This window comes from Saccharothrix violaceirubra (genome assembly GCF_014203755.1).
Classification (GTDB): domain Bacteria; phylum Actinomycetota; class Actinomycetes; order Mycobacteriales; family Pseudonocardiaceae; genus Actinosynnema; species Actinosynnema violaceirubrum.
On the sequence record NZ_JACHJS010000001.1, the window covers coordinates 6,986,133 to 7,043,215 of the forward strand.

59 protein-coding genes and 1 tRNA gene (2 of these 60 cut by a window edge) are annotated in these 57,083 nt (G+C 70.8%); 34 read left to right on the plus strand and 26 right to left on the minus strand.

Going from position 1 to position 57,083, the window contains the following annotated elements; all coding sequences use genetic code 11:
- From F4559_RS32375 to F4559_RS32400, 6 genes are all read left to right on the plus strand, one after another.
- Positions 1-54, plus strand: partial view of a homogentisate 1,2-dioxygenase gene (locus F4559_RS32375; protein ID WP_184674874.1) — the final stretch only. The gene continues 1,119 nt to the left of window position 1, outside the view; the window shows 54 of its 1,173 coding nt (coding positions 1,120-1,173); the start codon falls outside the window, past its left edge; the stop codon is at positions 52-54.
- Between the two features lie 37 nt (positions 55-91).
- The gene (locus F4559_RS32380; protein ID WP_184674875.1) at positions 92-1,351 is read left to right on the plus strand and encodes an SWIM zinc finger family protein; all 1,260 of its coding nucleotides are present in this window, start codon (positions 92-94) and stop codon (positions 1,349-1,351) included.
- Positions 1,352-1,640: 289 nt separating this feature from the next.
- On the plus strand, positions 1,641-3,065 hold the full coding sequence (locus F4559_RS32385; protein WP_184674876.1) for a DUF5691 domain-containing protein: 1,425 nt from the start codon (positions 1,641-1,643) through the stop codon (positions 3,063-3,065).
- A complete protein-coding gene (locus F4559_RS32390; RefSeq protein ID WP_312865925.1) occupies positions 3,062-4,144 on the plus strand; it encodes an ATP-binding protein in 1,083 nt (360 codons plus the stop codon). The genes F4559_RS32385 and F4559_RS32390 overlap by 4 nt, the downstream gene beginning before the upstream one ends.
- The gene (locus F4559_RS32395; RefSeq protein ID WP_312865926.1) at positions 4,141-6,333 is read left to right on the plus strand and encodes a DUF5682 family protein; all 2,193 of its coding nucleotides are present in this window, start codon (positions 4,141-4,143) and stop codon (positions 6,331-6,333) included. Before F4559_RS32390 ends, F4559_RS32395 begins: the two co-directional genes overlap by 4 nt.
- Before the next feature lie 103 nt (positions 6,334-6,436).
- Complete coding sequence (locus F4559_RS32400; protein ID WP_184674877.1) at positions 6,437-7,606, plus strand: VWA domain-containing protein; 1,170 nt, start codon at positions 6,437-6,439, stop codon at positions 7,604-7,606.
- On the opposite strand, the gene F4559_RS32405 is transcribed toward F4559_RS32400, so the two are convergent.
- Positions 7,603-7,800, minus strand: a complete 198-nt coding sequence (locus F4559_RS32405) for a hypothetical protein (protein ID WP_184674878.1) — start codon at positions 7,798-7,800, stop codon at positions 7,603-7,605. The genes F4559_RS32400 and F4559_RS32405 overlap by 4 nt on opposite strands.
- Positions 7,801-7,978: 178 nt before the next feature.
- On the opposite strand from F4559_RS32405, the gene F4559_RS32410 reads away from it, so the two are divergent.
- Positions 7,979-9,250 carry a TetR/AcrR family transcriptional regulator gene (locus tag F4559_RS32410; protein ID WP_184674879.1) on the plus strand — a complete coding sequence of 424 codons (1,272 nt, stop codon included), beginning with the start codon at positions 7,979-7,981 and terminating at the stop codon, positions 9,248-9,250.
- Here F4559_RS32410 and F4559_RS32415 read toward each other — a convergent pair.
- Both F4559_RS32415 and F4559_RS32420 read right to left on the minus strand, forming a co-directional pair.
- Complete coding sequence (locus F4559_RS32415) at positions 9,222-9,689, minus strand: hypothetical protein (RefSeq protein ID WP_184674880.1); 468 nt, start codon at positions 9,687-9,689, stop codon at positions 9,222-9,224. The two genes, F4559_RS32410 and F4559_RS32415, sit on opposite strands and share 29 nt — an antisense overlap.
- Before the next feature lie 112 nt (positions 9,690-9,801).
- Positions 9,802-10,281 carry a hypothetical protein gene (locus F4559_RS32420; RefSeq protein WP_312865927.1) on the minus strand — a complete coding sequence of 160 codons (480 nt, stop codon included), beginning with the start codon at positions 10,279-10,281 and terminating at the stop codon, positions 9,802-9,804.
- A 310-nt stretch (positions 10,282-10,591) separates the two neighbouring features.
- Here F4559_RS32420 and F4559_RS32425 point away from each other — a divergent pair, with 310 nt between their 5' ends.
- The 3 genes from F4559_RS32425 (at position 10,592) to F4559_RS32435 (ending at position 12,777) form a co-directional block, all read left to right on the plus strand.
- Entirely contained in the window at positions 10,592-11,341 is a 750-nt protein-coding gene (locus F4559_RS32425; RefSeq protein WP_184674881.1) for a DUF2470 domain-containing protein, read from the plus strand.
- A 73-nt stretch (positions 11,342-11,414) separates the two neighbouring features.
- Positions 11,415-12,101, plus strand: coding sequence for a CPBP family intramembrane glutamic endopeptidase (locus F4559_RS32430; RefSeq protein WP_184676476.1), 687 nt, complete (start codon positions 11,415-11,417; stop codon positions 12,099-12,101).
- A 19-nt stretch (positions 12,102-12,120) separates the two neighbouring features.
- Positions 12,121-12,777, plus strand: coding sequence for a GOLPH3/VPS74 family protein (locus tag F4559_RS32435; RefSeq protein WP_184674882.1), 657 nt, complete (start codon positions 12,121-12,123; stop codon positions 12,775-12,777).
- A gap of 34 nt (positions 12,778-12,811) precedes the next feature.
- Here F4559_RS32435 and F4559_RS32440 read toward each other — a convergent pair whose 3' ends face one another.
- Positions 12,812-14,710 carry a caspase family protein gene (locus F4559_RS32440; protein WP_184674883.1) on the minus strand — a complete coding sequence of 633 codons (1,899 nt, stop codon included), beginning with the start codon at positions 14,708-14,710 and terminating at the stop codon, positions 12,812-12,814.
- Positions 14,711-14,871: 161 nt separating this feature from the next.
- Here F4559_RS32440 and F4559_RS32445 point away from each other — a divergent pair, with 161 nt between their 5' ends.
- Both F4559_RS32445 and F4559_RS32450 read left to right on the plus strand, forming a co-directional pair.
- Entirely contained in the window at positions 14,872-16,119 is a 1,248-nt protein-coding gene (locus F4559_RS32445) for an arginine deiminase (protein ID WP_312865928.1), read from the plus strand.
- A 100-nt stretch (positions 16,120-16,219) separates the two neighbouring features.
- On the plus strand, positions 16,220-16,780 hold the full coding sequence (locus F4559_RS32450; protein WP_184674884.1) for a ferritin: 561 nt from the start codon (positions 16,220-16,222) through the stop codon (positions 16,778-16,780).
- 101 nt (positions 16,781-16,881) lie between these two features.
- Here the strand turns inward: F4559_RS32450 and F4559_RS32455 are convergent, their stop codons facing one another.
- From F4559_RS32455 to F4559_RS32465, 3 genes are all read right to left on the minus strand, one after another.
- Complete coding sequence (locus F4559_RS32455; RefSeq protein WP_184676480.1) at positions 16,882-17,208, minus strand: DUF952 domain-containing protein; 327 nt, start codon at positions 17,206-17,208, stop codon at positions 16,882-16,884.
- Between the two features lie 68 nt (positions 17,209-17,276).
- The gene (locus F4559_RS32460) at positions 17,277-18,221 is read right to left on the minus strand and encodes a DUF5926 family protein (protein ID WP_184674885.1); all 945 of its coding nucleotides are present in this window, start codon (positions 18,219-18,221) and stop codon (positions 17,277-17,279) included.
- Between the two features lie 24 nt (positions 18,222-18,245).
- The gene (locus tag F4559_RS32465; protein WP_184674886.1) at positions 18,246-18,944 is read right to left on the minus strand and encodes a glycerophosphodiester phosphodiesterase family protein; all 699 of its coding nucleotides are present in this window, start codon (positions 18,942-18,944) and stop codon (positions 18,246-18,248) included.
- Between the two features lie 125 nt (positions 18,945-19,069).
- Here F4559_RS32465 and F4559_RS32470 point away from each other — a divergent pair, with 125 nt between their 5' ends.
- Entirely contained in the window at positions 19,070-20,308 is a 1,239-nt protein-coding gene (locus F4559_RS32470; RefSeq protein WP_184674887.1) for a cytochrome P450, read from the plus strand.
- On the opposite strand, the gene F4559_RS32475 is transcribed toward F4559_RS32470, so the two are convergent.
- Genes F4559_RS32475 through F4559_RS32485 form a run of 3 tightly spaced genes read right to left on the minus strand, consistent with a single transcriptional unit; the run spans position 20,289 to position 22,309 of the window.
- Positions 20,289-21,272 (minus strand): glycerophosphodiester phosphodiesterase, encoded by a 984-nt coding sequence (locus F4559_RS32475; RefSeq protein WP_184674888.1) that lies wholly within the window; start codon positions 21,270-21,272, stop codon positions 20,289-20,291. The two genes, F4559_RS32470 and F4559_RS32475, sit on opposite strands and share 20 nt — an antisense overlap.
- Before the next feature lie 24 nt (positions 21,273-21,296).
- On the minus strand, positions 21,297-21,491 hold the full coding sequence (locus F4559_RS32480; RefSeq protein WP_184674889.1) for a DUF397 domain-containing protein: 195 nt from the start codon (positions 21,489-21,491) through the stop codon (positions 21,297-21,299).
- Between the two features lie 11 nt (positions 21,492-21,502).
- Positions 21,503-22,309 carry a helix-turn-helix domain-containing protein gene (locus F4559_RS32485; protein ID WP_312865929.1) on the minus strand — a complete coding sequence of 269 codons (807 nt, stop codon included), beginning with the start codon at positions 22,307-22,309 and terminating at the stop codon, positions 21,503-21,505.
- 85 nt (positions 22,310-22,394) lie between these two features.
- On the opposite strand from F4559_RS32485, the gene F4559_RS32490 reads away from it, so the two are divergent.
- Genes F4559_RS32490 through F4559_RS32500 form a run of 3 tightly spaced genes read left to right on the plus strand, consistent with a single transcriptional unit; the run spans position 22,395 to position 24,860 of the window.
- Positions 22,395-22,670 (plus strand): hypothetical protein, encoded by a 276-nt coding sequence (locus F4559_RS32490; RefSeq protein WP_184674891.1) that lies wholly within the window; start codon positions 22,395-22,397, stop codon positions 22,668-22,670.
- A 58-nt stretch (positions 22,671-22,728) separates the two neighbouring features.
- Positions 22,729-23,562, plus strand: coding sequence for a serine/threonine-protein kinase (locus tag F4559_RS32495; protein ID WP_184674892.1), 834 nt, complete (start codon positions 22,729-22,731; stop codon positions 23,560-23,562).
- 17 nt (positions 23,563-23,579) lie between these two features.
- Positions 23,580-24,860, plus strand: a complete 1,281-nt coding sequence (locus tag F4559_RS32500; RefSeq protein WP_184674893.1) for a hypothetical protein — start codon at positions 23,580-23,582, stop codon at positions 24,858-24,860.
- A gap of 22 nt (positions 24,861-24,882) precedes the next feature.
- On the opposite strand, the gene F4559_RS32505 is transcribed toward F4559_RS32500, so the two are convergent.
- The 8 genes from F4559_RS32505 to F4559_RS32540 form a co-directional block, all read right to left on the minus strand.
- Positions 24,883-25,782 (minus strand): DUF4328 domain-containing protein, encoded by a 900-nt coding sequence (locus F4559_RS32505; protein WP_184676482.1) that lies wholly within the window; start codon positions 25,780-25,782, stop codon positions 24,883-24,885.
- A gap of 4 nt (positions 25,783-25,786) precedes the next feature.
- Positions 25,787-26,125: a rhodanese-like domain-containing protein gene (locus F4559_RS32510; RefSeq protein ID WP_184674894.1), complete on the minus strand. Its 339-nt coding sequence runs from the start codon at positions 26,123-26,125 to the stop codon at positions 25,787-25,789.
- A 120-nt stretch (positions 26,126-26,245) separates the two neighbouring features.
- A complete protein-coding gene (locus F4559_RS32515; RefSeq protein WP_184674895.1) occupies positions 26,246-27,832 on the minus strand; it encodes a monocarboxylic acid transporter in 1,587 nt (528 codons plus the stop codon).
- Complete coding sequence (locus F4559_RS32520; RefSeq protein ID WP_184674896.1) at positions 27,829-28,179, minus strand: DUF485 domain-containing protein; 351 nt, start codon at positions 28,177-28,179, stop codon at positions 27,829-27,831. The genes F4559_RS32515 and F4559_RS32520 overlap by 4 nt, the downstream gene beginning before the upstream one ends.
- A 281-nt stretch (positions 28,180-28,460) precedes the next feature.
- A complete protein-coding gene (locus F4559_RS32525) occupies positions 28,461-30,248 on the minus strand; it encodes a sodium/solute symporter (RefSeq protein WP_184674897.1) in 1,788 nt (595 codons plus the stop codon).
- Positions 30,245-30,676, minus strand: a complete 432-nt coding sequence (locus F4559_RS32530; protein ID WP_184674898.1) for a hypothetical protein — start codon at positions 30,674-30,676, stop codon at positions 30,245-30,247. The genes F4559_RS32525 and F4559_RS32530 overlap by 4 nt, the downstream gene beginning before the upstream one ends.
- A complete protein-coding gene (locus F4559_RS32535) occupies positions 30,673-31,530 on the minus strand; it encodes a LytR/AlgR family response regulator transcription factor (RefSeq protein ID WP_184674899.1) in 858 nt (285 codons plus the stop codon). Before F4559_RS32535 ends, F4559_RS32530 begins: the two co-directional genes overlap by 4 nt.
- A gap of 53 nt (positions 31,531-31,583) precedes the next feature.
- On the minus strand, positions 31,584-32,450 hold the full coding sequence (locus tag F4559_RS32540) for a S49 family peptidase (protein ID WP_184674900.1): 867 nt from the start codon (positions 32,448-32,450) through the stop codon (positions 31,584-31,586).
- Positions 32,451-32,486: 36 nt separating this feature from the next.
- Here F4559_RS32540 and F4559_RS32545 point away from each other — a divergent pair, with 36 nt between their 5' ends.
- Complete coding sequence (locus tag F4559_RS32545; protein ID WP_184674901.1) at positions 32,487-32,654, plus strand: hypothetical protein; 168 nt, start codon at positions 32,487-32,489, stop codon at positions 32,652-32,654.
- A 20-nt stretch (positions 32,655-32,674) separates the two neighbouring features.
- Here the strand turns inward: F4559_RS32545 and F4559_RS32550 are convergent, their stop codons facing one another.
- The 4 genes from F4559_RS32550 to F4559_RS32565 all read right to left on the minus strand — a co-directional run bounded on the left by F4559_RS32550 (position 32,675) and on the right by F4559_RS32565 (position 36,754).
- Positions 32,675-33,934, minus strand: a complete 1,260-nt coding sequence (locus F4559_RS32550) for a sensor histidine kinase (RefSeq protein WP_184674902.1) — start codon at positions 33,932-33,934, stop codon at positions 32,675-32,677.
- 45 nt (positions 33,935-33,979) lie between these two features.
- Positions 33,980-34,843 carry an Fpg/Nei family DNA glycosylase gene (locus F4559_RS32555; protein ID WP_184674903.1) on the minus strand — a complete coding sequence of 288 codons (864 nt, stop codon included), beginning with the start codon at positions 34,841-34,843 and terminating at the stop codon, positions 33,980-33,982.
- A 27-nt stretch (positions 34,844-34,870) separates the two neighbouring features.
- Positions 34,871-35,305: a DUF983 domain-containing protein gene (locus F4559_RS32560; RefSeq protein WP_184674904.1), complete on the minus strand. Its 435-nt coding sequence runs from the start codon at positions 35,303-35,305 to the stop codon at positions 34,871-34,873.
- A gap of 75 nt (positions 35,306-35,380) precedes the next feature.
- Positions 35,381-36,754, minus strand: coding sequence for an RNA polymerase sigma factor (locus F4559_RS32565; protein WP_184674905.1), 1,374 nt, complete (start codon positions 36,752-36,754; stop codon positions 35,381-35,383).
- Positions 36,755-36,990: 236 nt separating this feature from the next.
- Here F4559_RS32565 and F4559_RS32570 point away from each other — a divergent pair, with 236 nt between their 5' ends.
- The 8 genes from F4559_RS32570 to F4559_RS32605 all read left to right on the plus strand — a co-directional run bounded on the left by F4559_RS32570 (position 36,991) and on the right by F4559_RS32605 (position 41,507).
- A complete protein-coding gene (locus F4559_RS32570; RefSeq protein WP_184674906.1) occupies positions 36,991-37,377 on the plus strand; it encodes a DUF7674 family protein in 387 nt (128 codons plus the stop codon).
- A 27-nt stretch (positions 37,378-37,404) separates the two neighbouring features.
- Positions 37,405-37,477, plus strand: a tRNA-Gly gene (locus tag F4559_RS32575).
- 126 nt (positions 37,478-37,603) lie between these two features.
- Positions 37,604-38,029 (plus strand): OsmC family protein, encoded by a 426-nt coding sequence (locus F4559_RS32580; RefSeq protein ID WP_184674907.1) that lies wholly within the window; start codon positions 37,604-37,606, stop codon positions 38,027-38,029.
- A 128-nt stretch (positions 38,030-38,157) separates the two neighbouring features.
- Positions 38,158-38,355: a hypothetical protein gene (locus F4559_RS32585; protein WP_184674908.1), complete on the plus strand. Its 198-nt coding sequence runs from the start codon at positions 38,158-38,160 to the stop codon at positions 38,353-38,355.
- 76 nt (positions 38,356-38,431) lie between these two features.
- The gene (locus F4559_RS32590) at positions 38,432-39,316 is read left to right on the plus strand and encodes an Eco29kI family restriction endonuclease (protein ID WP_184674909.1); all 885 of its coding nucleotides are present in this window, start codon (positions 38,432-38,434) and stop codon (positions 39,314-39,316) included.
- A 55-nt stretch (positions 39,317-39,371) separates the two neighbouring features.
- The gene (locus F4559_RS32595; RefSeq protein ID WP_312865930.1) at positions 39,372-40,658 is read left to right on the plus strand and encodes a DNA cytosine methyltransferase; all 1,287 of its coding nucleotides are present in this window, start codon (positions 39,372-39,374) and stop codon (positions 40,656-40,658) included.
- Entirely contained in the window at positions 40,655-41,008 is a 354-nt protein-coding gene (locus F4559_RS32600; RefSeq protein WP_184674910.1) for a hypothetical protein, read from the plus strand. The genes F4559_RS32595 and F4559_RS32600 overlap by 4 nt, the downstream gene beginning before the upstream one ends.
- 1 nt (position 41,009) lies before the next feature.
- On the plus strand, positions 41,010-41,507 hold the full coding sequence (locus F4559_RS32605) for a very short patch repair endonuclease (protein ID WP_312865931.1): 498 nt from the start codon (positions 41,010-41,012) through the stop codon (positions 41,505-41,507).
- Here the strand turns inward: F4559_RS32605 and msrA are convergent.
- Positions 41,444-42,106 carry a peptide-methionine (S)-S-oxide reductase MsrA gene (gene msrA, locus F4559_RS32610; RefSeq protein WP_184674912.1) on the minus strand — a complete coding sequence of 221 codons (663 nt, stop codon included), beginning with the start codon at positions 42,104-42,106 and terminating at the stop codon, positions 41,444-41,446. The genes F4559_RS32605 and msrA overlap by 64 nt on opposite strands.
- A gap of 138 nt (positions 42,107-42,244) precedes the next feature.
- Here msrA and F4559_RS32615 point away from each other — a divergent pair, with 138 nt between their 5' ends.
- From F4559_RS32615 to F4559_RS32640, 6 genes are all read left to right on the plus strand, one after another.
- Positions 42,245-43,414 (plus strand): hypothetical protein, encoded by a 1,170-nt coding sequence (locus tag F4559_RS32615; RefSeq protein ID WP_184674913.1) that lies wholly within the window; start codon positions 42,245-42,247, stop codon positions 43,412-43,414.
- Positions 43,407-47,057, plus strand: coding sequence for an FkbM family methyltransferase (locus tag F4559_RS32620; protein WP_184674914.1), 3,651 nt, complete (start codon positions 43,407-43,409; stop codon positions 47,055-47,057). The genes F4559_RS32615 and F4559_RS32620 overlap by 8 nt, the downstream gene beginning before the upstream one ends.
- A 128-nt stretch (positions 47,058-47,185) precedes the next feature.
- Positions 47,186-47,764, plus strand: coding sequence for a hypothetical protein (locus F4559_RS32625; protein ID WP_184674915.1), 579 nt, complete (start codon positions 47,186-47,188; stop codon positions 47,762-47,764).
- Position 47,765: 1 nt separating this feature from the next.
- Positions 47,766-48,653, plus strand: a complete 888-nt coding sequence (locus F4559_RS32630; RefSeq protein ID WP_184674916.1) for a hypothetical protein — start codon at positions 47,766-47,768, stop codon at positions 48,651-48,653.
- The gene (locus tag F4559_RS32635; RefSeq protein ID WP_184674917.1) at positions 48,650-49,717 is read left to right on the plus strand and encodes an acyltransferase family protein; all 1,068 of its coding nucleotides are present in this window, start codon (positions 48,650-48,652) and stop codon (positions 49,715-49,717) included. The genes F4559_RS32630 and F4559_RS32635 overlap by 4 nt, the downstream gene beginning before the upstream one ends.
- A 57-nt stretch (positions 49,718-49,774) precedes the next feature.
- A complete protein-coding gene (locus tag F4559_RS32640; RefSeq protein WP_221447446.1) occupies positions 49,775-51,370 on the plus strand; it encodes an acyltransferase family protein in 1,596 nt (531 codons plus the stop codon).
- On the opposite strand, the gene F4559_RS32645 is transcribed toward F4559_RS32640, so the two are convergent.
- Entirely contained in the window at positions 51,367-52,665 is a 1,299-nt protein-coding gene (locus tag F4559_RS32645) for an alginate O-acetyltransferase AlgX-related protein (protein ID WP_184674918.1), read from the minus strand. The two genes, F4559_RS32640 and F4559_RS32645, sit on opposite strands and share 4 nt — an antisense overlap.
- A gap of 362 nt (positions 52,666-53,027) precedes the next feature.
- Between F4559_RS32645 and F4559_RS32650 the strand changes: the two genes are divergently transcribed.
- Positions 53,028-53,402, plus strand: coding sequence for a hypothetical protein (locus F4559_RS32650; protein ID WP_184674919.1), 375 nt, complete (start codon positions 53,028-53,030; stop codon positions 53,400-53,402).
- Positions 53,403-53,658: 256 nt separating this feature from the next.
- Here F4559_RS32650 and F4559_RS32655 read toward each other — a convergent pair whose 3' ends face one another.
- Both F4559_RS32655 and F4559_RS32660 read right to left on the minus strand, forming a co-directional pair.
- Complete coding sequence (locus tag F4559_RS32655; protein ID WP_184676486.1) at positions 53,659-54,321, minus strand: response regulator; 663 nt, start codon at positions 54,319-54,321, stop codon at positions 53,659-53,661.
- Positions 54,218-55,108, minus strand: coding sequence for a sensor histidine kinase (locus F4559_RS32660; RefSeq protein ID WP_312865932.1), 891 nt, complete (start codon positions 55,106-55,108; stop codon positions 54,218-54,220). The genes F4559_RS32655 and F4559_RS32660 overlap by 104 nt, the downstream gene beginning before the upstream one ends.
- A 155-nt stretch (positions 55,109-55,263) precedes the next feature.
- Here F4559_RS32660 and F4559_RS32665 point away from each other — a divergent pair, with 155 nt between their 5' ends.
- Both F4559_RS32665 and F4559_RS32670 read left to right on the plus strand, forming a co-directional pair.
- A complete protein-coding gene (locus F4559_RS32665; protein WP_184674921.1) occupies positions 55,264-55,503 on the plus strand; it encodes a hypothetical protein in 240 nt (79 codons plus the stop codon).
- Between the two features lie 111 nt (positions 55,504-55,614).
- Positions 55,615-57,083: the 5' portion of a TM0106 family RecB-like putative nuclease gene (locus tag F4559_RS32670; RefSeq protein WP_184674922.1), read on the plus strand. 169 nt of this gene lie beyond the right edge of the window; only the first 1,469 of its 1,638 coding nucleotides appear in the window; its start codon is at positions 55,615-55,617; the stop codon falls past the right edge of the window.

Consider the following 57,083-nt stretch of genomic DNA (forward strand, 5'->3'; position numbering starts at 1 on the left):
GAGGACCCGAGGTACGCGTGGACGTGGGCACGCAGGGGCCCCGACCTGGACTGATCCGAATTGTCATACCCCCTGGCTACCGTCTGGAGCCATGGACGCACAGGCGGTTCTCGGACTGGCCCCGGACGGCAAGGTGGCGGGCGCCGCCACCAAGCTGGCCGGGTCGTCCGGCTGGCACGGGCTGGGTCGTAGCGACCTGGCCCTGTGGGGGCTGTGCAAGGGCAGCGGTGCCAAGCCATACGCGGTCTGCGTCGACCTGGGCGACCGGGCGACCAAGTGCTCGTGCCCGTCGCGCAAGTTCCCGTGCAAGCACGCCTTGGCGTTGCAACTGCGCGACCTGGGCACGCCGCTGGAGGAGGGCGAGCCGCCGGACTGGGCGCGGGAGTGGCTGGACCGGCGCAAGGCCGCCGCGCCCGTCGACGACTCGCCCGAGGCCGTCGAACGGCGGGCCAGGGCGAAGGAGCGGACGGCCGCCAAGCGCGAGGCGTCGGTGCGCGTGGGCGTGGCCGGGCTGACCGACTGGCTGGCGGACGTGGCGGGCGCGGGCATCGCGGCGCTGCCGGGCCGTGAGGCGGCGTGGTGGCAGGGCGTCACCGCGCGGATGGTCGACGCCAAAGCCCAGGGGCTGGCAGCTGCGGTCGAGAACGTGCGTGCGGCCGTGGCGGCGGGCGGGTCGCGGTGGGCGCACGACGCGGCGGACCGGTTGGGCGGGTTGCACCTGCTCACCCGGCTGGCCGGGACGGACTCGGCGGTCGTGCGCCGGCGCCTCGGGTACTCGGTGACCGAGGAGGAGGTCCGCGCCGCGCCGGGCATGACGGACCGCTGGATCTCGTTGCTGCGCCGGGAGACCGACGAGGGTCGGTTCCGCACGCTGCGGCAGTGGGCGTGGGGGCGGGAGCACGGCTGGGTGCTCGCGGAGCGGCACGCGCGCGGTGATGCCCGGCCGGTGCCCGTGCTGCCGCACGGCGTCGAGCTGCACGCGGTGCTGCACCGGTACCCGGGTTCGTCGCGGGTGGCGCTCGGCGAGGTGATCACCGAACAGCCGCTCGGACCCGTGCCCGCGTCCGCGTCGTGGGTCGAGGCCTTGGCCGGCCTGGAACCGGCACTGCTGGCCGACCCGTGGGAACGCGTGCACCCGGTGTCGTGCGCGGGCGTGCGGCTGTCCGCCGACGCGACCCACGCGGTGGACGCCGAGGGCCGGGCGTTGAGGATCCACGCGGGCCTGGCGCTGGACCAGGTGGTCGCGATCACCGGCGGCACACCGTTCGACCTGTGGGCGCTGTGGGACGGGGAAACGCTGCGCCCCGGCGCCGTGGCCTTGGCAGGCGACGCCCCGGAGGTGCTGGCATGAGCCGACTTTCGAATCCCCCGCCCGAAACCGGCCGCCCCTCCACCGACGCACTCTCCCCGACCACCGCACCGTGGTCCGGAGACGACCACCCCATCGGCACCCGCCGCCCGAGGCCCCGGCACGAACACGACCACCCGGCCGCCGCATCCACCACCGAGTCGACCTTCGGACGCGCCCCTCGCCGCCCGGGGCCACACCCGGCGCAGGGCCGCCACCCCGGCGTACCCACCTCGACACCGCGTCCCGGACACCGGCGGACCGCCCTCCCGACCCGCCCGGCGGTGTCCGCATGAGCCGCGACGCCGAGTGGGACGAGACGGTCCAGACCCTTCTCGTCGGAGCGCACCGATCCGGGGTCGACGCGGCGGAACTCCTCGACCGCTGTGCGGCGTTGGGGCTCGCGGCCCACGGCGCCCCCCTTCCCCCGGTCGCCGAAGGCGGCTTCCTGGAGCAGGCACCCGAAGCCACCGAGGCCCTCGTACCTCCGGCGGCACGGGACGTGCTCGCCCAGATCACGGCGTCCGACGACCAGGTGCTGCTCACCGAGTGGTGCGGCATGGCCAGGGGCGTCGGTTTGGTGGCACACCACCGGGAACTGCCCGTGCTGCTGGACCTGGGCACGTCCCACACCGGACTCAGGCAGGCCGTCACGGCGGTCCTCGGCACGCGCGGCCGGTGGCTCGCGTCCGTGCGGACGCGGTGGAACTGGGCGGTCGCGGCCGTCGAGGCGGTCGACCTCGACAACGCGATGGACCTGCCCGGCCCCGCCCGGCAGGCGGCGTTGCGGCGGGCACGCACGCTCGACCCCGACGGCACCCGCGAGTTCCTCGCCGCCCAGTACGACCGCCAACCCCGCGCGGTCGACCGCCAGGCCGTGGTCAACGCGTTGGAGGCCGGTCTCTCGCACGACGACGAGGCGTTGCTCGAACGCGCGCTCGACGACCTGGCCATCGGCGTGCACGACGAGGCGTTGCGGCTGCTGCGCGCCCTGCCCGACTCGTTGCTCGCCCGCCGGGCCGCCGACCGCCTGCACCGGGGCCTGTGGCTGACCGCCGAGGGGTTCGACGTCCGGTCCGACGAGCTGTGGACCGTGGTCGAACCCGATCCCGAGGAGGCGCGCGACCTGCTGCGCGACGGTTCGGAGTCGGGGGTCACGGGTCGCATCCGGGGTGCTTCGGCCGCCGTGCCGCCGGGCTACTGGACCAGGCGGCTCGGCTCCGACGACGTCGACGCGGCCCGTGAGCTGGAGCGCAGCCCGTGGGCGGCGGCCCTGTTGCGGGGCGTGGCGCAGCGCCTCAACCTCGCGGTCGACGCTCGGCCGTGGGCGGTGGCCGCGACCCGCAGTCTCACCGGCATGGAGCAGTTGGAGATGCTCGCGACGCTGCCCACCGACCTGGCCGCGCGCACCGTCGTCGAAGTGTCGCGGCAGTGGAACTACGACCTGCTCGACCACGCGTGCTCGCAGTTGCCCGCGCCGTGGTCGGCCGAGGCGACGGCCGCGCTGCTGGGCCGCTACGCCGACATGCGCGATCCGCGCTGGCGGGCGGGCCGACCACCGGCCGTGCTGCTGACCAGGGGTGACGCCGAGGTGCTCGGCGCGAACTGGCACGTGATCACCGAACGCTGGCCGACCCACACCTCCGAGTTGGACGTCCTGCGCCTGCGCATGCAGTTGCGCGACGCCTTTGCCCCGCACCGAAAGGACCGACCGTGACCGAGACCGTGCTGCGGCCCGCCGCGGAACAGCAGTACGCCGCCGAGCTGACCGCCCTGGCGGCGACCGACGACCGGCCGCGTCCGCCGCGGTGGCGGATGTCGCCGCAGGCCGTCGTGCGCTACCTGCTCGGCGGGACGCTGTCCGACGGCACGGTGATCACCCCGAAGTACATCGGCGACCGGCGCCTGGTGGAGGTGGCCGTCGGCACGCTGGTGACCGACCGGGCGCTGCTGCTGGTCGGTGTGCCGGGCACGGCGAAGTCGTGGCTGTCCGAGCACGTCGCGGCGGCGGTGAGCGGTGATTCGACGCTGGTCGTGCAGGGCACGGCAGGCACGGGCGAGGACCAGGTCCGGTACGGCTGGAACTACGCGCGGTTGATCGCGGAGGGGCCGAGCGAGGCGGCCGTCGTGGCGAGCCCGGTGCTCAAGGCGATGCGCACGGGCGCGGTGGCGCGGATCGAGGAGCTGACCCGCATGCCCGCCGAGGTGCAGGACTCGTTCATCACGATCCTGTCCGAGAAGACCCTGCCGATCCCGGAGCTGGGCACGCAGGTGCAGGCCGTGCCGGGCTTCACCGTGATCGCGACGGCCAACGACCGCGACCGGGGCGTGAACCAGATGTCGTCGGCGCTGGCCCGCCGGTTCAACACCGTGGTGCTGCCGCCGCCGGCGACCGAGGACGACGAGGTGCGGATCGTGTCGTCGCGGGCCGAGCAGCTCGGCCGGGCGCTGGACCTGCCCGCCCGGCCGCCCGCGCTGGACGAGGTACGCCGGATCGTGCGGATCTTCCGGGAGCTGCGCAACGGGTCCACTGTGGATGGTCGGACGCAGCTCAAGAAGCCCAGCGGCAGCCTGTCGACGGCCGAGGCGATCTCGGTGGTCGCCGGCGGCATGGCGTTGGCGGGCCACTTCGGCGACGGCACGATCACCGCCGACGAGGTCGCGTCCGGCCTGCTCGGCGCGGTGGTGAAGGACCGGGTCTCGGACACCGCGGCGTGGCAGGAGTACCTGGAGACGGTCGTGAAGGAACGCGCCGACTGGCGCGACCTGTACCGGGCGTGCCGGGACCTGGCGTGAGCCGACCCCTGCCCGACCGGGTCACGCTGCTCGGCGTGCGCCACCACGGCCCGGGTTCGGCACGCATGGTGCAGGCCGCCCTCGAGCATCTGCGCCCGGCGATCGTGCTGGTCGAGGGCCCACCGGAGGCGGACGTCCTGCTGCCGCACGTCCGCCGGCTCACCCCGCCGGTGGCCGTGCTGCTGCACGACGAGGCCGATCCGGGCCGGGCCGCGTTCTGGCCGTTCGCCGAGTTCTCGCCGGAGTGGCGGGCCTTGACGTGGGCGGACGCGCACGACGTCCCGTTGCGCTTCTTCGACCTGCCCGCCGCCGCCTCGCTGGGCGGGCCGGAAACACCGCCCGACGACACCCCCGAACCGCAGGTGGCCGTCGACCCGCTGGGCCTGCTCGCCGAAGCGGCCGGTTTCGACGACCCCGAGCGCTGGTGGGAGGACGTGGTCGAGCACCACGGCGACCCCGCCGACCTTGCCGAAGCCGTCGCCGAGGCCATGTCCGCCGTGCGTGCCGAGTACGAGCACCACGTGGACGACCGGACGCTCCGACGGGAAGCGGCCATGCGCCAGGGCATCCGCAAGGCGCTCAAGGACACCGACGGGCCGGTCGTCGTGGTGTGCGGCGCGTGGCACGTGCCCGCCCTGCGCACGCTCCCGACGGCCTCGCTCGACGCGGCGGCGCTCAAGGGCCTGCCGCGGCGCAAGGTGTCCGGGACCTGGGTGCCGTGGAGCCACGGCAAGCTCGCCGCGTCGTCGGGCTACGGCGCGGGCATCGACTCGCCCGGCTGGTACGCGCACCTATGGGAGACCGCCCAGGGCAAGGACACCGTGGCGCGGTGGTTCTCCCGTGCGTGCACCGTGCTGCGCGACGAGGACCTGCCGGCGTCCACGGCGAGCGCGGTCGAGGCCGTGCGGCTCGCGGACACGCTGGCGGCGCTGCGCGGCCGTCCGTCGCCCGGCCTGTCCGAGGTCATGGAGTCGGCGCGCGCGGTCCTGTGCGGCGGCGACCAGGTCCACCTCGACGTCGTGCACACCCGGCTCGTGGTCGGCGAGCGCATCGGCGAGGTCGGCGACGAGGTTCCGCGCTCCCCGCTGGCCGCCGACCTGGACCGGCTGCGCAAGCGGCTGCGCCTGGCGGTCGCGGCCGAGGCGAAGTCGTTGCGGCTCGACCTGCGCCGGGACAACGACCGCGAGCGGTCGAAGCTGTTGCGGCGCCTGGAGGTCCTCGACGTCCCGTGGGGCACGCCGGACGCGAGCCGGGGACTGGGTACGTTCACCGAGCAGTGGCAACTGCTGTGGCGGCCCGAGTTCGCGGTGGCCCTCGCGGTGGCGGCGCGGCACGGCACGACGGTCGAGAGCGCCGCACGGCACGTCCTCGAAGAGCGGGCGGCCGGCGCGTCGCGCGTGGTCGAGGCCGCCGAGGTGCTCGATCACGCCGTCGGGTGCGAACTGCCCGAGGCGGTGGCGGCGGCACGGGCCGCGCTCGACCGCCGGGCCGCGGCGGCGACGGACGCCCTGGAACTGCTCGACGCCCTGCCGAGCCTGGCGACGACGGTCCGCTACGGCTCGGTCCGCGACACCGATCCCGAACTGCTCCGGGTGGCCCTGCACGGCCTGCTCGCGCGTGGCGCGGTCGGACTGCCCCTGGCCTGCCGGAACGTCGACGACGCCACGGCGGAACGCGCGCTGGCCGCGGTCGACGGCGCCGACGAGGCCGTCCGCCTCGCGGCCGACGACGACCACCGGGCCACGTGGCGCCGGGCGTTGCGCTCGCTGTCGGACCTGACCGAGGCGCACGGTCTGCCGGCGGGACGGGCGACGCGCCTGCTGTGGGAGGCGGGCGAGGTCGACTCGGCCACTGTCGAGACCCGGCTGCACCGCGCGGTGTCCACGAACGCCGGCGCGACCGCGTTCGTGGCGGGCTTCCTGCGTGGCTCGGCGGCGCTGCTCGCGGCCGACCGGTCCCTGTTCGCCGTGGTGGACGACTGGCTGTCCGGTCTGGCAGGCCCGGATTTCGAGGCCGCGTTGCCGTTGCTGCGCAAGGCCGTGACGGAGTTCTCGACGGCCGAACGCCGCATGATCGGCGACCGCGTGAAGGGCCGGACCAGGTCCGGGAAGCCGACGGGCGACTGGGACGAGGACCTGGCGGACCGCCTGGTCGCCCACGTCCGCACCCTGCTGGGACCGCGGTCGTGAGCCACTCCCGCCCCGCCGACACGACACCGGACCGGCCACGACGTCCGCCGCCCGACACCGGCAAACCGCGTGCGCCAGTCCTCCGACACCCGAAGGCGGTCCGATGAGCACCGACGAGACCGAACGGCTGCGGCGCTGGCGGTTGCTGCTCGGCGCCGACGCGGGCGACCTGAGCACCCTGGGCACGGACGACGCCCGCCGCGACTCGGCGCTGACCGGCCTCTACGGCGGCGGCCCGGTGGAGGGCGGCGGGCGCAAGCGCGGCGCCGGGCTGAGCGGCTCGGCCCCCGTCCTGCACCGCTGGCTCGGCGACATCCGCACGTACTTCCCCACGTCCGTGGTCCAGGTGATGCAACGCGACGCGGTGGACCGCCTGGGCCTGCGCCAACTCCTCCTCGAACCCGAACTGCTGGCCGGTGCCGAACCGGACGTGAACCTGGTCGGCACGCTGCTGTCGCTCTCGTCGGCGATCCCGGCGCGCACCCGTGAGACCGCACGCGCGGTCGTGCGCAAGGTCGTGGAGGAGATCGAAAGACGGCTGGCGGAACGCCTGAAGGCCGCCGTGCACGGCGCGGTCGACCGTTCGCGGCGCACGCGCCGACCACGTCTGTCCGATGTGGACTGGGACGCCACGATCCGGGCCAACCTCAAGCACTACCAGCCCGACCAGGGCACGGTCGTGGTCGAGCAGCTCAGGGGTCATCGCCGGCGGAGTCGGACGGCGGCGCTCAAGGACGTGATCCTGCTGGTCGACCAGTCGGGGTCGATGGCCGAGTCGGTGGTGTACTCGGCGGTGATGGGCGCGTCGCTGGCGTCGTTGCGCAGCGTGGACACGAAGCTCGTCGTGTTCGACACCGAGGTGGTCGACCTGACCGACGAGCTGGACGACCCGGTGGACCTGCTCTTCGCGACCCAGCTCGGCGGCGGCACGGACATCAACCGGGCCGTGGCCTACGGCCAGTCGCTGGTCCGCCGCCCGTCGGACACGGTGTTGGTGCTGATCAGCGACCTCTACGAGGGTGGTGTGGCGGACGAACTCCGACGCCGGGTCCGGGAGTTGGTGCACAGCGGTGTGACGGTCGTCGTGCTGTTGGCGTTGAGCGACGGCGGCACACCGGCGTACGACCACGAGTTGGCGGCGCAGTTGTCGGACCTGGGCGCACCCGCGTTCGCATGCACCCCGGACCGATTTCCCGACCTCCTCGCCACCGCGCTGCGGAAGGAGGACGTTGCCGCTTGGGCCGAGCAGAACGACATGCCGGTCGGTCGTTAGTCGACCACGACCTCCTCGTCACGCCGGATGCGCCGGCGTGCGCGTGCGGAGGGGCCGCCGACGAGGACGACCAGGACCACGACGATGACCGCCGCGGCGTAGAGCCACAGCGACCCGCCGAGGAGGTAGAGCACTTCTTCGATCAACAGCGCTGCGGCGACGGCGATCACCAACAGGCCGGCCAGGAATCCCACGACTCGTCTCCCGTCGAACTCGTCCACCCGGGCCAATTCCGGCCCGCTCCGGGCCGAAGGGGAGAGTCGACCAAATACGATCGTCACCGATCAACGAACACGTGGTCGGCTTTCGGCTCAACCCGCTCAAGCAAGGGTTGACTTGAAGGTCAAGGCGGGTCGTCGAGGAGGTTTTCCCATGGTCAGACAGCCTCCGTCGCGAACACGCCTGTTGCGTGCGGGCCGGGACGCCCTGCTGTCGGCGGGTTCCCGCATCCTCGCGGAGGGATTGACGATCGAGGCGATCGTCGAACGCGCCCACCTCACCACGACGACGTTCTACAACAACTGGCCCAACAAAGACCGCTTCGGTCTCGTGGGCGGCAAGGAGAAATTCCTCGACGACCTCCTGGGCACGCTGGCGGACGGCACGGCGTACGCGCCGCTGGTGTTCCCGGGCGGCACGGGTGATCCACGACGACTGGTCCGCGACCGCGCGCTCCAGGACTTCCGGGCGTTGTGCGCGGACCCGGCGGCGCGGGCGAGGTTGTTCCTGGCCACGTTCGCGCGCGGGCACACGGCCGCGTTGCGGTCGGCCCGCGTCGAGTACCGGGAGTTGTCCCGGCGCACGGCGCAGGCGTGCGAGGCGACGTTGGCCGAGTGGGGCGCGGTGCTGCGCAAGCCGTTCGGCCCGGATTCGCTGGCGGTCGTGCTGACCGCTTTGGTCGAGGGGCTGGCATTGCGCCGCGTGCTCGATCCGGCGTCGGTGCCCGACGACCTGTTCGGCGACGCGGCCGTGGCGTTGTTGGGTGCCGTGGTCGACGGCGGTCAACGCGACGAGCACGTCGACGACGTCATCGCGCCTTTGGCCGAGGAGGTGTCGCGCGAGTTCCACCCGGACCGTTTGCCCGACGACCCGGAACAGGCGGTGGTGGACGCGGCGGCGCACGAATTCGCGCACCGCGGCTACCACGGGACGCGACTGGCCCACATCGCGACGACCGCGGGCGTCGATCTACCCACCATAAAACGCCTATTTCCTACCAAAGCGGACATAGTGGCTGCCGGTTTGCGGCCGTCGTACGACGAGGTCCGCAAACGCCTCTCCACCGATGTCCGACTGGAACGCCCGGCACCGGAAATCCTGGTGCGCCACCTCGAACGCCTGGCTTTGGCGACGACGGCGCACCGCGCGATGTTCGACGCGTTGATGGTCCTGTCCACCCAGGACGACACGGCCCGCGAGCACGTGCCGAACTTCCCGGCGCTGGTCACCCCGGTGATCGAGGAGGGTCAGCACGCCGGCCGGTTCACCACGGCCCTGCCGGCGGCGGAACTGGCCGCACTGCTCACGGACACGGTCCTGGTCAGGTCGTTCCGCCGCCGCGACCACGCGCCGACAGAGGTCACGAACGCGGTCACGGTGCTGTTGTCGGGCGTGCTCAACGGATCACCACACGCCCCAACGTGAGGAATGGCGTACCGCGCGTGACGACGACGGTCCGCCCGCGGGCGTCGGGTCCGGCCAGCCAGACCTGACCGGTGCGCCGGACGTACTCGCGCACGCGCTCGGGCATTTCCGGCAACCGCAGGAACGTCCGGTCGGATCCTTCCGTCTCCAGGTACGCCTGACGCCCGACACGTGCCCGTCCGGCCACGAACGACACCGACATCGGGTGCCAGTCGTGCGCTTCCAGCAACCGCCGGACGGCACGTCGGCATAGGAAGTGCCGCAACCCCGGCACGGCGAACTCGACGCACAACGGCAACAACACGAACACCCAACGCGACCCGATCAACTCGGACACCAGCCACAGCGCGAGCACGGCGGCCACGGCCAACAGCAGGAACCCGACCGCCCGCCGGTCGGCGCGGTCGAGGCAGCGACGTGCCCAGTCCTCACCGATCACGGGGCCGCTCCCCACCGCTCGCACGCGCACACGCCCTCCACCAAACCAGATACCCGCCGGATATCCGCCCGGTTGATCACCGAAACCGATGTGACACCCCCGACCCCGGACGTCACCCGTCCAGCACCCGGGCGGCGAACAACCGGGGTACACCCCGGAACGTCACGACCGTCTCGCCCCGACGCCCGGGTTCCAGAACCCAGGCCCGCCGATGCCGGTTGATCCGCCCACGAGCAAGCGGACCGGCCGTCACGTCGAGCACGACGTCCTTCCCGTCCCCGTGCACCACCAGCCGCCCACCACGCCAATGCACCCGCACGAACTTCCACGGCGCCCCCTCGGCCATGACCGAGGGCGCAGGCCGCCGCACCATCCCCAGCCCCAACACGACAACCGCGAAAACCAGCAACCCCCACCCGACAGTCCCCCCACCCCACCCCTGCGACACGACCACCAGGTGGACCACGAACGCCACGACGCCGACCAGAACCCACCCGAACGCCCGCCGCCCGGCGATCTCCAGGCAGTACCGCGTCCACTCGTCCTCCAACGCCGCCCCCCGCCCCGACGGCCCGCCGACTCTCCTGATCACCAGAGCGACACCCCCTTCCCGAAGCCAGTCTCCGGACCCGAGGGCACGACACTCAAGCCACAATCGGCCCAGACCGACGTTCGCACCCCAAGACCACACAGTTCGCCGCACCGGACGCACACTCGCGGTGCCCGAGTGCACAACTCGCGGTGTCTGAGTGCATAACTCGCGGTGTCCGAGTGGAGGACTCGCGTGGTGTCCGGCGGCGCGCGGCGCGTGTAGAACAGGCCGGGAACACGTACGCCGATGGAGGGACTTCCCCCAGGGGCAGCCTCCAAGTTAGGCTGCCCTAACAAAGTGGAGGTGCACGGTGAGCGAAGACCGCCGACCACCCGCTCCGCACCCCGCGGAACGGGCCCGGACGATCGCGACCAGGGGCGGACGCGCCGCACTACTGCCCTCGAACGGCACGGAAGCCCGGATCACCCCCGCCTTCCACCACGTCCACCCCACCGGCGAAGCCACGATGCTCCTCCCCGACGACCACCCCCTGGTCCGCACGGGAGCCACCACCGGCATGCTGGAGGTGGCCGACCACGCCCCCGTCACCCTGCGGGAACCGGTCCGCGGCCTGCTCTGGATCACCGGCTGGCTACGGGTCCTCGACCCGCAGGAAGCCCGCCAGGCCTGCCTGGAGGTCGCCGAGCAACGCCCCGACCCCCGCCTCCTGGACGTAGGCCACGGCATGTCCGCCCTGCGCCTGGAGCCCGCGTCGATCGTCGTGGCGGACGCGGAAGGCACCACCAGCCTGCAACCGGACCTCTTCGCCACAGCGGAACCGGACCCGTTCTGCACTCACGAGGACCACTGGCTGCGCCACCTGGAACTGTCCCACCGCGACGTGGTCGGCCTCCTCTCCCAGCACCTCCCGGAACACCTCCGAGGCGGCCACGTCCGCCCCCTCGGCCTGGACCGCTTGGGCCTGCGGCTCCGCGTGGAGGCCACCGACGAGGACCACGACGTCCGCATCGCCTTCTCCCGCCCGGTCGCCACGGCCCAGGAACTGTCCGTCGAACTGCGCAGACTGATGGGCTGCCCTTTCCTCGCCCAACGCCGCTGAATAGCCTGCCCAGGTGATCGACCGCCGAGCCGTCCGCATCGAGCTGCTGCTCGTCTTCGCCGTCACGCTGGGCATGTCCGGCCTGCGCAGCCTGGTCCGCCTGATCGACAGCCTGCTCCAACCGGTCGCTCTCAACCAACAGTCCGTCGCGATCAACGTCCCGCAGGCGAAGTTCGACCTGCTCGACCTGATCGCCCAACTGCTCGGCGTCGCGCAACTGGCCGCCTGGGGCGGCCTGGGCGTCTACCTGCTCTGGCACACCGGCACAAAACTGAAAACCCTGGGCCTCGACCGGACGCGGATCGGCCCCGACGCGCTGGGCAGCCTGGGCCTGGCGGCCGTGATCGGCATCCCCGGCCTGGGCCTGTACCTGCTGGCGCACCACCTGGGCCTGAACCTCGCCGTCCAACCGTCCACTTTGGACGATTCCTGGTGGCGGACCGTCGTCCTGGTCCTCTCCGCGGCGGGCAACGCCTGGGCGGAGGAAACCCTGGTGGTCGGCTACCTCATCACCCGGCTGAAGCAGCTCGGTTGGCGCGACAACGCAGCCCTGCCGGCCAGTTCGATCCTGCGCGGCTCGTACCACCTCTACCAGGGCTTCGGCGGCTTCATCGGCAACGTCGTCATGGGCCTGGTCTTCGGCAAGGTCTGGCAGCGCACCAACCGCCTGTGGATCCTGGTCTTCGCGCACACGATCCTCGACGTGGTCGCGTTCGTCGGCTACACGTTCCTGCGCGGAAAGGTGTCCTGGCTGCCCTGAGTCCGGTTTAGACTGTGGCATGGGGAATCTCGCCGAGGAAATCGCCCTCCTGGCCTACGACGACAGCGGCGCGTTGCGCCTGGGCCGTCCCGTCTTCGAGTACGGGTTGGCCGGTGGCGTGCTGCTCGACCTGGCCCTGGCCGGACGCATCGACGTGGTCGACAACCGCGTCACGGTCCTCGACCCGACGCCCACCGATCACCCGGTCCTCGACCACGCGCTCGCCGCGATCGCCGCCGACAAGGACCGCAAGCCCAAGGACTGGGTCACGCGCCTGAGCAAGGGCCTGCCCGACCGCGTCCTGTCCAGCCTGGTCGACGCGGGCGTGCTGCGCCGCGAGCAGGACAAGGTGCTGCTGCTCTTCCCCCGCACCCGCTACCCCGCGCCGGACGGCGGCGAGCCCGCCGAGGAGACCGAGGCACGGCAGCGCCTGGCCCGCGCGATCACCTCCGAGGACCCGGTCGACCCGCGCACCGCCGCCCTCGCGTCCCTGGTCGCGGCACTGCGGTTCGAGCGGAAGGTGTTCAAGGACCTGCCGCACGCCCAGGTCAAGGCCCGCTTGAAGACGATCACCGAGGGCGACTGGGCGGGCAAGGCCGTCCGCCGCGCCGTGGACGAGATCCACGCCGTCCTGACCGCGACCGTCGTGATCCCCGCGATCACCACGACGAGCTAGCGGTCCGGCCCTGCCATAGCGAGCAGGACACGCGCTAATACGCGAGCAGGAACCGCCGCAAGGTCCGCGCCGACGCCTCGACCACGACCCGCGCCACCACGGCCGAGTCGACGGACGAGGCATCGAGCCCGGTCACGTCCAGCGCCGAGTTCTCGGCGACCCACCGCGCCACGGCACCCAAAGCACGTCCGAACACCTGGATCCCGAGTTCTTCCTCGGTCTCCCCGACCGCGCTCCTGGTGACGAGCCCGCCCACGGCCCGCAGCCCGATGCCCTGCCCGCGCAGCACGCCGTCCTCGGCGGCACCCCGCAGCACCCGCGCCGCCCGCTCCAACCGCCCGGCTTCGGCCGCGGACCCGGTGCGCACGACGGCGACCGGTCGGCCTTCGCCGTTGCCGAGCACCAGAATCTCCTGTTCGGACACCACGATCCGCGTCGCGTTCCCGTATGGCCGGTCGACCTTCGCCCCGGGCAGCACCTGTCCGCCGACGAGCAGCCGCAGTTCGTTCAGCACGTCGGGATCGGACACGACGACCACACCGGGTCCGTCGGACTTCAACGCGGAACGGTTGACGTCCAGGCACACCACCAGGCCGATCCTGGGCTCTTCGGCGATCCGGCCGTTGAACCGACCCGCCAGCAGCAGGACCCGACCCTGGTCCGGCACCTCGCCGATCACCGCCGCGTGCCGGAACCGCGCGCCCATCCTGAGCACGAAGTCCACCCCCGCACCGGGCTCGACGTCCACCAGGAACGACGCGTTGAGGCCGATCAGGTCCGCGACGCGCACGATCACGTCGGCCGCCTCGGCGCTGCCGACCACGCCGCCCGCCAGCGCCCCGACCTCGCCGAGGACCAGGTCGCGCGCCGAGGTGATGATCAACTCGACCGCACGCCGGGCCGCCGTCTCGATCCCGTGCAGCAGCCGGATCGGATGCGCGCCCGACCGCATGGCGTCGACCAGTCCGTCGACCGCGTCCGACGTCACCGCCACCGCGGACGCGCCACCGTCACCCGCCTCCGACCGCACCTCGCGCACCAGGTCACGGGCGTACTCGACGCCCAGCAGGTCCCGTGAGTCGTCCGGCTTGAACACGTCCACGATCGTCGAAGCGTCCCCGGCCTCCACGGGTGCACGGTCGACATAAAGCACCGCCCGCCGCCCGTAAGGCCCCAAAGTCCGACACACGCGATCGGCCACGGCCCGGAACCCGCGCGCCACCAGCAACTGCCGGGGCGTGTACGTCGCCGTCGGCGCCACCCGCACGACCCCGGTCCCGGCCCGCCCGATCCGGATCGCGCCGGCCGTCCCGTCCGGGAAGAACAGCGGCGTCTGCCGGTCCCCGACCGCACGGGCCGCGTACGCCGCCCACTCCGCGACCTCGACCCAGCCGTCGCCGTCGAGGTCGGCCGCGCCGCCGGACAGCCCTTCGATCAGCACGTCCGTGTAGACCGACTTGTCCTGCCCGAACGCGTCGGTCGCGCTCAACACGACGTAGCCCTCGCCGGCTTCGACGACCGGATCGGCGACGACACCGCCGAAGCGGCAGTCCAGCACCAGCACCCGGGCACCGGCCGCGCAGTCCGCCAACTGCTCGTGCACGAACGACCGGGGCACGGCGGTGGCGGCGGGCCGGTCGAGGTTCGTGTCCGAGGCCGCGAAGTGGAGTCGGCGTCCGGCCGTCATCACGCCGTGGCAGGCGAAGAACACCAGCACGAGATCACCGGGTTCGCGGTCGAGCACGTCCTCCACCGCGAGCCTGATCTCGCCGGCCGACCGGTCGCGCAGCACGGTCACCGACGTGAACCCGCCGATGTCCGGATCTTCGAGCACGGCGGCGAGACGTTCGACGTCCGACGCGGGCGACCGCAACCGGGCGAGCCGGACGTCGTCGTACGCACCGGTGGCGACGAGCAGCGCATAACGACCCACGGGCCGATCCTCCCACGTGCCCCAGGTGACACAACGTTCAACCGGATGGACCCGCGATTCGCACAACGAATCGCCGCTTCAGTCATCTACTACAGTCGACTTGACCCGGAAAGCCCGCTCACGGGCTGCGACTTCCACACCTTCGGTCTACCCTCGACCGCGTGACCGCGCACATCGCACCCACCGAGACCGCCGACGCCGTCCCGCACCCGGCACCCCGGGTGGACAGCGAGGTCGGCCCCCTGCGCACGGTGCTGCTGCACCGCCCCGGCGCCGAGCTGAAGCGGCTGACCCCGCGCAACAACGACCAACTGCTGTTCGACGGCGTCCCCTGGGTCGACCGCGCGCAGGAGGAGCACGATGCCTTCGCCGAGGTGTTGCGCGTGCGCGGCGTCGAGGTGCTCCTGCTGTCCGACGTCCTGGTCGCCGCGCTGCACGACGACCGTGCGCGGATCGCGGGCCTGCACAGCGCGGTCGACGAGCGCCGACTGGGTATCGACCTGGCCGACGCGTTGCGCTCGCACCTCGCCTCCCTGCCGCCGGACCAGCTCGCGACCGTGCTCACCACGGGCATGACGTTCGAGGAACTGCCCGCCGCCGAGGGCGCGTCCCTGGTCCGCAAGATGCACCACCCCAACGACTTCGCCGTGAACCCGCTGCCGAACCTGCTGTTCACGCGCGACTCGTCGGTCTGGGTCGGCGACCGGGTCGCGATCACGTCGCTGGCGCTGCCCGCGCGTGACCGCGAGACCGCACTGACCGACCTGATCTACGCCTACCACCCGAGGTTCCGCCGCACGCGACGTGCGTACGGGGCGCACTCGGCGCCGTTGGAGGGCGGGGACGTGCTGCTGCTCGCGCCCGGCGTGCTGGCCATCGGCGTCGGCGAGCGGACCACGCCGGCCGGTGCCGAGTCGTTCGCCCGATCCGCGCTCGCGGACGGTCTCGCGCACACGGTCCTGGCCGTGCCCATCACCCAGGAGCGGGCCACGATGCACCTCGACACGGTGTGCACGATGGTCGACCGCGACGCCGTGGTGATGTACCCGGCGGTGCGCGACAGCCTGGAGGCGTACGCGGTCCGCGCGGACGGTTCGGGCGGTGTGACGGTCGCCGACCGCAAGCCGTTCCTGGAGGCGGCGGCCGACGCGATGGGCATCGAGCGGCTGCGCGTGATCGACACCGGCCTGGACCCGGTGACCGCCGAACGCGAGCAGTGGGACGACGGCAACAACACGCTCGCGGTCGGTCCCGGTCTGGTCGTGGCCTACGAACGCAACGTGGAGACGAACGCGCGCCTGGAGGACGCGGGCGTCGAGGTGCTGCGCATCAGCGGCTCGGAACTCGGGTCCGGCCGGGGCGGGCCGCGCTGCATGTCCTGCCCGATCGAACGCGCACCCCTGGCGTGACGAAAGGTTTGCCTAACCTTTCGGACAACCAAGGCTGACCTATTCTTAGATTAATCTTCCCTGCGATGCGGAATTAGACCCGGGACGTTATCGTAAAGCCATGGCCAACACTGTCGAGAAGCATTCCGAGAGCGACCACACCAAGTTCCACCACCTGCTCCGCGAACAGGTCGGCCACGAGTTCGCGGCGGCGCAGCAGTACCTGGCCATCGCGGTCTGGTACGACGGCGCCGACCTGCCCCGCCTGGCCGCGCACTTCTACCGCCAGGCGTTGGAGGAGCGCAACCACGCGCTCATGATCGTCCAGTACCTGATGGACAAGGACGTCCGCGTGTCCATTCCGGGTGTGTCGGAGGTGCGCAACGATTTCACGGACGCACGGGAGCCCGTCGAACTCGCGCTGCACCAGGAAGAGACCGTGACGGAACAGATCGTCACGCTCGCCAAGACCGCGCGCGACGAAGGCGACTACATCGGCGAGCAGTTCCTCCAGTGGTTCCTGAAGGAACAGGTGGAGGAGGTGGCGTCCATGCGCACGCTGCTGGCCGTCGTCGACCGCGCCGACGGGAACCTGTTCCACGTGGAGGCGTACCTGACGCGCGAGAGCGTCGGCGAGGCCGCCGACCCGAGCGCACCCCGTGCAGCGGGTGGCGCGCTTTAAGGCGCTTCAAGCAGAACGCGCGCCCGGCCCCTTCGAAGGGGCCGGGCTCGCGTGTGTTCCCAGACCCGCGATCCCAGGACGGGCAGTCACAACACGGGCAGTCACAGCACGGGCAGCGGCCGGAACCGCCCGTCCGCGTCGGGCGGGAACTCCAGCACCGCCACCACCGCGTCGGCCGGCACGGGTCCGTACACGTGCGGGAACCACGGCCCGTCCTCGTCGCCGTCGCCCGGTTCCCACAGCACGGGCAGGCCACCGGGGTCGATCACCAGCAGCACGAGGTCCGTCCGGCCCGGGAACATCCGGTTCGCGGGCAGGTGGACCGTGCCCGGGTCCGAGCAGTGCAGGAAGCCGTCCGGGTCGATCGGCACGGCGCCCGCGTCCCGTGCCGAGGCCCACTCGGCACGGGAGCTGATCCGCAGGATCACGTTGTCCACAGCCTTCGAGTTGTCCACAGGAACCTGTGGACAAAGGTGGGGATACCTGTGGACAAGTCTCAGCGCAGCGTGATCTGCCGACCGCGCAGACCGTCGCGCGCACGACGTTCCGCCTCGGTCAGCGGCTCGTCGTCCAGGCTGGTCAACGCCGTCCGCAAACGCTTGCCCAACTCGTCCGCCGGTCCGGACCACTCGCTGGAGTGCAGCTCGCGGTCCAGGTCCCACACGGGCACGAGCAGACCGTGGGCGCGGAACGAGCCCGCGTACCGCGAGCCCTCGCCCAGGTCGTGCTCACCGCGCACGGCCAGCCGCGCCAACGCGGCCAGCAGCTTCTCCTCGGGCTCGGGACGCACCCAGCGCAGGTGCGCCTTGTCGCCCGCGTCCACCCAGTAGGCCGCCGACACGCCCGGCGCTTCGAGGCGTTCGGTCGGCAGGATCGCCGCGTTCGCCCGTTCAAGCGAAAGCTGGACCTCGTTGGACGGCTCGGCGTCCGGCGGCATCCACCAGCCGAAGTCACGGTGCAGCTCCGGGGCCAGACCCGCCGCGGGGTCGAGCAGGTCCTGGAGGCGACCGGGGTCGGAGCCGTCGTCGACGCCCACGACCGGCAGTGCCTCGCCGGTCTCGGCGCGCTGGGCCCACTGCACCGCGCGGGCCAGGTCGCGGCTCACGTCGCCGGACCGGGTCTGCACCTGGAGACCGACGAACGCCGTGCCGTCGCCGCGCACCAGCGCCGCGGCGGCCATGGGCAGCACGGTCGCCAGCAGGATCTCGCGCTTGCCGTCGAGCAGCGGCAGCTTCACCGTCGCCGAGGGCACGAACTCGCGCAGCGCGATCAGCTCGCCCTCGGCCGCCAGCCCTTCGAACGGACGGGACACGATCACATCGGCCGCACCGCCGGCACCGCCGTGGCACGCCTTGTAGCGCTTGCCGGAACCGCACGGGCACGGCTGGCGCGGGTTGACGCCGTCCGCGCTCTTGGTCTTCACGGCCGCACGCTTCGCCACCGCAGCCTCCTTACGGATGGGGTGTTAGGGCCGGCTCAAGTTATCCGCAAGCATGCCGCGGGTGCCGGCCGGGTTGTTGGTCGCCAGGAATCGCACGCCGCGCTCCACGCACATCGCCACGTCGGGCGCGGAGTCGGCGGTCCAGCAGTACGCGCCGCGCCCGCGTTCGGGGTACCGGTGCAGCAGGTGCACGCCCGGCCCGGCGAAGTCGGCGAACGTCGGCAGCCGCTCGGGCCAGCGGTGGCCGAACAGCAGCACGGTCGGCACGTCCGGGCGCAGGGTCTTGAACCGGCGGACGGCCGTGACCGAGAACGACATCATCACGGCCTGGACCCGGTACCGGCGCAGCACGGCGGCGAGCCGCTGTTCGACGCGGTCGCCGTAGCGCACGGGGTGCTTGGTCTCCACGAAGACCTGTTTGCCGTGGTCGGCGGCGAGGCCGAGCAGCGTGTCGAGTTCGAGGACGTCGGCGGACTCGCCGTGCCAGCTCCCGAAGTCGTGCGTGTTGAGCTGGTCGAACGTCAGCGAGCTGACCGCACCCCGGCCGTCGCTGGTGCGGTCGATCGTGCGGTCGTGGACGCAGACGAGGTGGTCGTCGCGGGTCAGGCGGACGTCGCACTCCAGGCCGTCGGCGCCGTCCGCGATCGCGCGTTCGTAGGCGGCGAGCGTGTGCTCGGCGAACGCGGTGGACGCCCCGCGGTGGGCGACTACTTCAGGCCACACGACTTGGAATGCTCCCCGTGGGGTGAGGGATGGTCAACTTCGCCCGGTCCTGGTCACCGGCCCTGATCGCCGGTCACGGCCGCTGGTCACGATCGGCGGAATGTTGCGGGAACAACAACCATCGAATGGACGTGAACTGTACGCAAGTTCTACGGTCCGTGAGCGTGACCCCGTTCGACCAGCACGACCCGGCGTTCGTCGCCGATCCCTACCCGACCTTCGCCGTGCTGCGGTCGAAGGGCGAGGTGCACTGGCACGAGGACATGGGCATCGCGGTCGCGGTGTCGCACCGGGCGTGCACGGCGGTGTTGCGGCACCGGTCGTTGGGCCGGATCTGGACGGACGTGAAACCGGTCGAGCGGTTCACGGCGTTCAACCTGCTGCACCGGAACTCCTTGCTGGAGAACGAGCCGCCGACCCACACGCGGCTGCGGCGGTTGGTGGCCGCGGCGTTCGGACGTGGGCACGTCGAGCGCCTGCGGCCGTGGATCGCGTCCCTCGCGGACAGTCTGGTCGACGATCTCGTGGCCGGGATCGTCGAACGAGGTGAAGCGGACCTGCTGTCGCACGTGGCCGGGCCCCTTCCGGTCGAGGTGATCGCGGAACTCCTGGGTGTACCCGCGGACGATCGGCCCATGCTCCAGCCGTGGTCGAACGCCATCGTGAAGATGTACGAGTACGGCCTGCCCCCGGATCTGCGGGACGCGGCCGAGCAGGCGGCCAGGGAGTTCGTCGCCTATCTGCGTGAACTGATCGCGCACCGGCGCACGCACCCCGGCGAGGACCTGGTGTCGGACCTGGTGGCCGTGACGGACACCGACGGCGCCCGGCTCACCGAGGACGAACTGGTCGCCACGGCGGTGCTGCTGCTGATGGCCGGGCACGAGGCGACCGTCAACGTGATCGGCAACGGAGTGACGGCGCTGCTGCGTCACCCCGCGCAGTGGCGACGGCTGGCCGCGGACCCCTCGTTGGTGACGGCCGCCGTGGAGGAGTGCATCCGGTACGACTCGCCGTTGCAGTTGTTCGAGCGGACGGCCACCGAACGAGTGGAGATCGCGGGTCACGTGGTCGAGCCCGGGGGCAAGATCGCGGCGCTGCTCGGCGCGGCGGCCCGCGATCCGGAGGTGTTCGACGAGCCGGACACGTTCGACCTGACCAGGACACCGAACCCGCACCTGGGGTTCGGGATGGGCATCCACTACTGCCTCGGTGCGCCGTTGGCCCGGATCGAGGTCGAGGCGGCGTTGTCGGCGTTGGCGCGCAAGCTGCCGAGCGCGGCGTTGGCGACCGAGCCGAGGCGACGCGCGGAGTTCGTCATCCGGGGGTTCGCGTCGGTACCGCTCACCGGTGGTGACGCTTAGGCAGCGCGAACCCCTGTTCGCGCAAGACATCCCGCAACCTGTCCGGGTAATCGGTGATCAGCCCGTCGATGCCGAGGTCGATCAGCCGGTGCATGACGGCGGGGTCGTCGACCGTCCAGGGGACGACCTTGAGCTTGAGCGCGTGGGCGTCGTCGACCAGTGCCCGGGTGGTCATCGTGTGGACCGGGGACACGGTCGTGACGCCCAAGGTCTTCGCGGCCCTGGCCGGACTGCCGCCGAAGTCGTCGGGGTTCAGACCGCCGGTCCACGGGGAGCCGGGGACGAAGAACTCGGGCTGCGTGAGGGCGACGAGCGCGAAGCGCGGGTCGGTCTGCCGCCAGAGGCGCAGGGTCGTCCAGTCGAAGGACTGGATGGTGACGTTGCGCAGGAAGCCGGACTTGAGGACCTCCCGACGGGTGATCTCCACGAACTGCTCGCGGGGCGCGGTCTCGTGCGGGGCGGCGGCTTCGACCTTGGTCTCGATGTTGAAGCGGATGTCGTGGGCGCGGTAGGCGCGGGCCAGGGCGAAGACCTCGGCGAGGGTGGGCATGCGGGCGCCCGGCGAGAGCTGTTGATCAGGGTATTGGGACCACCGCGTCGAACCGCAGTCCAACGTCCTGACCTGCGCAAATGTCAGGTCTTTGACATATTTGCCCCCGTAGGGGAACGCCGGGTCGCCGGGGAAGGCCGGGGCGGTGTCGAGGCACTTCGCGGGGTTGGTCTTGCGGTCGTGGGTGACCACTTCGCGGCCGTCGCGGGTGATCTGCACGTCGAGTTCGAGCGTGGTGACGCCGACTTCGAGGGCTTTGGCGAACGCGGCCAGGGTGCTTTCGACGGTCAGCCCGATGCCGCCGCGATGCGCCTGAAGATCGAATCTGAGTCGGGGATGCGCCGACGCAACGCCCGCGGCTGGTGCACAGAGTGCGAGGAGCGCGAGGACGAGGACCGCCACGAGTGCCCGCATGAGGACACCGTGGCAGTCCTGCGCTCAGCTTCCCAACCGCTCCAGGAAGAACGCCCACTGAACAGCGGGGAACGCCAGCGGGGTGCCCTGCGGGTTCTTGGAGTCCCGCACCGCCACCACCGGGCCGACAGGGGCAACTTCGACGCAGTTGGCGTTGGTTCCCCCCGTGCTACGGCTGCTCTTCCGCCACTCGGCACCGCTCAGATCAACAGAAGGCACGTCCTCACCTCTCACTCGAACTCCTCGATCCGCACCGCCTGCGCGGCAAGGTGCTCGAATGTCAGCCTAGCTTCATCCAGTTGCGGCCCCTCCTCAATATGGATCGCCCCGAACCGGTGCTCTATGTAGAGAACCGGCAGCTCCTCCGCCTCCGAAAACTCAAGCAGGGTGAAGCTCCCCATCATGCCGAAGTGGGCGCCTTGCCCGTCCGCCAGAACTTTGATCTCCACATTGGGCAGCCTGGCAGCCTCATGCAGGTGAGCCAATTGCTCACGCATGACCGACTCCCCACCGACCATTTTTCGCAGCGCACTCTCATCGAGCAGGGCGACGAGGCGAAGCGGATCGTCGGCGTCGTACAATCTCCGCTGCCTGATCTTGCGCACCCGGACATCATTCTCTATCAGCGACCTCGACTGCCCCACGCTATGCGCCTCGAAGACTGCCCTCATGTAATCTTCGGTCTGAAGAAGCCCAGGTATCAGCAGCAATGACATGTCGTGGACCGCACACGCCTCGGTTTCGACATCGATGTAGCCCTGATCCCCGATCCCGTACATCGTCCACCAGCCGTTTTCACGCGCTCTACGCACCTGCTCGATGAGTTCTGGGTCGTAGACGTCATAAAGATCCATCATCGACTTGACCAGATGGACGCTGACCCGTGTCTCCCCCTTCTCAGTCCGATGCAGCGAGCTGCGCGACATGTCCAAAGCTTTGGCGGCGGCGTCCAGGGTGAGGCGGGAGTCGTTGCGCATACGCGCCAACTTCTTCCCCAGCCTGCGCCGGCGGAACGGCGGACGGTTTACCACCGGCACATGATCTCATCGGGAACAACGCAAGTGGGATTCCCACTCTTGATCCTGCACAGGCCCGGTTGTCCCACCGTCATAGTGGTCCGCCATGGATGCGAGCTTGTTCAGTCTGGTCTCCGAGGACGCCCCCTCACTCGTCTTCGCCTGGGGCATGGAGATCATCGACGAGGACGGAACCAAGGCCATCATCTACCGCCCCGCCACCCGGACGGAACGGTCGCTGATCGGCAAGCACGATTCGGCCGAAGCCGCCCTGCGCCGGTGGCGCAGGCACTTTCCGCTCAAGCTCGTCTGGGACTACGAGGACGTCGACCTCCCGGACGAAGCCGACGAATCCGAAGAATCCTCGGAAACCGCGTTGTAACGATCATCGGCAGGCCCTCGATCCCCAGACAGCTCAGGCGTCGAGGGGAGTCGATACCGTGCCGATCGGATATCCCGACACCGTTTTCCGCTACGAACCCCTGTCCGACCGACCGGTCGGCCGGGGCGGCTGCGGGAACATCTGGAAAGCGCGCGACATCCTCCTGGACCGCACGGTCGCGCTGAAGACGGTCAACGAACAACTGCTCTGGCACGACGACGAGCGGGCGCGGCGCACGTTCCTCAAGGAGGCGACGGCGGGCGCCCGCCTCGCCCAATCGTCCCGACACGTCGTCCCCGTCACCGACCTGGGCATCGCGGACGGCATTCCCTACTTCGTCATGCCGTGGATCGACAACGGCACGGACCCGCCCGACCTGGGCGGACAGATCGGCCGGATGTCCGTCGGCCGCGCGCGGGCCGTGCTCGCCCAGATCACCGAAGCCGTCGCGGTCGCACATCGGAACGGCATCGTGCACAGCGACATCGCGCCGTGGAACATCGTCCACACCAAAGCGGAGAACCTGTACCAGCTCACCGACTTCGGCCTGCTCAAGATCGTCGAGAACCAACTCCTCTCCGTCGGGTCCGGCAGCCTCCTGCGCGGCGGCAGACAGGACTTCCAGCCGCCCGAGGTGCGCGCGGACATCGCCGCAGTGGACTACTCGTCGGACGTCTACGCCCTGGCCGTCACGTTCCGCGTCCTCATCGAGGGCGACTCCTGCCTGCGCACCAAGGGCGGCAGCCCGTTCCCGACGCCCGGCGTCATCCGGGTACGCCACGAACAACGCGACGCCCCCGACCGCGTGCGCCAACTGCTCGTCCGCTTCGTCGACGAACACGAACGGACCGACACAGTCGACGACTTCACCGAGCTGCTCAGGAGAATCTGACCAGGAAGGACGCCGCGATGACCACCCGCGCGATCTGCCACATCCCGTCCGGCGAAATGCTCCGACTCCAACCGGTAAGCCACTGGCTCGGCCGCTTCTCGGAGTTCGCCCGACGCAGCGCGACCGAGATCGTCCTCCCCGCGGTCGGGTTCCAGGGCCCGCTGTTCCAGTCCGAGGTGCACAGCGTCCCGGCCGCCTACCGGGGCACGAACCACCTGACGAAGTGGGTGCGTGACTCCCGGGAGTCCCTCGGCGAGGGCGGCGTCGTGTGGGCCAACGTCATCATCGACGGCGAGTTCCTCAGGAACGAACTGATCTGGCAACGCAACCAGTACGGAGCCCCGCTGGCCCAGGTGTGCATCCAGCACCCCGTCGCACAGGCCACCTTCCGCAAGATGATCTCCGAGGTCATCGCCCTGGGTGTGGACGGAATCGTCGTCGACGTGACCGACGCGTACCCCAACTCGGGATCAGCCGACTACTCGGGCATCAGCGCGCATTGTTTCTGCGACTACTGCATGGATGCCCTGGCCCTCAAGGGATTCCACGAGCCCAAGCGCGCGTTCATCGGAGACGACTCGTTCATCCGCCTCGGCCTGCGCCTGGACGACGACGGTGCCGCGCACATCGACCCCCCGCAGAGTTGGATCGACGAGAGGGATACCGACTCGCTGATCGCGTATGCGCTCGCGCGCCGGTTCGTCACGGGAGAACCTGCCGCTCACCAGGCGGATGCCTTACGGATGTACTCGTACCTCGCCGCTCGTGTGGCGGTGACCGCGGAGGCAGTGCGCTCACTGCTCCTGCCATGCCGCGAGGAGAACATCCGTACTGCCGTGGTCATGGGGACCGCCGCGTGCGACTGGAGCCAGATGGTCACGCTCCCAGCCATGGACACGGCCAAGGCAGCCGACGAGTACTGGCTTCCGGATGCGCCGGACCGTGATCACTCACCCGGTGAGTGGCGGGCCGTGCAGTTCCTGGCCGGCCGGTCGACGTACTACTTCAACCTGTTCTTCCAGCGGGTGGAGGACGTACAGGATCGGATGTCCACTCTCGGGGTCGACACGTTCATCCGGCGGTTGGAAGCGGCCTCCAAACGACTCCAGGCGAACCGACTGTCGTCGGGGGCGGCGTTCACCGCGTCGCTGCTGAACCAGTTCGAGGGCTTCGTCGGCATCCCGCTGGGCCGGCAGGACCGCCTCGAACTGGTCGGACGCCTGACCCGCGAGATGACCGACGTGGCCCCGCATCATGAAGCGCTCACCAGGTTCCGGAACACCGAACCGCCTCATTAGCCCGCGCCTGGCCGGGCGGCGGTCAGCGGGGTGAGCCTGAGGCGCGGATGGTGCGCAGGTCGGGTGTGGGGGCGTTCTTCACTTCGATCACGCGCATCCGTCTCAGCGATGCGGCGTCGATGGGGAGCAGGAGGCCGGTGATCCGGCGGACCAGCACGCCCGTCGTGATCGCCACCGCCGCTGCCAGCAGGTCCGACACCGCGTGGAGCAGCACGCCGTCGGCCAACGCCTGGGTGCCGGACCTGAACGACCACGCGACCGTGACCACAAGGAACAACGCCGAGAACACCCACAGGCCCCACCACCAGCGGATCAGGCGTGATGGTCGCGGGCGGGAGGTGGCCGGTTGTCGCAGGGCGGCGTGTTCCAGCTCGGCCGCCACCGAGCCCGGGATGATCAGGTTCAGACCCGGGACGAGCAGGCCCAGCAGGACCGCGCGGCCCGACCTCGACGGGCCGTAGCCCGCCGCCGCGGCGGCGGCCTCGCGGGCGCGGCGCAGCCAGACCAGGGTGAACAGGAGGGCGATCGCACCCGTCACGGTGGTCACCACCGACGCCGAGTAGACCATCGCGTCCGACACGCCGACCGTGTTCGCCGACAACGCGCCGTGCCGGCTGAGCAGCAACAACACGTACCGCCAGATCTCCGCGCCGGCCGCCCACAGCGCCGTCACGCCGACCAGGCCGAGCACGTGCGACGCCGTCCGGCCCAGGGAACGGACGCGGTCGACCGTCGCGCGCGGCTTGCTCTCGGTCAGCGCGACCGACGTCGGCCAGCGCCACGCCAGCAGCGGGAACCCCCACCGCGGCGGCACCGGGTACGACGGCGGACCGGCGTAGGGCACGCGCGGCGCGGGGAACCGCCGGGGCGGGTACGCCCCGGGCGGTGGCGTCGCCACCCAGTCCACGCGCAGCGGCGGCATCACGTCAGATGACCTCGGGTTCCGCTCCGGCGACCTCGCCGACCAGCGGCCGGCCGGACGACGCCCACACCTGCATGCCGCCCTCGACGTTGACGGCCTCCCAGCCGTTGGCGTTGAGGTACTGCGTGACCCTGGCCGACCGGCCGCCCATCCGGCACACGACGTACAGCTCGCTGTCGGCGGGCAGGTCGTCCAGGCGGCCGGCGAGTTCGCTCATCGGGATGTGCAGGGCGCCCGGTGCGTGGCCGGCGGTCCACTCGTCGGCCTCGCGGACGTCGAGCAGCACCTTGCCGGCCGGCAGGTCCACGGGGACTTCCGACACCTCAACGCTGGGAACGGTCACGTGGCAATGCTGCCATGCGGGGGTGTTTCTTCGGCATCAAGGCGTCCAGGCTGTGGACAACTCGGGGGGCTGTGGACAAGTCGGGGGAGCCCTGTGGACAAAGCTCCCCCGACCAGGTGATCAGTGGTGGACGGCCTTCTCCGCACCGGTGCCGGTGAGGGCCCGGACCTCCATCTCCGCGTACTTGTCCGCGTTCCGCTCCTTCGACAGCACCGTGCCCAGGTAGCCCAGCACGAACGCCACCGGGATGGACACGATGCCCGGGTTGGACAGCGGGAACAGGTCGAAGTCCGCCGACGGGAACATCGCCTTCGGCTGACCCGACACCGCCGGCGACAGGACGATCAGCACGATCGCCACGGTCAGGCCGCCGTAGATGCTCCACAGCGCGCCGCTGGTGTTGAACCGCTTCCAGAACAGCGAGTACAGAATCGTCGGCAGGTTCGCCGACGCCGCCACCGCGAACGCCAACGCGACCAGGAACGCCACGTTCTGCCCGTTCGCCGCGATGCCGCCGAGGATCGACACGATGCCGATCACCACGGCCGTGATCCGGGCGACCTTGACCTCGGCGGCCCGGCCCTCGGCCGCGCCCTTCTTGATGATGTTCACGTAGATGTCGTGCGCGAACGACGCCGACGCGGTGATCGTCAGACCCGCGACGACCGCCAGGATCGTGGCGAACGCGACGGCCGCGATCAGGCCCAGCAGCAGCGGCCCGCCGAGCGCCTCGGCCAACAGGGGGGCGGCCGAGTTCACTCCACCGGGTGCACCGGTGATCTTGGCAGGACCCACGAGCGCCGCGGCGCCGTAGCCCAGGACCAGCGTGAACAGGTAGAAGATACCGATCAGCCAGATCGCCCACACGACCGAACGGCGGGCTTCCTTCGCGGTCGGCACCGTGTAGAAGCGCATCAGGATGTGCGGCAGGCCGGCCGTGCCGAGCACGAGTGCCAGCCCCAGCGACAGGAAGTCGAGCTTGGTCGTCGCGGTGGCGCCGTACTGGAGCCCCGGCCCGAGCAGCTTCTCCCCCGCCTTGGGCGCGTTCTCCACGGCGGCACCCAGCAGACCGGACAGGTTGAAGCCGAACTTGCCCAGCACCCAGAGCGTCATGATCCCCGCGCCGACGATCAGCAGCGCGGCCTTGATGATCTGCACCCAGGTGGTGCCCTTCATGCCGCCGATCAGCACGTACGCGATCATCAACGCGCCGACGACGGCGATCACCACGGCCTGGCCGGCCTTGTCCGTCACGCCGAGCAGCAGCGCGACCAGGCCTCCCGCGCCCGCCATCTGCGCCAGCAGGTAGAAGAAGGACACGACCATGGTCGACGTCGCCGCCGCCGCACGGACCGGCCGCTGCCGCATCCGGAAGCTCAGGACGTCGCCCATCGTGTACTTGCCGGTGTTTCTCAGCAGCTCCGCGACCAGCAGCAACGCCACCAGCCACGCGACCAGGAAGCCGATCGAGTACAGGAAGCCGTCGTAGCCGTTGACCGCGATCGCGCCCGCGATGCCCAGGAACGACGCGGCGGACAGGTAGTCGCCCGCGATCGCGATGCCGTTCTGCGGACCGGTGAACGCGTGCCCGGCGGCCAGGTAGTCGGCGGCCGTCTTGTTGTTGCGGCTGGCCCGGATCACCACGACCAGCGTGGCGACCACGAAGATCGCGAAGATGCCGATGTTGAGCAGGGCTTTGTCGTTCACGCCTCGCCCCCTTCGAGCTTGGCGCGGATGGCCTCGGCGCGCGGGTCGAGGTTCTTGTTGGCGTGCCGGACGTACAGGGTGGTGATGGCGAACGTCGACACGAACTGGAGCAGGCCGAGGACCAGGCCGACGTTGATGTTGCCCACGAGCTTGGTCGACATGAACCCGTGCGCGTAGTCGGCGAGCAGGACGTACAGCAGGTACCAGGCCAGGAAGAGTCCGGCCATGGGGAACACGAAGGCGCGCAGCCTCTTGCGCAGTTCGACGAAGTCGGCGCTGTTCTGCACCTCGACCCAGTCGTGGCCGGCGTCGGCCGAGTTAGTGGGGCTGTGCTCGGTGGTGCTCACTGTCCCCTCCTGTCCGTGCGGGGGCTACCAGGGGAGATTCCCGGGGCGGTCGGATACCGGGTGCACGGTAGGGAGACGTGCGTCACGCGCGCCGGCCTCCGGACGAGGACTTGCGCTCAACAGTCGGGTGATGCGGCTGAGCGGTAGGAATGCCGAGACGAACAGCCACTCGGGTGCCGAAACCGGCCTCTAGCCGGATAGGTGCATCTTTTTCACCCAATCGAGATCTTTCCGCCGTGAATGGGATCACACAGCGTCTCAGCTGGGACGATGGCCGCAGATTACGGGTTCAGGTCCCGGTGGCGGCCGTCCAACCGGGCCTTTTCCCGGGGTGTGCCGAACCGCTGCACATCGCGGTCCCGCATGAATCCCAACGGATCCGGCGCGTGGAACCGCAGCAGGATCTGGTTCACGTCCTCCGGACGGCGGCGCGCGGTCAGCCGACTGATCCCGACCATCGCGGCGAACGCCATCGGCACGGTCACCAACGCCGGCTGCGCGAACACCGAGTGCGCCCACCCGCCGGTGTACGAGCTGATCACGTTCACCACCTGCGCGCCGATCACCAGCCCGCCGCCGACGACCATGCCCGCGATCGCACCCACCCACGTCAGGCCACGCCACCAGATTCCCAGCAGCAGCAACGGGCAGAACGTCGACGCGGCCAACGCGAACGACATCGCCACCGTCAACGACGCGTCGCTGGGCGGCAGCACGAACGCCAACCCGATCGCGGACGCACCGGTCAGCACGGTCGCCCACCGGAAGTCCCGCACCTTGCCCGGCAGGATGTCCGTCGACACCACGCCCGCCACGCTCACCACCAGGCCCGACGACGTGGACAGGAACGCGGCGAACGCGCCCGCCGCCACCACCGCGCCCAGGATCTGCCCGGCCAGGTTCGGCATCATCGTGCCCGGCAGCAGCAGCACGGCCGCGTCCGTCTTGCCCGTGACCAGCAACTGCGGCAGGTACTGCCGCGCGATCACCCCCAGCACCGTGGGGAACAGGTAGAACAGGCCGATCAGGTAGAGCACGTGCAACGCGGTCCGCCGCGCCGCCTTGCCGTCCGGGTTGGTGTAGAAGCGGACCAGCACGTGCGGCAGGCCCATCGTGCCCAGGAACGTGGCGAAGATCAGCGAGTACGTCTCGAACAACCCGGGCACGCCGTTGGTCTGCGGGCGCAGCCACCGGTCGTTGTCGCCGGGAGAGCCCTCGACCACCGGTACCGGGCTGCCCTTCGTGAAGCGCAGGACCGTGCCCTTGCCGATCGAGTAGACGCCGTCGGTCCAGTACACGTCGCCGTCCGCGCGCGCGCCGTTGACCTCGCCCGTCGCCGACAGCTTGAGCGGCGTGACCACGCGGACCTTCACCGGGTCCGGCGCGGTCACCGACACGTCCTCGTGGAACAGCAGCACGCCGGGCTCGTCCACGGCCTGCGCACCGTTGCCCGGCCCGGACAGGAACACCGTGAACAGCACGAACGTCGGCGCCGCCAGGGCGAACAGCTTGCCCCAGTACTGGAACGCCTGCACCAGCGTGATCGCGCGCATGCCGCCGCCGAGCACGTTCGCCACGATGATCACGGTCACGATCGCGCCGCCCAGCCACGCGGGCAGACCCGTGATCGTGGTCAGCGTCAGGCCCGCGCTCTGCAACTGCGGCACCAGGTACAGCACGCCGATGCAGATCACGAAGAACGTGCACCAGCGCCGCAACGCCGCCGAACCCAGCCGTGCCTCGGCGAAGTCGGACAACGTGTACGCACCGGACCGCCGCAGCGGCGCGGCCACGAACATCATCAACGCCAGGTAGCCCGCGGTGAAGCCGATCGGGTACCACAGGGCGTCGATGCCGTCCTTGAGGATCAGCCCGGCCACGCCCATGAAGGACGCGGCCGACAGGTACTCGCCGGAGATCGCGGCGGCGTTGCGGGTCGCGGGGATCGCCCGCCGGGCGACCAGGAAGTCCGGTGTCGTGTTCGCACGCCGCGAACCCACGTAGCCGAGCAGGAACGTGATCGTCGCGACGACGACCACGAGCCCGACGCTCCACAGGTTCTGGGTCACCGGTCCACCGAGTTGACGAAGTCCTGTTCGTTGGTTTCCGCGAGTCTTCGGTACGCGTAGCCGACGGTGTAGCACAGCGGGAACGGCAGCAGGCCGAGCACCAGCCACGGCAACCGCACGCCGACCAGCTCCACCTCGGCCAGTTGCGGCAGCGCGTAGAACACCACCGGCAGCAGCGCGAAGAAGCCCAGCAGGCCCAGGCCCAGCGAGAACGCCGACCGGAGCTGCGTCCTGATCAGGTCGCGGATCAGCTTCTCGCCGACGCTGGTCTGCTCCTCCAGCTCGCCGATCGTGCGCAACACCCGGCCCCGGCCTTTGGGGTCGGCGAGCACGACGCGACGCCGCCTGCTCTTGGGGGCCGAGACCGACAGGTGAGCCTCGCGCTCACCCGGCAGCGGCTGGTCCGGCCGACCGGGCGGGGTCGTCATCCCCAACCGCTCTTGGGCGGGCGCACGATCCGCTCCTTGAGTTCACGCGTGTGCCGACGGCTCACCGGCAGCTCCTTGGCGTCCTCGCCGGCGCCGATCACGACCGCGTACCCGTTCGACGTCATCCGCAGCTCGGTGACCAGCGGCAACGCCACCAGGAACGACCGGTGGATGCGCACGAAGCCGGCGTTCTCCCAGCGTTCCTCCAACTGCGCCAACGGGATGCGCACCAGGTGGCTCGACCCGTCGGCGGTGTGCAGGCGGGCGTAGTCGCCCTGCGCCTCGACGTACCGGACGGACGCGCGCGGCACCAGCTTGATCGTGCCACCCAGCTCGACCGGGATCACCTCGTCGTCCTGCGCCTCCTGCGCGGGCACGGGTTCCGGCGTGCTGACAGGCTTGGTCGCGACCCGTTCGACCACGCGCGCGATCGCCTTGTTGACGCGGTCCTCGTTGATCGGCTTCGTCACGAAGTCCAGCGCGCCCACGTCGAACGCGGTCACGGCCTCGGAGTGCTCCACACCCGTGACGAACACCAGCGCCGGCGGTGCGCGGAACGCGCCGAGCACCCGGGCGAGGTCGGTACCGCTGAGCCCGGGCATGTTGATGTCCGCGAAGACCGCGTCCACCGGCGGCAGACCCGCCTTCGTCCGCTCCATCACTTCCTGCTCGTAGTCGCCGCGGAGCACGCGCAGCGCTTCGGCCGCGTCGAACGCCGTCAGGACACGACGGATGTGCGGGCTGCTCTCCAGCAGGTACTTGATCTCGCTCAGACCGGGTGCCTCGTCGTCCACCGCCAGAACGAGGAGGCCGGTGTTCTCCTGGGTAGTCACTGTGCCGCGCATCTTGCCCATGGACGAGGGGTCATGTCTACGCCGGTTGCCGTACGGCGTCCCGGCCGTGACCTCTACAGCCCGAATCGCGACCAGCGCGCCCGCTCTTCCAAGGCCGTCAACGCGGCCGGCCAGAAGTCGCCCGATCGGGTGGAAGTGCCGGACAACCCCAGCCGTGCCAACAGGGTCCGCCTGGGCTCGGCGACCGCGATCTCGGCGTCCGGGTAGCGCTTGGCGACCACGCTGCGGACCGTGCCGAGGCCGTCGACGAGCCCCAGGTCCACAGCCTGCGCGCCGGTCCAGACCTCACCGGTGAACAGCTCTTCGTCGGTGCCCTTGAGCTTGGGGCCGCGCCGCTGCCTGATCCACTCCGCGAACTGCGCGTGCAGTTGTCCCTGGAGGCCGCGCAGCCAGTCCACGTCCTCGGGCTTCTCCGGCTGGAACGGGTCGAGCCGGACCTTGTTCGTGCCCGCCGTGTACACGCGGCGTTCGACGCCGAACCGCTCCAGCAACCCGGTCAGCCCGAACCCGGACGTGACCACGCCGATCGAACCGACCATCGACGTGCCGTGCGCGTAGATCTCGTCGGCCGCGCACGCCAACCAGTAACCGCCGGACGCGGCGACGTCCTCGCAGAACGCCAACACCGGCACCTTGTGCTTGGCGGCCAACTCCCGGATGCGCTCGGCGATCAGCGCGGACTGCGTCGGCGCTCCGCCGGGCGAGTTCACCAGCAGGGCGACCGCGACCAGCCGGTCGTGCTCGAACGCGCGGGTCAGCGCGCTCTCCACGCTGTGCAGGTTGAGCGCGTTGCGGGCCACCGGTGACGGTGAGGGCGTGATGACGCCGTGCAGTCGGACGGCCGCGACCACGGGACCGCGTTCGGCCCGGTCACCGACGATTTTCGGCAGTCTGGCGGCGATCCTGTCCGTAACGCTCATGGACCCGACCATACGTGCCGGGTCTACCATCGGCCGGTGACGTTCAACCCGATCCGGTGGCTGGAGCGGTACGTCGAGTGGTGGGACGAGCGCGGGCGGCGCAACGCCGACGGCCCGTCGCCCATGCACATCTACTGGATGTGGATCCTCTGGTCGGTCTGCGCGGTCATGGTCGTGACCACGCTGGCGGTCGCCTCGTCCTGAACCGTCGGGCTCTGGAGCCGTCAGGCCGACACGACCTCCTGCTCGGTGGTGTCCTCCAGGCGCGGCGGCACCAGCGGCAGGTTCGTCTGCACGCCGGGGCTGTACTTGGGCACCTTGAGGATGATCTTCATGCCGGCGTCCTGCGCGGTCTCCACGACCAGCGCGTAGTCGTCGCCGAACGCGGACCGCATCCGCTGGTTGATGTTGCCCAACCCGACGTGCGCACCGGTCGTGTGCGCGTCCTTCAGGTCCTCGAACAACCGCTCGGGGTCCATGCCGATGCCGTCGTCCTCCACCGAGATCAACGCCTCCGAGCCGTTGTCCTCGGCGATGATCGTGAGCAGCCCGCCGCCCGGCTTCTTCGCCAGGCCGTGCCGCACGGCGTTCTCCACCAGCGGTTGCAGCGCCAGGAACGGCAGCACGACGTGCAGCACCTCGGGCGCGACCTTGAGGCGCACGTTGAGGCGCGGCCCGTACCGGGCCTGCTCGATCGTCAGGTAGCGGTGGATGTTCGTCAGCTCGTCGGACAACGTCGTGTACAGGCCGTCCGTGCGGAACGAGTACCGCGTGAACTCGGCGAACTCCTGCAACAGCTCGCGCGCGTGCGCCGGGTCCGTGCGGATCAGCGACGAGATCGTGTTCAGCGCGTTGTAGACGAAGTGCGGCGAGATCTGCGCCCGCAGCGCCCTGACCTCGGCCTGCGCCAACGCCTGCCGCGACTTCTGCAGCACCTCCAGTTCGAGCTGCGTCGACACGAACCGGGCGGTCTCCTCGGCCATCGTGATCTGCCGCTTGTTCGGCACGCCCGACACGACGATCAACGTGCCGGCGACCTCGTGCTCCACCTCCAGCGGCACGATCACCGCGCTGTGCATGGCGCACGGACCGGGCAGTTCGCAGTCGAGCTTGCGGTGCTCGACGTGCTCCTTGTGCCCGCCGCCGATCGCGGACTCGATGTAGTCCTGCAACGGTTCGTAGTGGTCGTTGGCCTCGCCGTCCCACGACAGCAGGGTGCCTTCGTGGTCGGTGATCCCCACCGCGACGCAGCGCAACATCTCGCGCAGGTGCGGCGTCGCCTTGTTCGCCGAATCCTCGGTCAGTCCCTCGCGCAGGTCCGCGGACGCCTTGGACATGCGGGCGAGCATGTCCATCACGGCGTCCTCGACCGAAGTGCTCACCCGACGGGCGCGGCACAACATCATGAACAGGCCGCACACCGCCATCGTCGCGATGACTCCGAGCACCAGGCGCCCGGTCAGAAGGTCAGGCACGGCGTCCATGCTCTGCCGCCGAGTGGGGTGTAGGCAAGGGGAGGAAGTCACGCACTACTTGAGCAATCGCGACAGCCGGCGGTCGGCCAGCGGTTTTCCGCCGGTCTGACACGTCGGGCAGTACTGGAACGCCTTGTCCGCGAACGACACCTCGCGCACCAGGTCGCCGCACACCGGGCACGGCAGGCCGGTGCGCGCGTGCACCCGCAGACCCGAGCGCTTCTCGCCCTTGAGCTTGGCCGCGCCCTGGCCGACCGATCGCGCCACCGCGTCGGTCAGCACCGACACCAACGCGTCGTGCAGCCGGTCGAGCGCCTCGCCGGGCAACCTGCCCGCCGTCGCGTACGGGGACAGCCGCGCGGTGTGCATGATCTCGTCGGAGTAGGCGTTGCCGACACCGGCCACCAGGGTCTGGTCGGTCAACGCCGTCTTGAGCCGTTCCCTGCGGCCGGACAGCAGGTCCTCCAGTTGCGTGCGGCTCACGGACAACGCGTCCGGCCCGAGCCGGGCGATGCCCGGGACCTCGGCCGGGTCGGTCACGATCCACGCGGCCAAGCCCTTCTTCGTGCCCGCCTCGGTCAGGTCGAACCCCGGCCCCTCGCCCGGCGGACCCAGGTGCACGCGCAACGCGAGCGGGCCCTTGCCCGGCTTCGGCGGCGCGACGGCGAGGTTGTCCGCCCACCGCAACCAGCCCGCGCGGGCCAGGTGCACCACGAGGTGCAGGCCGTCGCAGTCCAGGTCCAGGTGCTTGCCGTGTCTGCCGGCGCCGGTCACCGCCCGGCCGTGCAGCTCGGTCCACGACGGCGTGAACGTCTTCAACACTTGAAGGGACGACACGTCCACGCGGTGCACCACGCGTCCCACGGCGTGCTCGCGCAGGTGATGGGCGAGCGCCTCGACCTCGGGCAGTTCCGGCACCCGGACAGTGTCACCCGCGACCGGCGATCAGTCGACCGGTTGCAACGGCCCGTCCAGGTCGGGCAGCGAGTACATCTCGATCTTGCGGGCCACGGTGGCGACCTCGCTGCGCACCGTCAGGACGCCGCGCACCCGGCCGACCCAGCGCTCGGGCGGCAGCTCCTCGGTCTTCTTCGACTCCGCCGCGACCACCCACGGCCGGCGCAGCCCCCAGCGGACCGGGAAGAACAGGAACACCAGGATCAGCGCGATGACCAGCCAGGCCGGGACGACGACCTCCGCCGGCGTCCACGCCACGAAGATCACCGCCATCACGACCACGACACCGAGCATCAGCACGCCCGGCCCGTGGCCGCCGCTGACATCGTGCTCGAAGTCCCCGTTGGCCGACGGGTTGCGCCACTCGATCTGGCTGCGCACCGTCCACATCCGGCCGTCAGCACCGCGCACCAGCCGCGTCATCGCCGTCTCCCTCGAAGTGATCCGGGCGAGGACAAAGTTACCGGTTCTCCGCTGAGCCGTGCGGGTGAACCCCGATCATTCGACGGACATCGGCGGGGCGGTCGGCGTCGGGGTCTCCGGGACGGACACCTCCGGCTCGGGTTCCGGCGGCGTCCCGGTCGGCGTCCCGGTCTCCGTCGGAGCTATCGCGCTCGGCGGCGTGCTCGGCTCCTCGGACGAAGCCCCGCTGGTGACGACCGTCGTGCCCGGCGCGGCGGCGATGTCCCGACGGTCGGACGTGGTCGTGGTGGTCTGACCCGGGTCCGCCAGCACCCGGCCGTGCCGGTCGTCGCGGCGCGGAGTCGTCGCCGTCGCCGGTGCCGCGGCCACCTCCGACCGCGGCTTGCGCGCGGCCGTCGTCGTGGTCGCCACCGCCGGCCGGACCGGACCGCCGGGCCGCCCGGTCGCCGCCGGCACCGGCTCCGCGGCGGTCTCGGGCGTGCCGATCGTCGACGGGTCGGCGACCGCCACCACGTCCTCCAGGTGGCCGCCGTCCGGACCGATCTGCACCAGGCCCGGACCGGGCGCGCCCGTGTACTGGCCCGCGAGCATGCCGAACAGCCCCACCGCGACCGCCGACGCGGCACCCGCCAGCACCAGCTTCACCCGTCCGGACAGCCACGCGGCCTTGCCGAACAGCACCGGCGCCGCGAACGACGCCGCCACCACCGGGACCGCCAGGTGCGCGGCGTGCGCGCGCAACGTCGAGCAGACCTCGACCAGCTCCGCGTGCAGGGCGTTGCACTTGGCGCACGCCCGCAGGTGCGTGCGGATCTTGCGCAGCTCGGCGCCCTGCACACCGCCCGCCGTGTACGTGCCCAGCTTGGCCAGCACCGAACTGCACGACCGCGGACCGACGTCGTCGGACAGGTGCGCCTGGAGGTAGGCCGCCCGCAGGCCCTCCCGCGCGCGGCGGGCGAGCGCGGCCATCGCGTTGGGGCTCAACCCGAAGTTCGTCGCCACCGCCGCCGGCCGGGCGCCCTCCACCTCGACCTGCCACAACACCGAACGCCAGCGTTCGGGCAGCGAGGTGAACGCGCGCGAGATCAGCGTGTGCTCGGCGCGGGCGGCCGTGAGATCCGGGAACGGCTCCACCCGGCGGTCGAGTTCCTCGTCCTCCACCGGCACGTCCCGACGCCGACCGCTCCACTCCCACGCCACCCGACGGGCGACCGTGAGCAGGTAGGTGCGCACGTGGTCGGTCGGACCCGTGCCGCGGCGGATCGCCTGCAGGACGCGGAAGAACGCCTCGGCCGTCAGGTCGTCGGCTTCGACGTGGTCGCGGACGTGACGCGACGCGAATCTGCGCACGGCGTCCGCATGACGGGAGAACAACTCGCCGAACGCCGCGTCGTCACCCGACCGGACCCTGGCGAGCAGTTCACGGTCGACCTCGACTTCTCCGGCCATCCTCTCCCCGCCTTCTGGTCCGACGGTCAACATGCCACAGCTGTATCGAAGCGCTCCGAACCGATAGCGAGCCGATACCGAAGACCATTCGTAGGTCGTGGGCTTTTCGACCCAGCGACCGCGCCCGTACGGTCCAGCCGCACGGGTCGCGTTCGGTGACGACACGGTCACGGCTGGGCGTCGGCCGGCCTTCGGACCTCCGCATCGCACAGGTGTTCCCGGTAGTCTCCCGCCGCGTGGTCGATTGGCGCACAAAGGCTTCCACTCTCGTGCCCGAGCTCGGCGCGGTCGTCGAACGCGAGTCGTGGTCGTGCCACGTGTTCCTCGCCGAGCTGTGGCAGCTCGCCGCCGAGGCGCACCGTGAAGGCGACCGGGAGCTGTTGGCCAGGGCATACGAGTTCGCGCTGTGGTGCTTCCGGCAGGAGCAGTTCCTGTCCAACGCGTCGGTCGTGAGTTTCTACGAGCACGTCTTCGACGAGTGGGAGCTGCGCGACGAGGTGGCGCCGTGGCTGCCCGAGGACGTCGTGGAGAAGGTCCGCCCGCTGTGGGAGTGGCGGTGGCCCAAGGAGCGGCTGACCGAGGTCGACAAGCTCCTGGGGACCCCCGGTCGGAATGCCGTTTGAGGCGTGGTCTATAGTCGTTCATGTCAGGCGGATGTAGCGCAGTTGGTAGCGCATCACCTTGCCAAGGTGAGGGTCGCGAGTTCGAGTCTCGTCATCCGCTCTCTGCCGAAACGGCGGGTGTTCCTCTTCGGAGGGGCGCCCGCCGTTTCGCTGTGCCGGGCCCGTGCGCTCGCGACTAGGTTGGGTTCCGGAAGGTTCCCCCTCGTAGAACACGGAGTCCGCGATCATGGCCACCATCCGCAAGGCGACCACGCACTGGGAAGGCAACCTGCTCGAAGGAGAGGGGCAGGTCAGCCTGGAGTCGTCGGGCATCGGCACGTACGCCGTGAGCTGGCCGTCGCGCGCGGAGCAGGCGAACGGCAAGACCTCGCCGGAGGAACTGATCGCCGCGGCCCACTCGTCGTGCTACTCGATGGCGCTGTCGCACGGCCTGGCGCAGGCGGGCACCCCGCCGCGGACCGTCGACACGTCGGCCGAGGTGACGTTCAAGCCCGGTACCGGGATCACCGGCATCCACCTGACCGTGCGCGCGGTCGTGCCGGGGCTGGACGCGGAGGGTTTCGCCGCCGCGGCCGAGAACGCGAAGAAGAACTGCCCGGTGAGCCAGGCGCTGGCGGGCATGGAGATCACCCTGACCGCCACCCTGGACTGAGCGAGCGGCCGTCGGTGTCCCCGTCACCCTCGGGGACACCGACACTGGGCCGTTCGGGTGACGGCATAATCGATCTTGACTAAATCCCCCGTTTAGGTCACCCAGGGTGCTTTGGCAGGATCGAAGACGTGACGATCAGCCAGGTACCTGACCAGTCCAGCTACGACGCCCCGACCGTCCGCACCAAGCCCGTCACCGTCCCCACGCCCGCACCGGCCCCCGTCCAACCGCAGACGCCGCCCGCCGAGGCACCCCGCAAGCGCAAGAGCACCCTTCGCCGACTCGCCCGCCGCATCGTCGGGCCGACCATCCTGACGAAGAAGTAGCGCGTGGGAGACCCGCCGTTCCCCGCCGCACGGAAACCCGCAGACAGGATGATCAGGCTGGGCTAGGTTGCGCGAGGTGACCGGAGCACTCTTCTCCCCCATGGGCAAGCCGGACCCCGACGTCCCGGCCGCCGAGTTCAAGCTCAACATCACCAAGGCCCTCGGCGACCAACTCCAGGAGCGCCTGGCGTCCCTTCGTCGGGCTCCGCTCACCCCGCCGACCGTAGCCGCGATCGAGCCACTGGCCGGGGTCTACGAACTGTGGCACGGCGACAAACGTGTGTACGTCGGAAAGGCCACGGCCAGCAAGGGCTTGAACCAACGACTGTCCGAACACCTCCGCAAGCTGTCCGGACGGCGGTACATCGACCTCGCCGAGTTCACGTTCATGTGCCTGTACGTCGAAGAGGACCTCGACGCGGCAGCACCGGAAAAGCTGCTGATCAAGAGGTACCGGAACACCAGTGGCTGCCCATGGAACAACAACGGCTTCGGAAACAAGGACCCGGGCCGCAACCGGGACAGTTCCAGGGTCAAGGAGAACCACTTCGACGCCCGCTACCCGATCGACACCGACCGGGAGGTCACCGACCTCGGAAGCTCGTCCTGGAACGTCCTGGACACGCTTCTGGCCGCGAAGGAAAAGTTGCCGTTCCTCCTCCGGTTCCCGACCGACAAAACGGACAAGGCGGCGGCGAAACGCCTCCAGGCCGCGAACATCACCACTCTCCCGAACGGCCCGATCACGTTCCGACGACTGATGTCCCACGTGATCGACGCGTTGCCCGAGGGGTGGCAGGCCACCGCGCTGCCTGGCTACGCCATCATTTACCAGGAAGTGAAGGATTACGACAGCGCATTGACCATCTGGCGCAAGCGATCCGGCATGGTCGTCGAAGAGGAGATCAAGACCGTGTACGCGCCCGCAGCCGCCATCAAGGACAGCGGCGAAGACGACTGACCCGCCGGCCGGCGAGTCGCACGTGCGTTCGAGGACACCGCGGTATAGTCCACGCGTGGTCGACCCAGCGCAGCATTTTCTCCCGCTCTCCGGCCCGGAGGAGATCGGTACCAGCATCGAACTCTTCACCGGGGGTGGCGGACTGGCCCTGGCCATGCACCGGGCCGGCTTCCGCCACCTCGCGGCCGTGGAGATCGACAAACGGGCGTGCGCCACCCTGCGGGAAAACAGGGCCGTGGAATATGACCCGGCTCATGAACAGGCTGCCGGAATCCATTCCGAATGGCCATTGATCGAGGGTGACATCAAACAGGTCTCCTTCGATCACTGGCGCGACAAAGTCGATATCGTAGCCGGTGGAGTACCCTGTCAGCCCTGGTCGCTCGGGGGCGCGCACAAGGGTTACGACGATCCGCGCAACCTGTGGCCGGAACTGTTCCGCGTCGTCCGGGAGACTCGACCGCTCGCGGTGGTCGCGGAGAACGTCAAGGGGCTTTTGCGGCCATCGTTCAAGCCCTACTACGAGTACATCATCAACGAACTCAAGGCGCCGTTCGAGGAACGTCTCTCCGGCGATTCGGGCGTCGATTCACGGGAAGACTGGGAGCACCACAACAAGCGGCTCGTCAAAGCGCTCACAGAGGACACGATTCCGGCGGACCAGCGGTACGACGTCAAGTACAAACTGGTCAACGCGGCGGACTACGGCGTACCCCAGATCCGCTGGCGGGTCTTCGTGGTCGCGTTCCGCAGGGACCTCGGCCTGGCCGATTGGGAATTCCCGGAACCCACGCACTCCGAAGCCGCCCTGCTCCGGGCCAAAGCGGACGGCAGTTACTGGGACGAGCACAAGGTCGCCAAGGACAAGCGCGAGAAGCCCGATGTCGACCTGGACCCCGGCGACGACCGGACCAAGCGCTGGCGCACCCTGCGCGACGCCATCCAGGGCGACGGCACCGCCGCACTCCCACGACTGAAGCCGCCCAAGGGCTTCAAGGTCGAGAACGAGCCCCACATCCACCACGTCGGCTGGCCCGGAGCCCGCGAGTACCCCGGCCACACGGCGAACGAACTCGACCGGCCTGCCAAGACCATCAAGGCGGGCGTGCATGGTGTTCCCGGTGGCGAGTCCGTGATGCGCACGACGGACGGGTCGATCCGGTACATGACCGTTCGTGAGGCGGCCCGGGTCATGACGTTCCCCGACGACTGGCGACTCGCGGGTCCGCGCGGCGAGCAGATGCGGCAGCTCGGCAACGCCGTGCCCGTCCTCCTGGGCGAGGCCATCGCGCGATCCGTCGCCGAGGCACTGCGTCCCCATCTGGGACGAAAGCCGGAATGAGTCCGCACCCCCGGTGGAAACAGGGACCACTGGCGGACGAGGCGTGGCGACCGCCGACCGGCTTGTCCCGCGTCGAGCGGATGGCCGAGCAGAACTCGGCCGCGGGTGGCGCGGCGGCTCGGCTGAAGGTCCTGGCCGACGGGCGGACCGCGCACGCGTCGGTCGCGTTGCGCCGACAGCCGAACGGCAGACGCGTCTACGCCTACCTGCGCTGGTCGGTCGACGGTCGGACACGAGAGCGGTACGTGTGCGAAGTCGACCGGTCGACCCGCGCGGACAACCTGACGGTGGCGTGGCTCGCCGCCCACGATGCCGGACTGCTGCGCCGCGCCACTCAAGACGGAGGCTGACGTGGCCGAATCCTGGGCGAGCAGTCCCGCTTCACGCGCCGTGATGCGGGCCAATCGAGGTCGCGACACCCGACCCGAGAAGGCCCTGCGATCCGCCCTGCACGCGCACGGACTCCGCTATCGGGTCAACATGCGCCCCATCAAGGACGTGCGCCGGACGGCGGACGTGGTCTTCACCAGGCTGAAGGTCGCGGTGTTCATGGACGGCTGCTACTGGCACGGCTGCCCCGAGCACTACCGCCCCGCGCACGGGCGGACGGCGACCTTCTGGCAGGAGAAGATCGCCGCCAACAAAGTCCGTGACGCGGACACCGACCGCAGGCTTTCCGAAGCAGGGTGGACCGTGGTCCGGGTATGGGAGCACGAGGACACCGCAGTGGCCGCCGCACACGTCGTCGGTCTACTCGCCGGGAAACGCGGCGACCCTTCGCCCGGTCAGGACGACGGGACGCCCAGGCCCACGGGGCAGCCGACGCCCGTGCCGCCGATACCGCAGTAGCCGTTCGGGACCTTCTCCAAGTACTGCTGGTGGTAGTCCTCGGCGTAGTAGAACGGCCCCAGGGCGGCCAGTTCCGTGGTGATCGTGCCCAGCCCGGCGGCGGTCAGGGCCTCCTGGTAGACCTTCGCACTCGCCTCGGCCACCGTGCGTTGCGCCTCGTCCGCCCAGTAGACCGCGGACCGGTACTGCGTGCCGACGTCGTTGCCCTGGCGCATGCCCTGCGTGGGGTCGTGCGCCTGCCAGAAGACGCGCAGCACCTCGTCGTACGGCAGCTTCCGCGGGTCGAACACGACCAGGACCGCTTCGGTGTGGCCGGTCAGGCCCGAACACACTTCCTCGTACGTGGGGTTCTCCGTGAACCCTCCGGCGTAGCCGACGGCCGTGGAGTACACACCCTCCGTACGCCAGAACGCCCGTTCAGCCCCCCAGAAGCAGCCCATTCCCACGACGGCGGTGGACAGACCTTCGGGGAACGGTGGGACGATGCGGCGGTCGGGGAACACCGCGTGCGTCTCCGGGACCTCGGCCGGCCGCGTGCGACCGGGCAGGGCCTCGTCCGGGGTCACCAGGCGGGTCTTGTCACGTCCGAGCCAACCCATGGTTCCACTGTATGCGGCCGTGGGGACCTTGCCAGGTCACGCTTTGGCGGGTGTGCGAGACCGGGGACGGCGGCTTCGGCACAATGTGCGGGTCTTCACTCGGACGGTGGAGGCCCTTCCCAGAAAGGGGGTGCCAGGGTGACCTGGCAGAACGAGCTGCGCAAGCTCGACGAGGAGCTCGCCTCCGGACGGATCTCCGCCGACGACTACCGCAGGCGGCGTGACGAGGTGCTCACCCAGGCATCCGCGGCGCCTGCGGCGGCACCCCAGCAGCCCGCACAGCCCGCTCCCGGGCAGCCATCGCAGGGCCCGTTCCCCCCTCCGTTCCAGTGGGAGGCCAAGCCCCCGGCGGCCACGGCCGAGTCGACGCAGATCATGCGCCCGGCCCAACCGCCCCAGCCCCAGCAGCAACCCCAGCAGCCCGGCGACGCCGACCGCACCCAGGTCGTCCCCGGCGGGGCACCCCGCCAGGACGCCGACCGCACGCAGGTCGTCCCCGGCGGCTTCCCCCAGCAGCCGCAGACCCCGCCCCCCGGCTACCCGGTGCAGGCGTTCCCGCAGCAGCCCCCGCAGGGCGGCTACGACGCGACGCCGCCGTGGGGCTCCTCCGACCAGCTCTCCGACCCGTGGGGCGTCAAGCAGGGCCCCGAGGTGTTCGACGAGAGCGGCGGCGGTGGCAAGGGCAAGGTCGTCGGCATCGTGCTGGCGATCGTGCTGCTGGCCGGCATCGCGTTCGGCGCGTACTGGATCTGGGGCCGCGGCAACGGTGACAACCAGGCCGGCAACGACTCCACGGCCACGCCGACGACGACCACCAGTACCACCCCCAGCCCGCCGCCGGACCCGCTGCCCGTCGGCAAGATCAAGGGCAAGGTGTCGACCAACAAGTCGGTCACCGCGTTCACCGACGTGCCCAACCTGAAGTACCTGCTCGACAGCGAGGCCGCGCTCTACACGACCGCCGGCGGCGGCAAGACCAAGCTCGCCCAGTTCACGCTCGACGACGGCTCCAAGGGCATCGTCCTGATCGTGCAGGCCACGGACGCGAGCGCCGCCAAGGAGGCCGTGACCGGCCTGTACGACCTCCAGATCAACAACGGCATGACCCCGTTCGCGAGCACGCCCACCAACGTGCTGGCCTCCGAGGTCGACGCCAAGGGCGGCCAGCAGGCCCGCCTGCGCGGCCACTACGCCAGCAAGGACCTGATCGTGCGGGTCGACGTCACCGCACCCACGCTCGCGGCGGCCCAGAAGGGCTTCACCGACTCGCTCGACGCACAACTAGAGGTGCTCAAGGCCGATGGCTGACCGGACCGGCGACCGCGGTGTGCTCGCGTGCACCGTGGTCGCCCGCAACTACCTGCCCGCCGCACGCGTCCTCGCCGCGTCCTACCTCGAACACCACCCGGACGACCGGTTCGTCATCGCGGTGATCGACGCGCCCAGAGGTGAAGGCGAACCCGGGGACGGGCGGTTGCGGATCGTCGGTCCCGAGGCGACCGGCATCGACCCGGACGACTACCTGCGGATGGCGACGTCCTACAACGTCACCGAGTTCGCCACCGCGGTGAAGCCCTACCTGCTGCGCGAACTGCGCCGCGAGGCGGACGTCGTGATGTACCTGGACCCCGACATCCAGGTCTTCGCGCCCATGCCGGAACTGCCCGTGCTGGCACGTGCGCACGGCATCGTGCTCACGCCGCACTTCCTCAAGCCCCTGCCCCGCGACGGCAAGGACCCGTCCGAGGCCGCGATCATGGGCGCGGGCATCTTCAACCTCGGCTTCGTGGCGACGGGTCCGGGCAGCGGCGACTTCCTGGACTTCTGGGCCGAACGCCTGCGCCACGACGCGGTCGTCGCGCCCGAACGCCAGCTCTTCACCGACCAGCGGTGGGTCGACCAGGTCCCCGCGCTGTTCGCCAACCACGTCCTGCGCGACCCCGGGTTCAACGTCGCCTACTGGAACGTGCACGAACGCCCGGTCGACGAGGTCGACGGGACGTACACCGCGGGCGGGCAGCCGCTGCGGTTCTTCCACTACAGCGGTTACCGCCCGGAACGCCCGTGGCTGCTGTCCTCGCACACGCCGTCCAAGCCGCGCGTCGTGCTGTCCGAGAACCCGCATGTGAAGGCGCTCTGCGATGCATACGGCCGCGCGCTGCGCGAAGCCGGGTACGCCGAGACGCTGGAGTCGATCCCGTACGGCTTCGCCAAGATGCCCGACGGCACGCCCATCGGTCCGGCCGTGCGCTCGCTCTACCGCGAGGCCTGGGTGAAGGCCGAGCGCAAGGGCAAACCGTTGCCGCCGCACGCGTTCGGCCCGGACCGGGGTGCCGCGTTGCGCCGCTGGCTGGCCGAGAAGCCCGAGGACGCGCCGACGGGTACGACGCTCAACCGCCTCACGCTGGCCGTGTGGGAGTCGCGCGCCGACCTGCGTTCGGCGTTCCCGCAGCCGCACGGCCGCGACGCCGCCCCGTACCGCACGTGGTGCTCGACATCGGGCGTCGTCGAGGCTTCGCTGCCCGAGTGGGCGCTGCCCGCCGAACCGGTCGAGCCGACCGAGCCCACCGCCGAGTTCGGCGTGAACGTGGTCGGCTACCTCACCGCCGAGCTGGGCGTCGGCGAGATGGGCCGGATCGTGCACGACGCGATCACCGGCGCGGGCGTGCCGGTCGCGTCGGTCGTCGAGGACCGGCTGGTGTCCAACCGGACCGGGCTCGACCGGCCGGAGACGACCGGCGAGCCGCGGTTCCCGATCAGCCTGCTGTGCGTGAACGCCGACCAGACGCGGGCCGTGTTGGAGAACCGGCCGCACGTCGCGCACCACCGGTACAGGATCGGTCTGTGGGCGTGGGAGCTGGAAGAGTTCCCGCCGTCGATGCACGAGGCGTTCGCGCTGGTCGACGAGGTGTGGACGGTCTCGGACTTCTGCCGCGAGGCGATCGCCCGGCACTCGTCGATCCCGGTGCGCACGATCCCGGTGCCGGTGCGCGATCCGGGCGAGCCCGCGCCGAAGGCCGACGGGCCGGTGACGTTCCTGTTCGCGTTCGACTTCCACTCGATCGGCGAGCGCAAGAACCCGTGGGGCGTGGTCGAGGCGTTCCGCTCGGCGTTCCCGGACCGCGACGACGTGCGGCTCGTGCTCAAGGCGATCAACGGGGCGAAGAACCCGACCGTCGCCGAACGCCTGCGCGTGCTCGTGATGGGCGATCCGCGGATCGAACTCGTCGAGCGCTACCTGTCCGTCGCCGAGCTGGACGACCTGTACGCGTCGAGCACGGCGTACGTGTCGCTGCACCGCAGCGAGGGTTTCGGCCTCACGGTCGCCGAGGCCATGGTGCGCGGACTGCCCGTGATCTCCACGGACTACTCCAGCACCACCGAGTTCCTGGACGACAAGACCGGCTGGCCGATCCCGTACCGGCTGGTGCCCGTCGGGAAGAACAACGGCCCGTACCCGCCGGACGCGCGGTGGGCCGACCCCGACCTGGACGCCGCCGCCGCGGCCATGCGCGAGATCGCGGACCATCCCGAGGAGGCGCGGCGACGTGGTCGCGCGGCCCGCGAACACATCCTGCGCACCCGGTCCATGGCCGCCGCTTCGCGGTGGATGCACGACCGCCTGAAGGAAGCGCACGACCGGCGGCACGCCGGACGCGTGCAGGTCGAGGGTGTCGCCGACCCGCTGGTCCCGTTGCGCGACTCGCGCCAGGCCCTGCTGTGGCGTCCCGACGCCGGCGCACCGTCACGCCTGCCGGGTGCGCCCGCGTTGCGCAAGGCCGTGCTGCGCGCGATCGACCATTACGACGTGCATCAGCGCAAGGTCATGGGCGCCCTGGTCGACGGGGTCGAGGGGTCGCTCGCCGAGGTCGTCGCCCGGCTGACGGCCGTCGAGGCCGGCGTCGACTCGGTGCGCGCGAGCACCGACGGCGTCCGGGCGCGGCTGGCCGGCGTGCGCGACGAGGTGCTCGACGCGGTCGGCGACGAACTCGCCGACGTGCGCGAGAGCGTGCGCGACAGCGTCGACGCGTTCGAACGGCGGATCGACCAGGTGCACGCGCGGCTCGACGCGGACGAGCGCAAGACGATCGACATGTTCGCCGACCGCGACAAGCGTGCCGACGGCCGCGAGGAGCAACTCGCCGACCTGACCACCGCGATGCACGCCGTCGAGGACGCGGCCCGCCTGCGCCACGCGCCCGTGCCCGCCGGTGCCGACGTGGTGCTGTGCGACGCCGGCGCACTGCTGCTGCCGGCCGATGACGTGGTCCGGCCGTGGCTGGCCTACCACCGCTCGTGGGAACGCGACGAGGCCGACCTGATGGCCCGGCTCGTCGGCGAAGGCCTGTTCCTCGACGTCGGCGCGCACGTCGGCTACCACACGCTGCGGCTGCTCCAGCGCGGCGGCACGGGCGCCGTCGCGGTCGAGGCCAACCCGGTCAACGCCGAGTACCTGCGGCGCAACGTGCTCGCCAACGTGGGCCGACCGGGCGCGGTCGCGGTCGTGCCGCTGGCCGCGTGGGACCACGACACGACGATCCGCCTGGCGCAGGCCGAGGCCGGCAACAGCGGCGACTACCGGGCGTCGGAGGGCGGCGACGGCGTCGAGGTCCGCGCGGTGCGCCTGGACGGACTCGCGGAACTGGCGGACCGCACGGTCTCGCTGGTGAAGCTCGACCTCCAGGGCCGCGACCACCGCGCCCTGGCGGGCCTCACGGCCGTCATCGACCGCGACCGCCCGCACGTGGTCTGCGAGTTCTGCCCGGACGCCATCCGCGAACTGGGCGACGACCCGTCGGACGTGTTGCTGGGGTACCGCAAACTCGGCTACACCCTCGTCCCCCTGCGTCCCGGCGGACCGGTCGAGGGCGACCACGCCGACCCCGCCCTGGTCGCCGAGGCCGAAGACACCGCCGGAGGATTCATTACGTTGTGGTTGAGACCGCTCTAACGGTGGAACGTCTGCCTCGTGACAGCCGATAGTTGCCCTGAGAGAATGATTGTCGACCGCCATTCGGGTCGACAAACACGCAGGGGGTGACTGTGGTGACACGCGCCGTGCGCACATCCTTCGCGGGCGTGGCAGCCCTCGTCGCCGTCTTGATCGTGGTGGCCGCGGCCGGGTGGGCGTTGGCCTCGCCCGCGATCCACCAGACCGCCCGCACGGTCCCGCCCACCGGCGAGCGCGGCCGGCAGGCCGCCAACCCGCTGGCCATCGCCAACCTCGGTCCCGGCGGCGACCGGTACGCCTGGGTCACGGCGTTCCCCCAGGTCGAAGGGGCCGGCTTCCTCGGCACCGAGGAGGTGGGCGCGTACAACCGGGGCGGCGCCGACGCCGCCCGGCTGGCCGTGTGGAACGGGTTCCCCGCCGGCCGGGTGATCATCGTCGTGGTCCGGGTCGCCGACGCGTCCACCGCGACCCGCGTCGCCGACCGGCTCGACGAACTCCAGGCCGGCTTCGGCCTGCAACGACTGTCGCCCGTGCGCGGCCTGGACCGCGTCTCCACGGTCACGTTCGAGGGCCGGTTCGTCACGCGGGCCCTCTACACGCACCACGACCTCGTCGTCCGGATCGAGCTGCGCGGCGATCCGGACGAGCTGTCCGCGTTCGACGGGATCGTCTCCGACCAGCTCCACGCACTCCCGGCCGAAGGCTGACATGGCCCGACCCGGCCTGTCCGTGGTAGCCGCGGCGGGCGTCTGCCTCGTCGCCTACAGCTTCCTGGTCGGCCTGTGGCCGTCGCGTTCGGGCGCCGACCTGGACCTCGTGCTGCTGGTCCGCTCGTGGGTCAACCTGCCCACCGGCCTCGGCGAGGACTTCGGCTTCCTCGGCATCGCCCTGCTGCTGCTGGTCGTCGGCACCCGGGCCGAACGAGCCGTGCCGCGCCGCGCGGTCCTGCCGGTCGCGGCCGGCGTGGTGCTGACCGCCGTCCTGGCATTGGCCGGCGCCGAACCCCTCGTCGACGACTCCGTGATCACGCCCGCCCTCACCGCCGGACTGGCGCTGCTGCTGGTGAACGTGGTGAAGCCGCTGCTGCGCCGTGCACCCGCCCTGGCCGCGTTCGTCCTCGTCGAAGTGGCGTGCCTGCTGGTGCTCCTCGGCACCGCCGCCGGACTGCCCCTGCTCGCCGCCGCCGCCGGGCTCGTGCCCGTCGTGGTGTGGGGCCTGCTGGCCGCGTTGCGGGTGGAGGACCGGGTGAGCACCCGGCACCTGGCCTTGGTGGGACTGCCGGGATTCGCCGTCCTGGTCGCGGCGGACCGGCTCTCGCCCGACACGCTGCCGTTCTGGCGTCCGCTCGGCGCGGTCTACGCCGTGCTGCTGTTCGCCATCGCGTTGCCGCGCGGCGCCGATCTGGCCGGCCGGGCAGCCGTGCGCTGGCTGGCCGACCGCGCGGTGGTGCTCGTCGTCGCGGTGATCGCGATCGGCTACCCGCTGCTGGGCCTGCTCGGCGAGGTGCTCCCGGCGGCCGTCACCGTCGTGGTCGGCGTGCTCGTCACGGGCGTGGCGGGCGACCTGGCGTACCGGGGCCTGCGGAGGGTGACGTGAGCACCGCGGAACTCGAACGGCCCCGGACGACCCGGGCCCGCCTGCACGGCGTCGACCTGCTGCGGGTCATCGCGTGCGGTGGCGTGCTGCTCACCCACGTCCTGGCGTGGTTCACGATCGTCGGCCGCGACTGGTGGCTGTGGGTACCGGTCGAACAGCTCGGCACCGACGTGCTGCACCTCAACTCCCGCTTCGCGTTCTTCGGCGTGATCACGTTCTTCGTGGTCAGCGGACTGGTGATCACGCACGTCACGGACCGGGAATCGCCCGGCGTGTTCCTGTGGCGGCGGATCAGCCGCATCGCGCCGCTGCTGTTCGTCGTGTCGGTCATCGGCTGGATCATGGTCAACGCCGGGCAGCGGATCGCCGTCGACGTCGAACGCCCGCTCGACCTCGTCGACCTGCTGATGGGCATGACCCTCAACGGCCACCTCGTCGACCCCGAGGTCGGGCTGCTCGGCGTCACGTGGACGTTGCGCATCCAGGTCATCTTCTACGTGTTGGTGGCGTTGTCGATCCCGCTGCTGCGCCGCCGGCCGTGGATTCCACCGTTGGCCATGGCCGCGCTCGACGTCGTCCTGCTCGCCTTCTACCCGGCGCCATGGCTGTTGGACGTCGTCGGCCTGTTGCCGGTGTACCTCCCCTTGCTGTGCATGGGACAGCTCATCACGCTCGTGCACTCCGGCAAGGTCAACGCCTACGCGGGCACCGCGATCGGTGTCCTGCACTGCGGGCTGTTCGTGCTCGCCGACCGGATGGGCTTCCAGGAGCACGGCGACGCGGGCGCGCGGACGGCGATCGTCATCGTCCTGCTCACCGTCGCGATGGTCCACGCCAAGGACAGGGTGAGCAGATCCGCAGTGGTCAAAGCCTTGGCGCAGCGCACTTACGCGGTCTACCTCGTGCACCTGTGCGTCCTCTACCCGCTGTTCGACTGGCTGATGCCGTACCTCGATCCGACCTTGGTCGTTGTGCTCGGCGTGGCCGCCGTCGCCGTGGTGGCCGAGGTGCTGCACCGGTGGGTCGAGCTGCCGCTCGTCCGCGTGATCCGGAGGCGGAGGTAGCCCACCCGCTCCCGTCGCGTCCGGCCTGACGACGGCGAGCGGAGAGGTGCGTTCCCCTTGGCCGGCCCGACGACGCCCAAGTCCCGCATCGCGTTCATCGACATCGGCCGGGCCGCGGGAGCACTTCTCGTGTTCTACAGCCACATCGCCGAGCAGTGGGTGGCCAAGCGGGAGACCGGGCCGACGCCCGTCGTGGACTTCCTCGACGCGGTGGGCAGCGACCCGATGCGCATGGGGTTCCAGGGGATCGGGCAGATCGCGGTCCCGTTCTTCTTCCTGGTCAGCGGGTACGTGGTCACGCCGATCGCGCTGCGCCAGGGCGGGTGGCGGTTCACCGTGAACCGGCTGATCCGGGTGCACGTGCCGATGACGTTCGCCGTACTGCTCACCGCCGCGCTGGTGCTGCTCGGCGTGGGCACGCTGGCGGGCGCGTCCGCGCAGACGGTCACGTGGACCACGGTGCTGACCAACTCGCTGGTGGTCAACTACGTGCTCGTGCCGCAGGTGGTGCTGGTCGGCGTGGCGTGGACGCTCGTGGTCGAGCTGGTGTTCTACGCGCTGCTGGTCGCGGTGCTGCCCGTGCTGCGGCGGTGGACGTGGGCGGCGATCGCCGGGCAGTTGACGTTCGTGTTCGTGGTCATGATGAGCATGCGCGAGTTCGGGCCGTCGTGGTTCCTGTTCGCGGTCAACGCCTGCTACCTGCCGGCGCCGATCCTGGGCCAGGTCGTGTGGGCGACGACGACCGGGCGCGTGCCGCTGTGGCTGGGCATGGTGTTCGGCTCGGTGGCGTGGGGGCTGTACGTGCTCGGCGACCACCTGGGCATCGGGCGGCTGGACGGGTCGTACCCGTTGGCGTTGGCCGTGGCGCTGCTGTTCTTCCTGCTCGGGATGTTCGCCGAACCCCGGCTGCGGGAGCGGCGGGTGTGGACGGCGTTGTCGGAGCGCAGTTATTCGCTGTACCTGCTGCACGGGATCGTGGCGTGGGCGTTGTTGGAGCTGCTGCGGCCGACCGTGCCGCTGTGGCTCGCGGTGCCGGTCGCGGTGGCGGCGACGTTCGGGGTGGTCGAGGTGAGCTACCGGTTCGTCGAGCGGCCCAGCCACGCGCTGGCCCGGCGCTGGTCGCGCCCGGCCCGGACCCGGTGGTCGTTCGAGGAGGGGCTGACGCGCGAGATCGAGGCGATCAAGGAGGAGGTCGCCCGGCCGTCGGACGCGACCGTCCCGATCCCCCGCCTGGAGACGGCGGACACCGGCACGAGCCAGGCCCCGGCGCGGGACCGGGTCGGGGGCCGCCTTCGCCCCGCATCGGGCCGGGACGTCCTCGCCGAGCCGGCGCAGCGGGACGAGCGGTGGCTCCCACCCGCACGGGACCGCGCTCCCGCCGATCGGGACGACGATTACCTCCGCCGGGTACCCGACCGGCGCGACGGCGTCCCAGGTCGGACCGAAGACCGCCATCGGCCGACCCGCGACCGGCACGACCGGCACGTGCCCGTACGCCGGGGCGAGGTGCGGTCGACGCAGCCGGACGAAGACCCCATGCGGCGGCGTGGCGCACGGACCGGAGAGGAATCCGACGAGCGCGGCAGGCGGGTAAGGCGTCCGGACGGCGTGCCGACCCGCGCACTGCCCGCCGGTCGCGACGAGCGCGACTAGCGACGCGGCTTCTTGGCCAACTCCCCGCCGATGGCGTCGAGCACCGCGGGCGTCAGGATCGGGTTCGTGCCGTCGAGCAGGTTGCGCTCGGCCGCCTCCACCACGACCACGTCGGTGTCGGCGAGCATGCGTGCGACCTGGCCGGCGTCGGCCGTGACGCCCGAGACGTGCTGCACCGTCACGTCCGTGTAGCCCGCGACCAGGTAGCTCGGCGCGGCGAACGTGAACGAGTCCCCGATCCAGCCGACCTTCGCCTCGACGACGCCGGGCACCCTGGCCTGCGTGAACCGCTGGGGCTTGCGCTCGTCGCCGGTCACCGGCCGGCTGCACACGGTCGAGCCGTCGGGCTTGAGGTCGTACGCCTGGTACTGGTCGGACGCGGTGCGGCCGAGCAGGCGTGCCAGGTCGCCCTCGCGGTCGATCTTCCGGGCGGGGTCGACCTGCCACGTCCGCGTCGTCCCCGGGCGCACGGCGTCGGCCACCGCGCGGATCATGACCAGGGCGCCGTCGTGGTTCCAGTGCGTGTCGTTCTTGGTGTAGACGGGGTGGCCCAGGCGCTTCGCCTCGGCCGCCAGGTCGTCGCGCAGGTCGATCGCGTCGACGCGCTTGTCGTCGACGCCGGCCCAGAAGTGGTCGCGGGCCTTGGTCAGGCACTCCTTGCCGTAGTACTTGGCGGGCAGGTACTCGGTGACGACCGTGGTCTTGCTCGGCGCCACGACCAGCACGAACTTTCGGCCCGACGCCTCGACCGCGGTGCGCAGCCGGGCCAGCCGGTCGAGCACGTCGTCGGTGGGGGTCTTGGGCGAGCACGCGCCCTTGACGTCGCCGCCGAGGTAGAGCCAGTCGTCCTTGCCCTCCAGCACCTCGACGTAGGACGTGGGGTCGGGCCGGTCGAGCGACGGGTCCTTCGGCTGGGTCTGGACCGGGCCCGCGACCTCGGTGGGGCGGCGGTCGAACCGGGGCTGTTCGCCGAACACCCCGCGACTGATCGCGCCCGACGCCTCGACGGCCTCCTTGCGGAACGGGAGGTGGTCGGCCGCCCACTCGTCCAACCCGGTGAACAGGTCCCAGCCGGACGGGAACGCCGCGAGCCGCCGGTTCTCGAACTCCTCCGGCCGGACGCCGACCACCAGGAGCAACGCGGGCAGGCAGAGGTACACCACGGCGGTGATCAGGGCCGTGCGCTGCCGCGGCGAGTGCCGCGGCCGGTAGAGGGCGTGCTCCTGGGGCAGGAACGACTCGTGGAGGGGGTCCAACGCCACCCGTGACGGTCCCTCCGACGACTCCACGCTCACCTCTTCAGCGTAACGGCCGACTCGTCACCTGTTCGCGGTTCACTGGATCGAGGGGATTCGTAGGGGTTGCCCGGTGCAACCCGATCGTGGTGCGCAGCGTCGGAACAGGTGGATCGAAGCCCTGGCAGGGGTGGCAGGGGCAGGCGACCGGGTGTGAGCCTGGTCACTTCGGACGACACTGCATTTTTCCGCGAACCGTTCGCGTACTGCGCTACGTATCGAAAACCAGGGGTGGTCCCACCGGTATTGACCCCACCAGGTCCGTCTAGTCCCTATGGGGGATTGTCCGCTTGGCGTACGATCATTTTCAGGTCACCAGACCTGTACCTGCTAGGGGACCTCAGAACAGAGGTAGGTGCGCCATGGATGTCGCGCTCGGCAAGGTCATCGAGCTTCGCGAAAGCGGATTCCAGTTCCTCCACCTCCGGGACGAGGACGGGCAGCTCGATCGAATCATGGCGTTCAAGCAGCGCAGAGGCTTCATCGACTCGATCCTCTTCTGGTCCGAGACGGAGGCGCGTGCGGGCCGGCTGCCCGCCGTGCGCGACAGCACTCGTGCAGCTCAGGCCGTGTGGATCTACGAGGGGCCGCTCGTCGAGGCCGTGGACCGGCTGCTCGACCTGCCCGAACCCGGCGCCCGGAACGCCCCCACGCTCATGAAGCGGACGGCGTCGGACCTCGCGGTCGTGACCACGCTGCCCTTCAAGTTGAAGCTCCCGCCCGGCGCGATCGCCTGATCGAGACCTGAAGCGAAGCTGAACCCGCTGCTCAGCGCACGGTCCGTGACCGTGCGCGCCTGTGCGCACCCGGGGCCCTGAAGCGGTTAAGTGGTCTCGACCAATGTCCCGACCTGCAAGAATGCAGCAAGGTCACGTAGTGTTCATTATTCGTTGGGTGCCGGGAATCTTCAATCTTCAGTTGCATTCAGTGACACCGACAGGTGATTGGTTCCCGCCACGTACAAGCACGACTCGTAGTCGAATCGCTAACAATTCACCTCGTCCGGCGAGGGTTGACCAATCCTGATTCGTACGCGAGCACGACGAGTTGCGCCCGGTCGCGCGCGCCGAGTTTCGTCATCACCCGACTGACGTGAGTACGCGAAGTGGCGGGGCTGATCACCAGGTGTGCGGCGATCTCCTCGTTGGACAACCCGCCCGCGACGAGCGCGAGGATCTCCCGCTCCCGGACCGTGAGCACGGCCAGCGCGCCCGGCTCCGGCCGGCGGTGCTCGGGACGGGCCGCGAACTCCTCGATCAACCGCCGGGTCACCCTCGGCGCGAGCAGCGCGTCGCCCGCCGCCACCACGCGCAGGGCGTGCAGCAGCTCCACCGGCTCGGTGTCCTTGAGCAGGAACCCGCTCGCACCGCCACGCAACGCCTCGAAGACGTACTCGTCCACGTCGAACGTGGTCAGCACCAGCACCTTCACGTCCGGCGCCTCGGCCGCGATGCGTCGCGTCGCCTCCAGGCCGTCCACGCCCGGCATGCGGATGTCCATCACGACCACGTCCGGCCGCAGCTCGACAGCCCGCGCCACCGCCTGCCCGCCGTCACCGGCCTCGCCGACGACCTCGAAACCGTCCTCCGTGTCGAGCAGCAGCCGGAACCCGGCCCGCACGAGCACCTGGTCGTCCGCGAGTACGACTCTGATCACCGACACCCTCCAACGGTAGGGCCGCGTGCACGCGGAACCCGCCTTCGTGCGCACCCGCCTCGACCCGGCCGCCCAGGGCCTCGACGCGTTCGCGCATGCCCCTGAGCCCCGCACCCGCACCCGGCGTGCCCTCGCCGGTGCCCGGACCGTTGTCGACCGTGATCTCCACCGCGGTCGGCGTGCGGTGGAAGGTCACCGTGACCGCCACGCCCGGCGCGTGGCGCACGGCGTTGGTCAAGGACTCCTGGACGACGCGGTACGCGGCGGCGTCGACCGGCGCGGGCAGGTCGCCGGGGTCGCCGACCACGGTGACGTCCGGGACCGGGTCGACGAGTTCGGACAGCCGGGCCAGCGACGGTACGGGCATCGTGCCGTCGTCGCGCAGCACGCCGAGCGTCGCGCGCAGGTCGTCCAGGGCATGGCCGCTGGCCGCCTTGATGGCCCGCAACGCCTTCACCGCCTCCTCCGGGCGGCGATCGGCGACGTGCGCCGCGACCCCGGCCTGCACGTTGATCATGGCCAGGCTGTGCGCGACCACGTCGTGGACCTCGCGCGCGATCCGGAGGCGTTCCTCCTCGGCCTGCCGCGCACGCCGCTCCCGGCTCCGGGTGCGGCGCAGGGACAGGACGGCGAGCGCGGGCGCCAGGACGAGCGGCCCGTTGTGCCCGGTGACGTAGAACAGCCACGTGGACGCGCCCGTGACCGCGATGACGGCGACCGGGTAGCGGGCACGCCAGAGCAGCGGCACGAACGTCGCCGCGAACCACAACCCCGACAGCCACCCCACGCGGCCGACGGTACGGGCGACCGGCGGAGTCGGGCATCGGCCGGGAGTCGACAGCACGCGTACGTCGCCGGACGTACTCGTTCGCGTGAACCCGCTCGCTCGAAAGTCGCACGCGGCTTGATCGACGCGCGCGGACTCGACCACCTTTCGCAGCCATGAACCTGCGGAAGACCTTGACCGTGGCCACGGCCGCCCTCGGCGGCGCCCTGGCCGGCCTGACCCTGACCGGCGGCACCGCGTCCGCCGACGCGCCGACCGACGACCTGGAGGCGGTCGTGCACACGCCGCCGAACGCGGACGCGAAGCTCGGCCGCGTGCTGCGGGTGGCCGACATCGCCGACCTGAGCGGCGGTCGTGCGGTGGCCGACGGCGACGTGACCATCGTCGTCCTGTAGCGGGACCTGGTGCGGGGGTCCCGATCTCCGCACCATTCCGTTCCGGCAAAGATCATTCGTAGCCCGCAGGTTGCGCGCACAAGCGTCGAGCCGGCGGCATAGGCTCTACCGGTGACTTCCCAGGTGCAGCTCGACGCCGGTGTGGTCACTCGTTGCCGGCGGCGGGTGCACCTCGAACACGACCCGGGGTCGCACGACGCCCCCAAAGCCCCGCCGGACCCGACCGGGCGACAGCGCAAGGCCGACGCGACCGAACACCGCCGTGCCGTCGCCACCTCGCTGGGCCGGCTCGTCGGCTCCGACCTGATCGAGATCCCGGTCGACGCACCGACCTCCGCCCGCGAACGGGCCACGGCCGAGGCCATGCGCAGCGGCGTCCCCTACATCTGGGGAGCCGTCCTCCCCCGCGACGAACCGGGCGGCCGACGCGGCGCGATCGACCTGCTGGTCAAGGACGACACCGGGTACGTGCCCGTGCTCGTCGTCCGGCACAAGGTCACCGACCCCGGACGCGGCGCCCGCACGTCACCGGTCACGCTCCCGCTGCCCACCGGCGCCCGCGTCGACCCGCTGCGCCGGGTCCGCGCCCAACCCCGCGACCAGATGCGACTCGCCCACGCCCAACGCCTGCTCCAGGCGTCCGGTTTCGCCGCGAGCGGGCGGTCCACCGGCGGTGTCATCGGCATGGACGCCGACGTGGTCGTCTGGCACGACCTCGAGGCGTCGACCTGGCCGGGCGGCCGGTCCGCGCTGTCGGAGTACGACGCCCGGTTCGCCGACCGCCTCGCCGTCGCCACCGCCGCCGCGACCGGTGCGCCCGCCATGGCCCGGCCGTCGCGGATCGTGGAGTGCCGCAGCTGCCCGTGGTGGCCGGTGTGCGAACAAGACCTGCGCAAAGCACGCGACGTGAGCCTCGTCGTGCGCGGCGAGGACGCGATCGCGCTGCGGAAAGCGGGCGTGGACACCGTCGACGACCTGGCCGCCCTCGACCCGCACGACAAGCCGGTGATCCCGTTCGTCGGCATGCTGCACACCGACGCGGTCGTACTCGCCCGCGCGTGGCTGCGCGACCTGACCGTGGTCCGCCGGGTCGAGTACCTGGACGTGCCGCGCGCCGACGTGGAGATCGACGTCGACATGGAGAGCTTCGGCGACCTCGGCGCGTACATGTGGGGCTGCCTGCTGTCCGGCACGGACGTGGGCGTCGAGCCCGGCTACCGCGCGTTCGCCACGTGGGAACCGGTGCCGTGCGACGACGAAGCCCGGTCGTTCGCCGAGTTCTGGACGTGGCTGGCCGACGTCCGGCGGCATGCGCTGGAACGAGGTCTCACGTTCCGCGCCTACTGCTACAACGAACTCGCCGAGAACCGCTGGCTGCTGGGCTCGGCCGACCGCTTCGCGGGCCGGCCCGGCATCCCGGCCGTGGGCGAGGTGCGCTCGTTCATCTCGTCCGATGAGTGGGTCGACCTGTTCGGCATCGTGCAGCAGCAGTTCCTGTGCGCGCACGGCAAGGGGCTCAAGACCATCGCGCCGGTCGCGGGCTTCCACTGGCGCGACCCGGAGGCGGGTGGCGAGAACTC

What these genes read in the sequence shown, in the direction of transcription:
- F4559_RS32400 (WP_184674877.1), top strand. Translation starts at nt 6,437, where the DNA reads ATGAGCACCGACGAGACCGAACGGCTGCGGCGCTGGCGGTTGCTGCTC.
- msrA (WP_184674912.1), bottom strand. Translation starts at nt 42,106, where the DNA reads ATGGGTTGGCTCGGACGTGACAAGACCCGCCTGGTGACCCCGGACGAG.
- F4559_RS32550 (WP_184674902.1), bottom strand. Translation starts at nt 33,934, where the DNA reads ATGGACGCCGTGCCTGACCTTCTGACCGGGCGCCTGGTGCTCGGAGTC.
- F4559_RS32470 (WP_184674887.1), top strand. Translation starts at nt 19,070, where the DNA reads ATGGACGTGAACTGTACGCAAGTTCTACGGTCCGTGAGCGTGACCCCG.
- F4559_RS32535 (WP_184674899.1), bottom strand. Translation starts at nt 31,530, where the DNA reads ATGGGCAAGATGCGCGGCACAGTGACTACCCAGGAGAACACCGGCCTC.
- F4559_RS32430 (WP_184676476.1), top strand. Translation starts at nt 11,415, where the DNA reads ATGTCCGGCCTGCGCAGCCTGGTCCGCCTGATCGACAGCCTGCTCCAA.
- F4559_RS32565 (WP_184674905.1), bottom strand. Translation starts at nt 36,754, where the DNA reads ATGGCCGGAGAAGTCGAGGTCGACCGTGAACTGCTCGCCAGGGTCCGG.
- F4559_RS32630 (WP_184674916.1), top strand. Translation starts at nt 47,766, where the DNA reads ATGGCCCGACCCGGCCTGTCCGTGGTAGCCGCGGCGGGCGTCTGCCTC.
- F4559_RS32530 (WP_184674898.1), bottom strand. Translation starts at nt 30,676, where the DNA reads ATGACGACCCCGCCCGGTCGGCCGGACCAGCCGCTGCCGGGTGAGCGC.
- F4559_RS32475 (WP_184674888.1), bottom strand. Translation starts at nt 21,272, where the DNA reads ATGCGGGCACTCGTGGCGGTCCTCGTCCTCGCGCTCCTCGCACTCTGT.
- F4559_RS32410 (WP_184674879.1), top strand. Translation starts at nt 7,979, where the DNA reads ATGGTCAGACAGCCTCCGTCGCGAACACGCCTGTTGCGTGCGGGCCGG.
- F4559_RS32380 (WP_184674875.1), top strand. Translation starts at nt 92, where the DNA reads ATGGACGCACAGGCGGTTCTCGGACTGGCCCCGGACGGCAAGGTGGCG.
- F4559_RS32450 (WP_184674884.1), top strand. Translation starts at nt 16,220, where the DNA reads ATGGCCAACACTGTCGAGAAGCATTCCGAGAGCGACCACACCAAGTTC.
- F4559_RS32500 (WP_184674893.1), top strand. Translation starts at nt 23,580, where the DNA reads ATGACCACCCGCGCGATCTGCCACATCCCGTCCGGCGAAATGCTCCGA.
- F4559_RS32600 (WP_184674910.1), top strand. Translation starts at nt 40,655, where the DNA reads ATGAGTCCGCACCCCCGGTGGAAACAGGGACCACTGGCGGACGAGGCG.
- F4559_RS32620 (WP_184674914.1), top strand. Translation starts at nt 43,407, where the DNA reads ATGGCTGACCGGACCGGCGACCGCGGTGTGCTCGCGTGCACCGTGGTC.
- F4559_RS32385 (WP_184674876.1), top strand. Translation starts at nt 1,641, where the DNA reads ATGAGCCGCGACGCCGAGTGGGACGAGACGGTCCAGACCCTTCTCGTC.
- F4559_RS32665 (WP_184674921.1), top strand. Translation starts at nt 55,264, where the DNA reads ATGAACCTGCGGAAGACCTTGACCGTGGCCACGGCCGCCCTCGGCGGC.
- F4559_RS32435 (WP_184674882.1), top strand. Translation starts at nt 12,121, where the DNA reads ATGGGGAATCTCGCCGAGGAAATCGCCCTCCTGGCCTACGACGACAGC.
- F4559_RS32490 (WP_184674891.1), top strand. Translation starts at nt 22,395, where the DNA reads ATGGATGCGAGCTTGTTCAGTCTGGTCTCCGAGGACGCCCCCTCACTC.
- F4559_RS32650 (WP_184674919.1), top strand. Translation starts at nt 53,028, where the DNA reads ATGGATGTCGCGCTCGGCAAGGTCATCGAGCTTCGCGAAAGCGGATTC.
- F4559_RS32540 (WP_184674900.1), bottom strand. Translation starts at nt 32,450, where the DNA reads ATGAGCGTTACGGACAGGATCGCCGCCAGACTGCCGAAAATCGTCGGT.
- F4559_RS32580 (WP_184674907.1), top strand. Translation starts at nt 37,604, where the DNA reads ATGGCCACCATCCGCAAGGCGACCACGCACTGGGAAGGCAACCTGCTC.
- F4559_RS32560 (WP_184674904.1), bottom strand. Translation starts at nt 35,305, where the DNA reads ATGACGCGGCTGGTGCGCGGTGCTGACGGCCGGATGTGGACGGTGCGC.
- F4559_RS32505 (WP_184676482.1), bottom strand. Translation starts at nt 25,782, where the DNA reads ATGCCGCCGCTGCGCGTGGACTGGGTGGCGACGCCACCGCCCGGGGCG.